Below are 57671 nucleotides of genomic sequence, written 5' to 3'. Positions count from 1 at the left end.
AACGGAGTAAGAATTTGGAATGAGTGGGCTGATGAAAATGGAGATTTAGGACCTGTTTATGGACACCAATGGAGAAATTGGAATAGTGATGAGATTGATCAGTTAGAAGAAGTTATAAAATCACTTAAGCACAATCCAAATTCTAGAAGGATGTTAGTTTCTGCATGGAATCCTTCTGTACTACCAGACACTTCAAAATCTTTTTCAGAAAATGTTGCAAACGGAAAGGCTGCTTTACCTCCTTGTCACGCTTTTTTTCAGTTTTATGTTGCAGATGGAAAATTATCTTGCCAACTATATCAAAGAAGTGCAGATATCTTTTTGGGTGTTCCTTTTAATATTGCCTCATATGCATTATTTACCATGATGATTGCCCAAGTATGTGGTTATGAAGTAGGAGAGTTTATCCATACTTTTGGAGATGCACATATCTATAATAATCATAAAGAACAATTAGAATTACAGTTGTCTAGAGATATTAGGCCTTTACCAAAAATGAAAATTAATCCAAAAGTAAAAAGTATTTTAGATTTTACTTTTGACGATTTTGAACTCATTAATTATAATCCACATCCTCATATAAAAGGTGTAGTTGCAGTTTAAAAAATATTTTTTGTAAAATAAAAAGAGCTTTCAAAAAAAAATTGAAAGCTCTTTTTGTCATTTCACAACATTTCTGTTACAAGTTTAATACACTGTTGTCAGCTCCAGCAAAATCGCTCCAAGCGAAAGCATCTGCAGCTTCTTCGTTTACATAGTTCCCGTCAACTAAATATCTAAATTCATAAGAATTTCCAGCTTCTAAATCAACAGTTCCTTTAAAAGATCCGTTTTTTAATTTCTTTAATGGAGTTGCTTTTTCGTTCCACTCATTAAAACTACCTACGACTGCTACTTTTTTAGCCTCTTCAGCAGGAACAGTAAAAGTTACTTTACAAACTGGTTTACTTTTCAAAAATTGTTTTTTAATTGCCATAATTATTTATTTTCAGAATTATTTATTTCAAATTTTTCGGTAAAATTATAGAAGTTTGCTTATATGACAAACGATGTTTTTAAAGAATTTTGAAGAATTATCAGTTTGATAAAATGCTTATGCAAATTATTGATAATTCCAAATAAAAGGAATACTAAATTGTAGTTTGTATAAAAAAAGGATGATTTCTTTTTGCTTGATTTTCAGGGTTTTTATGCCGAAAACGTATTCGCTGTTAATAAATTTGTCTTAAAAATGGTATAAAACGTCAAACCTGAAGAGAATTGGTTTAATTTTGTCCAACAATTAATAGATTTTATGATTACAATTATTGCAGCAATTGCAAAAAATAATGCCTTAGGTAAGAATAATGATTTAATTTGGCATTTACCAGCAGATTTAAAACGTTTTAAAAAAATTACCTCTGGACATTATATTTTAATGGGTAGAAATACATTTGAATCTATTGGAAAACCTTTACCGAATAGAACTACAATTATTATTACTAGAAATAAGAATTATTATAAAGATGGATGTTTAATTGCGCATAGTTTAGAAGAAGCAATCGAATTAGCTTCTTCTGAAGAAAAGATTTTTATAATAGGTGGAGCTCAGATTTACAAAGAAGTTATGGAAAAAGATTTAGTAGATCGCTTAGACATTACTCTAGTGCACCAAGAGTTTGAGGCTGATGCTTTTTTCCCAGAAATAGATAAAAAAGTTTGGAAAGAAATTAAAAGAGAAGATTTTAAAGCTGATAATAAAAACAGTTTCGATTATAGTTTTTTGAGTTTTAAAAAAGTAACTAATTAATCCTATTAGTTCTAAATCCGCCACCTAAACTCATTTTGTATTTTTTTTGTGCAAACAAAAAGTAATTAAATAGTTTGTAATTTACTTCGTAACCATAATTTATGCTTGGTTGATAATCAATAATGTTTTCATAAATATTAGGGTTAAAACGAGAAGGATTTTGCACTCGAATATTCCAAGTAGTTACCCAAACTCTGTTTCTGTTTTCAAGATATTTTTGAGAGTAGAAGCCTTTAGGTTGAGCAATAGCATTTAAGAAATAATTAAAACCTACATCAATAATGATAATTTCGTATTCTAAACTATCGTTAGCAATTACAACGGGTTCTTCTTTGTCTTTAGCTGCTGTTTTTATTGGAGAAGAACCACAAGCAAATAGTAAAAGACTTAATAGTATTACTGAAATAGAATATTTTATAATTTTCATTTTTTTAAGATATTATCATAGTTATTATCAAAAGTAATACTGTTGTTTTAACTTTAAAACCATAAATGAGTCAAAATAGACTTTTATTGAGTAAACATATCAATTTACAAAAAAAAAATCTAAGGAGATTGCGATAGCGTTGTTTTTAGCATTATTTTTAATGTCTTTAAAACTAAGATTATGATAAAAAAAATATTATTTATATCTATAACTTTCTTATTGATTTCCTGTAATAAAGAGGTTAAAATAGAATCGTATACTATTTTAAATGAAAAAAATAGAGCAATTTTAAAAGACGAATTGTTAGAAGATCGTTTTACAAACCTTTTACCAAAATTGATGGATAAGTCTGGGATTGATATGTGGGTGGTTATCTCAAGAGAGTATAATGAAGATCCTGTTATCAAAACCATGTTGCCATCAACGTGGTTAAATGCTAGAAGAAGAACCATTATAGTTTTTTATAGAAATAAAGAAAAAAATACTTTAGAACGTTTAGCTGTTGCAAGATATGATATTGGAAAGAGTATAAAATCTGCTTGGGATAAAGAGAAGGAGCCTAATCAATGGAAAGCTTTGGTAGATATCATAAAAGAACGAAATCCGGATAAAATTGGATTAAATTTTTCAGAACATTTTGCTTTGGCAGACGGCTTAGTAAAAACTGATTATGAAGCTTTTTTAAATAATTTACCAGAAAATTATAAAGGTAAAATTGTATCTGCAGAAAAGTTAGCAATCCAATGGATTGAGACTAGAACCGAAAAAGAAATGAAACTTTTTAGAGATTTAGTTGCTATTACTCACAATATTATAGGTGAAGCTTTTTCTTCTAAAACCATAACAACTGGTAAAACAACAACAAATGATATAGTTTGGTTTTTACGTCAGAAAGTTACTGATTTAGGATTAGAAACATGGTTTCACCCAACTATAGATGTACAGAGAAGTAAAGAAAAATTAAAATCGCACATAGAATCTTTTTCAAAAGCTAAAAAAGAAGTAATTATTCAGCCTGGAGATTTATTACATTGCGATTTTGGAATTACTTATATCGGCTTAAATACAGACTGTCAACAACATGCTTACGTTTTAAAACCAGACGAAAATGATGTTCCTCAATTCTTAAAAAATGCTTTTAAAAAAGGAAACAGAGTGCAAGACATTTTAACTTCTAATATGATTGACGGAAGATCTGGAAACCAGATTCTAGCTGCATCTTTACAACAAGGAAAATCAGAAGGGTTAAGGCCCTCAATCTATACGCATCCTTTAGGTAAATATGGGCATAGTGCTGGTACAACAATCGGAATGTGGGATTCTCAAGGAGGTGTTCCTTTTAACGGTGATTATCCTTTAGAAAGAAATACTGCTTATGCCATAGAGCTAAATACTACGGTTTATATAAAAGAATGGAATAAAGATATTAGAATTATGCTAGAAGAAGCTGGTTTTTATGGAGAAGGCACTTTTGAATATGTAAATGATAGACAAACAAGTATAAAACCTATTGAATTAAAATAAATGCAACAAAGATGTTTTTGGGTAACAGATAGTAAACTATATCAAGATTATCATGACAATGAGTGGGGTGAGCCAGTTTATGATGATAAAACTTTGTTTGAGTTTTTAATTTTAGAAACTTTTCAGGCAGGTTTAAGCTGGATTACTATTTTGAATAAAAGAGAAAACTTTAGAAAAGCTTTTGATGATTTTGATTATAAAAAAATTGAAAAATATTCTGAAACTAAATACCAATCTTTACTCCAAGATTCAGGAATCATTAGAAATAAATTGAAAGTAAGAAGCGCTATAACTAACGCGCAATTATTTATTGAAGTTCAAAAAGAATTTGGTTCTTTCTCTAATTTTATTTGGAGCTATGTCGATGATAAACCAATTGTAAATACATTTCATAAAAGAGAAGATGTTCCGGCTACAACACCTTTGTCTGATAAAATCTCTAAAGATTTAAAAAAAAGAGGGTTTAAGTTTGTGGGATCTACAGTTGTCTATGCTTTTATGCAAGCAGTTGGTATGGTAAACGATCATACAACAAACTGTTTTAAATATCCATCATAAATGCTAGTAGCAAGTATTCCAAAAAACGATTTACACAAATTAGGTTATATTTTTCTCAGAAAAATAGGAATTTTTGTAGGTTTTATTTTCATGCTTTTTTTTGATGGAATTTATTTTACAAATCATTTTGTAAACTCTCAAATTCCAATTAATATTTTAGCAATCTTCAGTTTCTTTTGGATGTATAAAAGGGCTTATCCACGAGTAAGAAAATCGATGTTTGTAGCCGTTGTTTTAGGTTTGTTAGGAGAATATTTTTTTTCTGTCTATTTGGGGATGTATACGTACAGATTAGAGAATGTACCCTGGTATGTTCCTTTAGGTCATGCAGCTTTATATGGTAGAGTTTTAATGTTTAGTAAAGATGCTCTGGCAAGAAAATATCACAAAGCTATAGAGGAACTATTTACTTATATTATTTTAATTTTTGCAACCATTTATTTGATTTTTTTTTCAGATATTTTTGGTTTTTTAATGACAATATTGGTTTTTTTGATACTCTACAAACGTCCTAAAGACAGGTTATATTTTTATACAATGTATATTGTTGTGGCATTATTAGAAATTGGTGGAACAGCATTTGGTTGTTGGAAATGGCCCCCAATTGCATTTGGAATTTTTGAATCCTTACCCAGTAACAATCCTCCAAGTGGTATAAGTTTGTTCTATTTTTTATTAGATATAGGGTGTTTTGTTTTCTACATCCTTATAAATAATAAAGCGTGGAAAAGGTTAAAAAGAATTCGAAAAAGTCACATTTAGAATCATAACTTTAAGTATCAATTTATTTCTTTATACTATGGCAAGAAAAACGAGAGATCCAGGTTTTGGTTACCAATCAAAACAAAATGCAAAAGACATTATTAATGATGATGGAAGCAGTAACGTGGTACATTTGAATAGGAAAAGAAGTATTAATGATTTATATGCTTATTTTGTAGATATATCTTGGTGGCATTTTTTTCTGTTAATTATTTTTACTTATACCCTAATCAACATCATTTTTGGATTGATTTATGTAAGTATAGGTATCGAACAAATTACAAAGCCCAAAGGTACTTTTTTAGAAGATTTCTTAAACGGATTTTTCTTCAGCGCTCAAACGTTAACAACTGTGGGTTATGGAGGAATTGCACCAAAAGGAATCACTGCAAACTTTGTGGCTGCTTTTGAAGCGATGATTGGTTTGTTGAGTTTTTCATTTATCACAGGATTATTGTATGGGCGATTTTCTAAACCCAAAGCTAAAATCAAATTTAGTGATAACTTGATTTTACGAAAGTTTAAAAAAGAAAGAGCAATCATGTTTCGTTTAATGAACAAGCGTAAAACGGTTATGATAGAACCAGAAATTAAAGTAACCTTATCCATATCAGAAAAAGATAAAAAAGGAGCATATACCCGTAACTTTTATACTCTAAAATTAGAAAGAGAAAAAATTATGTATTTGCCAACAATTTGGACTGTTGTACATGAGATTGATGAAAAAAGTCCGTTATATGATTATTCTGATGATAAAATAGAAAACCTAGATGCTTTTTTATATATATTGATAAGTTATCACGAAGAATCTTTTGCTCAAAAAGTGTATCAAATCTATTCTTATGATTTTGATAAGTTAGAAACTAACGTAAAATATGTGCCAGCAGCCTCCTTTGATGAAGACGGGTTTACCATTTTAGATCACGAAAGTTTAAGTAAAGTAGAAACAATGTAAAAATAACTAGTTGCCAAAAAGAAAACGAATAGCTACAAAAATTACAATAATTAATCCGCCATAAATAATTACTTTTTTTCCAGCACCTTTGTAGTAGCGCTCATGGTTTTTTATGTCTTTTCTGTAACTGTAAATCATAAGAGCAATAAAAGCAATAATAAAAAAAATCATAAAAACGATTCTTCCAGAAGTGAAAAAAGTATTTAAAAACATGTTCAATATTCTTTATAAGTTGTGAATTACTCTTGTGTTGATCAAGAAATAGTTCTTAAAGTTTTATATATCTTGTCTTTCTAAAATAAAGCGAATATATAAAAGCAAAATTACAAATTTAATGAAGAACGCCATCGTTTTTGGAGCAACTTCTGGAATCGGAAAATCGCTAGCTAAACTTTTAGTAAAAGATGGTTATAAAGTAGCAGTTACTGGAAGAAGATTGGAGTTGTTAGAAGAATTGAAAAATCAATTTCCAAATCAGATTTTAATAAAACAAAACGACATCCAAGATGTTGATGAAGTTGAGAAAGTATTTAACGAAATTGTAACAGAGTTCAAGGTTATAGATACTGTTATTCAATCTTCAGGAGTAGCATATATCAATCCAAAATTTGAATGGGATAAAGAACAACAAAGCATCAATACCAATGTTTTAGGAGTTACAAAATTGTACACGCTAGCTTATAATTTATTTAAAAAACAACAATTTGGACATTTGGTTGGAATTACTTCTATAGCGTCCATAAGAGGAAATCGTTCAGCACCTGTTTATTTTGCTTCAAAAGCATATCAAAAAGCCTATTTAGAGAGTTTGTTTATTAAAACAAAATCCATAAAATCAAACAAAGTTTTTATTACAGAAATTAGACCTGGTTTTGTAAATACTGCTATGGCTTTTGGAGATGGAATTTTTTGGTTGGTTCCTTTAGAAAAAGCAGTAAAACAAATTTATACAGCGATAAAAAAGAAGAGAAGAGTTGCCTATATTTCTAAGCGTTGGCGATTGGTAGCTTGGGTATTAAAGATTGTACCAACTTGGTTGTTAAAAAAAGCAACTTAAATTAAAAAACATAAAGACAGTTTCGAGCACATTTGAGAAAATAAAAATAAAACATACCATAAAAATGAAAAACAAAATAGCAGCAGTTCATGCATTTCATACAGCGTTTAAATTAAATATTCAAGATGTACCCACAGTAGATATTTCTGAAGAAAGAAAACAATTGCGATTTGAGTTGATGAAAGAAGAAAATGAAGAGTATTTAGAAGCTGCTAATAATAACGATTTGGTTGAAGTTGCAGATGCTTTAGGTGATATGCTATACATTCTTTGTGGTACAATTATAGAACATGGGATGCAGGATAAAATCGAAGAGGTTTTTAATGAAATTCAACAATCAAATATGAGTAAATTGGGTGAAGACGGCAAACCAATTTACAGAGAAGATGGAAAGGTTTTAAAAGGTCCAAATTATTTTAAACCAAATATTAAAAAGGTTTTAGAAAAGTAATTTTCAGCAAATTTGTTAACTTTAACTAGAATATGCAATATTTTATATTCATAACTTTCTTGTTTTAGAAACAGGTCAAATTATAAACCATAATTTTGACCTTCACTCGCAAATCTAAATCCTAATTTTTCAATTTCTGTTCTTACCTCACTGTTTTCTTGTAAAACGGGGTTTGTGTGGTTAAAATGAATAAAAATTACCTTGTTTTTGGTTGTAAAAGTTTGGTTTTGAAACAATTTTATAGTTTCCTCTATAAAAGGATGTGGAACCTCAGTCATAGCTCTTTTTACTTCTTTTTGATTTAAAAAGGTGGCATCAACAAAAGCATAATCTACCTTTTTAACTTCATCAATAATGTTTCTTTTCCACTTTTGCCATTTATCTATGTCTGGAATAAATAAAGCTGATTTTTTTGAGCCTTTAATTTTATAACCTACAGTTTCAGAAAATTCATCTCTGTGCGGAACGAAAAATGGGGTTACAGTTAATTTATTATTTAAGATTATGATAGAATCGTGTTGTAATGGTTGGAGCTTTATGTTTTCTAAAGAAATCAACTGACTCCAAGGTCCATTTTTAGTTAAATACTTTTTCATCTTTGGCATAGCAAAAATATTGATGTTTTTTTTACCTAAAGCTTCTCTTCCAAAATACATTAAGCCCGTGTAATGGCCAATATGAGCATGAGTTAAAAAAACACCATCAATAACTTTTTTATTTTTCAGGTGATTTTTTTCTAATTCGGCCAATTGTGTATGCATATCGGGTGTAGCATCAAATAACCATTTTTGGTTGTTTTCTAAATCAACCAACCCTAACGAAACAACACTTTTTCTTTTGTTAGTTCCGTTATAATAATTAGCACAACATATTTTTTGACATCCAATATGTGGATAACCACCATCTTGTGCAGTGCCTAAAACTGTTAGATAATGCTTGGGTTGTGATTGTTTTGTTAATTTTTTATCTGATAAATTATTATTACAAGAAAAAAGAAGAATTGTAAAAATAATATTCCAAAAATATTTCATAGATTACTTATCGAATGATACTTAAAGCACCTGAAGGACATTTTGAAACTTGGTTTATAATTTCATGTTTAGAAGCATTTTCAGTTTGAATCCAAGGTTTACCTTTTGGTTTAAACACTTTGGGTAAACCCAACGCACATTTTGCAGAATGCGTGCATTTTTCAGGTTCCCACATCACTTTAATATCTTCTTTTGGATACGTTTTCATAATAATAAATTTAGTTTCTTTAAAGGTAATAAATAAAGAACAACAAAAAAGCATCAATTTAAAATTGATGCTTTTCTAATATAATAAATAATAGTAATTACACCATTACTCTCCAACCATAAGGGTCTTCAGCTTTATTAGTTTGTATGTCTGTAATCGCTTTCTTTAAAGTAGTTGCAAAAGGATTTTCTAATTCTGGTAAATCATAATCTTTTCCTTGGTAGCCAAAACCTGCAATTGGAGAAATTACTGCAGCTGTTCCTGCTCCAAACATTTCTTTTAAGTTGCCATTTTGTGCTGCAGAAATGACTTCTGAAACAGTAATCTTTCTAACCTCTACATCAATTCCAGAGTCTTGGGCAATTTGTATGATACTTTTGCGCGTAATTCCATCTAAAATCCTATCATTTGTAGGACTTGTAATTAAGGTGTTTCCAATGCGAATAAAAATATTCATAGCACCAGCTTCTTCAATATATTCGTGAGAATTATCATCAGTCCAAATTACTTGATTATACCCTTTTTGGATAGCTAATTGAGTAGGGTAAAATTGCGCAGCATAATTACCACCTGCTTTAGCAAAACCAACTCCACCATTAGCAGCCCTCGCATATTTTTCTTCAATTAAAACTTTTACTTTACCTGCAAAATAAGCTCCAGAAGGTGCGGTACATATAATAAATTTATATTCATCTGCAGGAGAAGCATGAAACCCTAATCCAGAAGCAAACATAAAAGGTCTAATATATAAAGAACTCCCCTCGTTTGTTGGAATCCAATTGTTATCAATTTCTAATAATTTTTTTAACCCATCCATAAAAATGTCTTCAGGAATTTGAGGGATAACCAAACGTTCTGCAGATTTATTTAAACGTTTGCAATTGTCTAAAGGTCTGAATAACATGGTGTTTCCGTCTGCATCTTTGTAAGCTTTCATTCCTTCGAAAATCGATTGTCCGTAATGAAAAATCTTAGCAGAAGGATCTAAAGAAATTGGTGCGTAAGGCTTAATGACAGCAGTTTGCCATTCACCATTTACAAAATCACATTCTAACATATGATCTGAATATACACTACCAAAAGGTAAGTTGTTAAAATCTACATTTTCTATGTTCGATTTTTCTACACGTTGAATTTCTATATTAGATTTCATTGGGTTGATTAAATTAAAGAACAAATGTACATAAATTATTCCTCTGATAATATATCAAAATAGTGGTTTTAATAACGAATTATGTAACTTTGTAAGAAACACATTAAATCCATAAATTATGAAATATTTTGCTCAGTTTTGTTTAGTTGTTTTCTTGGTTTTTACAGCATGTAAACAAGAGAAAAAAGAAGAAGAAAAAGATAAAAAAAATGAAGTCATTAAACAATACGATACTTTCGGTGCGAAAATTTCTTCGGATAATGCCATTACTTCAACAGCATTACTTGCCAAATTTGAAACAATGAAAGTAGGCGATACAATTGATGTGAAATTTGTATCTAATATTAAAGAAGTTTGTTCAAAAAAAGGATGTTGGATGAAGTTACCGTTAAACAAAGAAACAGAAACAATGGTTCGGTTTAAAGATTATGGTTTTTTTATGCCTTTAGATTCGAAAGGAAGAGAAGCAATCGTAAATGGAAAAGCATTTATAAAACAAACTTCTGTAAAAGAATTACAACATTATGCAGAAGATGCTGGGAAATCTAAAGATGAAATTGAAAAAATTACTGAACCTAAAAAGGAATTTGCTTTTGAAGCTGATGGTGTTTTAATTAAAGCAGAATAAAGAAATATTTAAAAGCATTATCAATATTAGCTTGTGAAAAGAGAAATATTAATTACTTCAGATGGTTCTTCAACAATTCATTTACCAGATTGGAATGAACAATACCATTCTAAAAATGGATCTATTAACGAAACTTACCATGTTTTTATAGAAAATGGTTTAAAACAAATTGAATCTGAAAAAGTATCTATTTTAGAAATAGGTTTTGGAACGGGTTTAAATTGTTTGATTACATACTTAGAAGCTAAAAAGCAGGTTTATTATGTTGGTGTTGAAGCATATCCTGTTACTGCTGATGAAGTTGAGAAAATGAATTTTATTTCAATCTTAAAAGCAGAAAATGAGAATGCTATTTTTAAAAAAATGCATAAGGTTTCTTGGGAGAATCAGCATGAAATTGCAGAAAATTTTTCATTAAAAAAAAGAAAGCAATTTTTTGAAGATATAGTTGATGTTGATGCATTTGATTTAATTTATTTTGATGCTTTTGGAGCTCGTGTTCAGCCTCAATTATGGACTGTAGAAATTTTTCAGAAAATGTATAATGCATTAAAAGAAAAAGGAATTTTAGTCACCTACAGTGCAAAAGGAAGTGTAAGAAGGGCAATGCAAGAAGTTGGATTTATGGTAGAGCGTTTACCTGGACCTCCTGGAAAAAGAGAAATGTTAAGAGCTAGAAAAATTACTGAACCTTTAAAAGTAAATTAAAATGAGTAAGAGAAATATTAAATTTCAAAGAAAATTTAGTAGTACAAGAGTAAAACAAGCTAAACCCAAAAAAGGACTTTTCTTAGTACTGCTTTTAGCAATAGCTTTAATTCTTTGGTTTAAAGCAGAAGCAATCATGGATTACTTTTTTTAGTTATTTCTTATACTTTCTTCCTTTCCAGTGGTATTTTGAAGTTAGTGTTAAAAAAATGACATAAATACTAAAGAATGGGTGACAAATACATGTAGGAATATACCACTTCATAAAATTTATTTTTTGATTAAAAAAAAGCATTGCTTTTTTTAATAAAAACCAATCAATAATAATTTTTAATCCTAAACTAATCAGAATTAATTTTAAAGAACCTGTAAATACACAAAAAATAGTAAAGAGATTCATTAATAAAACTATCAAACCAATTAGTTTTACTTTTAAAGAATTAAAATGACTTGTTTTTGCTGCCCATCTTGTACGTTGATTTATTAAATCTGACCAGTTTTTTACAGGAAAAGTTGTAACAATAGCATCTTTAGATTTTAAATATTGAACACTTTTTTTATCACTTTCTATAAATTTTTCAAATAGAAAAACATCATCACCACTTGCCATAGTGTCATTTCCATCAAAACCATTCAATTTAAAAAAATCGTTTTTACGATAAGCTAAATTTGCACCATTACATAAAAAAGGGAAATTCATTCCAAAACTACCAATAGTAGTTCCTTGCATACTCATAAAATCTAACAGTTGAAATTGTTCTAAGAAGTTGTTTTTAACTTGGTAATTTACTGGAGCAACTACCATTTTTGGATGATTTTTTTGAATAAAAGCATCCAAAGTTTTTAACCATTTTTCAGGTAAAAAACAATCTGCATCAGTGGTAACAATCCACTCGTTTTTAGCAACTGAAATAGCGGTTGTAATGGCATCTTTTTTTGGAGAGTTGGATGTTCGTTTGTTTTTTAAAAGTTGAAATGTCATTCTAACATTAGGAAGCATCTTTTTAATAATCTCAACAGAATCATCAGAAGAATCATCATCAACAAAAATGAATTCTACAAGTTTACTTGGGTAATTTAATTTGCTAATGGAATCTAATAAAATAGGTAAGTTTTTAGCTTCATTTCTAAACGGAATTACAACCGAAAATTTAGTTGTTGCTAGTTCAGATTTGTCAATAAATTCATCAACTTTATAAAAACCAATGGTAAGAAATATGATTAAAATTGTATAAAGTGTACATATAAAAACTATAACCCAAATCATTTTGTGAAATTAGGTTTAAAAGTTAGTACAAAATAGCTTCCAATAACTGCTGGTATCGCAAAGTTTAATATCCAAATTAGAGTCACAGCATTTAAAACAATGAGAATGTCCACTTTTAAAAAAGAGAAAACCCATATAGCAACTGTACTTTTTAAAACGATATCAAAAAAAGAAAGCATAGGAACAATGGAAGCAATTAAATAAATAGAAGTTATTGCAGCAATTGTATCTAAATATGGGATTTCAATTCCAAATAAAACCAATAAAAAATAGAATTGATGAGAAAAAACAAGATACCTAAGAAATGAAAGACTCAATATTTTTAAGTTTAATGAGAATGATATTTTTTGAATAAAATTTTTAATTCTTTGAAGATAAGAGGCTCCAGTTTGAAAGCTTTTAATCAAAAGATAAATAATAGAAAAAGCTAAAAATATAATGATTAGAATGCCAAAAACGGAGTTGAAATTTATCTTTACAGGGTATTTAGAAACAAAAAAAGAAAAACCAATACTTCCAAAGAATAAAGTAGCAATCAATTGATAAAAGTTTCCAATAAAGTTAAATCCTAAAATTTGTTTTCTCAAAGGTTTTTTAAAATACATAGATTTTGCTCCGTATTCACCAATTCTATTTGGTGTTATAAGTGATGTAGTTAATGAAGCTAAACACTGAGTTGTAGCTATTTTAAATGAAATATTTTGAATAATATTAACCAAATTTTGCCATTTTAAAATTTCTAACACCCAATTAAAAACACTAAAAAAAAGAAGAATGCATAGATTTTTTACAGTAAAAATGTTTTTCTGAATCAATTCATTTTTAAAAAAGGAAAAGTTAATATCATTATTAAAAACTAACTTTTGATAAATAAAAAAAGCACATCCAAATACAATGGTTAGTTTTATGAGCAACCAAAAGAATTGTTTAGATTTGTATGTAAGCGAAATTTGCATTTATACAAAGAACGATAAAATTTGAGTACTGAAAAAATCATATTAGGTATTGATCCAGGAACTACGATAATGGGTTTTGGATTGATAAAAGTAGTTGGGAAAAAGATGGAATTTATTCAAATGAATGAACTACAACTTAAAAAATATGATGACCATTATTTAAAACTCAAACTCATTTTTGAGCGCACTATTGAGTTGATAGATTCTTACAATCCTGATGAAATTGCAATTGAAGCTCCTTTTTTTGGTAAGAATGTGCAATCGATGTTAAAATTGGGTAGAGCACAAGGTGTTGCAATGGCAGCAGGTTTGTCACGCGAAATTCCGATTACAGAGTATTTGCCTAAAAAAATAAAAATGGCAATTACCGGAAATGGAAATGCAAGCAAAGAACAAGTGGCTTTGATGTTAAAATCGCTTTTGAATTTAAAAACTTTGCCTAAAAACTTAGATGCTACAGATGGTTTAGCTGCAGCAGTTTGTCATTTTTACAATTCAGGTAAAGTAGTTGGTGGGAAAAATTATACAGGTTGGGCAAGTTTTGTGAAGCAGAATGAAAAACGTGTTAAAAAGTAACTTCTAAATTGTTTTATGGCAGGAATCTACATTCACATACCATTTTGTAAACAAGCGTGTTTTTATTGCGATTTTCATTTTTCTACATCGTTAAAAAAGAAAGATGAATTGATTGCTTGTTTGATTAAAGAAATCGAAATTAGAAAAGATGAACTTCAAAATCAAATCATAGAAACTATTTACTTTGGTGGCGGAACTCCGAGTTTATTAACAACACAAGAAATTCATAGCATAATTGATGCTGTTTATGCAAATCATACAGTTATTGAAAAACCAGAAATTACCTTAGAGGCTAATCCTGATGATTTGTTAGAAGAAAAAATAATAGAACTTTCTAAATCTCCAATTAACAGATTAAGTATTGGGATTCAATCCTTTTTTGAGAAAGATTTAAAGCTGATGAATCGTGCACACAATTCGAAAGAAGCTAAAAAATGTTTGGAAATAGCAACTCAATATTTTTCTAATATATCCCTAGATTTAATTTATGGAATTCCAGACTGTACCCACCAAGAATGGAAAGAAAATATACAAACGGCATTGAGTTTTGAGATTCCGCATATTTCTAGTTATGCATTAACTGTAGAGCCAAAAACAGCTTTAGATTCTTTTATTAAAAAAGGAATTATTAAAAATGTTGATGATGAAAAAGCCGAAGAACAATTCAATATTTTAATTGATGAATTACAAAAAGCAAATTTTGTTCATTATGAAACTTCCAATTTTGGAAAACAGGGTTTTTTTAGTAAAAACAATTCCTCCTATTGGTTAGGAAAACCGTATTTGGGTATTGGTCCTTCTGCACACTCTTTTGATGGAGAAACAAGAAGTTGGAATGTGAGAAATAATTCGAAATATATAAACACAATTCAACAAAATAAACTTCCAATAGAAAGAGAAATACTATCTAAAAAAGATAGATATAATGAATATATTATGACAGGTTTACGCACTATTTGGGGCGTTTCTTTGGCAAAAATAAATACTGATTTTGGAGAAAAATATGTTGAATATTTAGAAAATCAATCTAAAAAATTTATTGAGCAAGAATTATTGTATATTGAAAACCAAATATTATTAACCACAAAAAAAGGGAAGTTTTTATCTGATGGAATAGCATCCGATTTATTCCTCTTAAATTTAAAATAATAGTTACTGAAACAAGTTCAGCATACATGAAAGCAATAGTAGAATATAATTCGAGAAAAATAACAGTAGATATCTCAAATCCTATAGATATTTCTATTCCTATAGACCCTAAAAGAAAGAATGTAAATGCTTGGTATATTGATGCTCCAAAAATTTCAGCAGAAACAGAAGATGGTTATGAAATAAGCGTTGCTAATGGTGCAGTTGTTAACTTTAACAGTATTCATTTTAATCCACATTCGCATATTACACATACAGAATGTGTGGGGCATATTACAGAAAAAGTACATTCTGTAAACAAAAATTTAAAATATTTCATTTTTTTAGCAGAAGTGGTTACCATAGCTCCTTTGTTTCATAATGGAGATTTTCTTATAGGAGTAAAGCAGTTAAAAAATGCCTTGAAAAATAAGAAACGTGATGCTATTGTAATTCGTACTTTACCTAATTTAGAGGAAAAAAAGAGTATGGAATACTCAAACACAAATCCAACGTATTTGTCAGAAAAAGCTGCTATCTATTTAAGGGAAAAAGGGATTAAACATTTATTAATTGATCTACCATCTGTAGATAAAGAGAAAGATGAAGGAAAACTTTTGTCTCACAATGCTTTTTGGAATACTGAAGGAGAAATAAGAATGGATGCAACAATAACGGAGTTTATTTATGTGCCTAATGAAGTAGAGGATGGAGAATATTTATTAAACTTAATGATTGCGCCATTTGAAAATGATGCTACACCAAGTAAGCCAGTTTTATATGAAATTGTAAAGGATTGATGAAAAAAAGCAATAAGAAAAAATACATACTCTACACCCTTCTTATTGTACTTTTATTATTGATTAAAGGAGTAATTTATTATGATATTTCTGTTGAAGATTTAAAAAAAGAATATGCTAATGAGCATTCGAAATTTATTGAAATAGATGAAATGCAAGTGCATTATAGAGATGAAGGAAAAGGATTCCCAATTGTCTTAGTTCACGGAACGGCGTCTTCTTTACACACTTGGAATGCTTGGACAAAAGAACTCAAAAAAACTAACAGAATTATTAGAATGGACTTGCCAGCATTTGGACTTACTGGTCCAAACAAAACTGCTGATTATTCTATAAAATCTTACACTAGCTTTTTACATCAATTTTTAGAGAAAGTAAAAGTTACTAAATTTCATTTAGCAGGTAATTCTTTAGGAGGAAATATTGCTTGGAATTATACCGCTGAAAATCCTGATAAAGTTGTAAAACTTATTTTAGTAGACGCAAGCGGATTACCAACAAACAAACCTCAACCTGCAGTTTTTAAAATAGCAAAAACACCTGTTTTAAGTGATTTGTTTTTGTATGTAACACCTAAGTTTTTCATCAAAAAAAACATGAAAGAAGTGTATGCTGATGATTCAAAAATTACTGATGAATTGATTACACGTTATCATAAAATGGCATTAAGAGTTGGCAATAGACAAGCGTTTATTGATAGAGCTAAAATGGATTTTAAATTAGGTTCTAAAGCAAATTTAGAAAAACTAAAAAGTGTAAAAACACCCATATTATTACTTTGGGGAGCAAAAGACAATTGGATTCCTTTAAACAATGGAAAACGTATGGATAGCATTTTACCAAACTCAAAATTAGTAATTTTAGAAAATTCAGGTCACGTTCCTATGGAAGAAAATCCTGAAGAGAGTTTGATTGTTTTGAAGGGGTTTTTGAAAGAGTTTTTGAATGAGTAAATATTTAAAACTTATTACACTTTCTATAACATCATTACTGTTATATTATTTAGTTATGAATTCTGAAAGAATTAATGCTACTTTGGTAATGATTCAAGAAAGCCAATCATCTAAAGGTTTAGGTATTTTAATTCTAATTTATATTGGAAAATGGTTTTTATTACTTTTTGGTATTTTAGGTCTACTGTATTTTTTATTTGAATTGTTAAAACAAAAAAAAGATTTATAATTTTTTTGAAAATTATATAAATTTAAAATTAAGGTTTTTTAATAAAGAACATTCTATAAAATCCAATAACTACAAACACTAGACCTATAATTGTTGGATACAGTCCATTACTTAAAATTGGATAGTTTGTTCTTGAGCTCATTTGAATACTAATATCATCAGAAAACCACCTTTTTAATCCACCAATTGAAAATATAATTCCAAAAATGAAACAAAACCAAGTTGTATATCTAGAATCTTTTTTCCTAGCTATTTCCTCTTTTTCACGTTTACTTAATTTTTTCATCTAAAACCATTTCTTACGTTTAAAATACCAAACAGAAATGATAGTTACTAAAACCATAATTCCGAGTAAAATAAAATAGCCATATTTAAATTTTAGTTCGGGTATGTTTTCGAAATTCATCCCATAAATACCTGCTAAAAAAGTCAATGGAATAAAGATAACAGAAAGAATTGTCAAGGTTTTCATTACTTCATTTAAACGATGACCTTGAATACTGAAAATCAAATTGATTTTACTTTCTAGTTCTTGTAATTCAAAATCGATATTAGAAATCAAATTATTAGTTTGCTCTTTTAATTCGCTAAAATATTTTACATCAAAATTATCAATTTCTATTTTCTCTAGTTTTATAATTGTATCTCGTAAACTTAATGTTGCTTTTTTAAAACTGAATAATTCTTGCTTTCTTTTTTCTACGGCAGCAGTAAATTCTGGTGTGGGTTTTATGTTTGAGGAATCTAACTTATCTGCACTTAAATCAGCATATTTCTGATACGTTTCTTGGTAGTTGTCAATAATAGATTCTAAGAGTAAAAACAATAAATAGTCAGTTTTTTTCTTTCTCACAATTCCCTTATTGCCTTCTAAACGCTCACGAATCCAATCAAAGTAATCGCCTTCTTTTTCTTGAATACTCCATAAATAACTAGAAGAAACTACAAAAAGCATTTGTTCAGAATCTAAAACTTCGCTCTTGGTAATTAAGACACGTGTAGAAATAAAAACCAAATCATCTAATAAAATTACTTTGTTAGAATGCTCTTGATTCATAAATAACTTCATTAAAAAATCATCTAACTTGTTCTTAGAAACTATGGTTTTAAAAATTTCAGTGTATTTATTTCCATAGGTGTTTAGCCATTCAATAGTTTGCGTTTTATTACTCAAAATAATTTCAGAAATAGTATCAAAACTATTTTTCTGGTAATTTTCCGCAGAATATGTAATGAGAGAAGTATGTTTTAAAAATTCCTTTTCCATATTGAAAATAATTGTAGATTTGGTTTATAAAGATACTTTTTAAAAATGAATATTGAGCAGTTAAGAGATTTTTGCATTACAAAAAAAGGTGTAACAGAACATTTTCCTTTTGATGATGTTACGCTGGTTTTTAAAGTGATGAATAAGATGTTTGCGCTATCAGGTTTAGACAGGTGGGAAAGAGGAGAAGAAAGTATCAATTTAAAATGTGATCCAGAAAAATCTGAAGAATTGCGTGCAGATTATGAAGGTGTCAATCCAGGTTTTCATATGAGTAAAAAACATTGGAATACTGTTAACGTAAACACCAGTGATGTTTCAGACGATTTGGTTAAAGAACTCATTAACCATTCTTATAATTTGGTTGTAAAAGGTTTGACTAAAAAAGCTAAGATTGAACTAGAAAAATTATAGAGTGAAAAAACTTGAACTTAGAAATATTTACAAGCAAAAGAGAAACGAATTAACTTTTGATGAGATTCAAAATTTACAAGAAAGTATCTATCAGCAAATTTATGATTTAGAGATTTCGCAAGTAGAAAATATACATTTATTTCTAACGTTAAAAAAGTTTAAAGAAATCGATACGCAACCTATAATTGATTATTTTAGAGAACAAAACAAACAAATTGTAGTTTCAAAAAGTAATTTTAGCCAAAATACTTTATCACATTTTATTTTAGAAGAAGATACAGAAATAAAAACCAATACATACGGAATTCCAGAACCTAAAAATGCAGTTCCAATTTCAGAAAAAGAATTGGACTTGGTATTTGTACCTCTCTTAATTTCTGATAAAAACAATTATAGAGTGGGTTATGGAAAAGGTTTTTATGATCGATTTTTAAGCAATTGTAGAGAAGATTGTAAAAAAATAGGTGTAAATTTCTTTAAACCTATTTCTAAAATTTCAGAGATTAATAAATATGATATTCCTTTAGATACTGTGATTTATCCAAAGAAATAAATAACTATTCATGACAACTACATCTTGGAATTAAGAAACTATTGGTTTGAGAATTCAAAGGCATACCTTGATTGTAACCATTTTGTTCAAAATAGAATTTGCTTCTTTTTTTATCGTAATTTCCAATTTCATTCATCGTATCTACATCATACAAACGACCGTTTATCATTGTAAAAATAACAGAATTAGAATTTTTAATATCTTCTAAAGGATTTTTATCAAGAATAATTAAATCGGCTAATTTTCCTTTTTTTAAAGATCCAATTTCATTAGCAACACCAATATAATCTGCTCCATTTATTGTAGCAGCTTTTAATGCTTCATGGTTCGATAATCCACCTTGTTGCAACATCCATAATTCCCAGTGTGCTCCCAATCCTTGTAATTGTCCATGTGCACCTAGATTTACTTTTACACCTTCTTTTGCCAATTCAGTAACTGTTTCTGATGTTAAAATATGGCCGTTTTTATACTCTTCTTCTGGAACCATAGTTCTATGTCTAGAACGCGTATCAATAATGTATCTTGGGGTGTATTTCAGTAAAGTTTTGTTCTCCCAAACCTTCATTTTTTGATACCATTCAAACTCTCCATTCATTCCTCCATAATTTACAATTAATGTAGGTGTGTAACCAGTTTCACTATTTTTCCAAAGAGATAATACATCTTTATAAACAGGGTTTACAGGGATATTATGTTCAATACCTGTATGTCCATCAAAAATCATACTCATATTTGCATAAAAGTTAGAACCTCCTTCTGGAACCACATTTACTTTTTGCTCTCTAGCAGCTTGCATAATTTGTTGACGTTGTTCTCTTCTTGGTTGGTTGTAACTTTTGATGGATTTAGCGCCAAAAGCTTTCGTTCTTGAAATGGCAAAACGTGCATCATCTAAATTGTTTACCACAGCTTTAAAATCGCCTTCAGCTCCGTATAAAATAAACCCAGTCGAAAACATTCTAGGACCAACCAAATTTCCACTTTTTTGTAATTCTTCTAAGGTAAAAGCTGCAGCTGTATGTACAGAAGGGTCATGAGAAGTAGTAACTCCAAAAGCTAAATTGGCATAAAATTGCCAATGTTTCTGTGTGCTTAAACCATTTCTAAAAGCACCAACATGCGCATGAACATCAACAATACCAGGCATAATTGTTTTCCCTTTTAGGTCATAAACCTTTGCATCAGTAGGAATTTTTATTTTTCTTCTTTTACCTATTTGCTCAATTTTATTTTTGTGAATTACGATAGTTCCGTCTTCTATGATTTCGTCACCTTCCATGGTAATAATTCTTACATTCTTGAAAGCAATTCTACCTTCAGGAACATCAGATTTTGTTACTAAATTAATTTTGATAGTAGGTTTTTTGTCAGGGTCTAAATTTGTTTTTGCAAACGGGTTTGTGGTGTTGTTAACAATTGATTTAGTAGCGTATTCATCTCCTAAAGTCCAAAATACTTTTTTGTTATCAGCACTCCAATGCAGGTTAATTCCAGCATTTTCATCTAAGCTTTCTACATTAAATGATTTTGTTTTTTGGTCTAAATTAATTTCACTACCATTCATTACAAAAGGAGCAACATACAATTTATGCAAGTGTATAAAAGCAATCCAATTATTGTTTGGACTGGGAACTAATCTGTTTGCTAATTTTGAAGAAAAATGACTTTTTTCTTCTTTTCCATTTAAATCTACACTTTTTAATTTTTTAGTTAATCCTCCAAAAAATGAACCTCCAGTTTGAAAGAAAATACGTTTGTCATCTGAAGAAAACATAGGGAATTCTCCAGTTTTAGAGATTCTTTTAGGTGATGTTCCATCAGTATTTACGATATAAATTCCAGTTTTTTTAGTATAATCATATCCTTGATCACCATTTCCAGATTCTTTTCTGTAAACAATTTTAGTATTTGCATTATTATATTTTGGAGTCCTGTAAATTCCTTTTTTATTGGTGATTTTTATCAAACCAGAACCATCTAAATTTACTTTGTAAATACTTCCCAACTTTTCATCATTCCAACTTACAAATAAAATAGCATTCCCATCAGCAGAGAAACTTGGTTCTGCTTCAAAATCAGTTAAATTAGTTATTCTTGTTGGTATTCCGTTTGGTAAAGATTTCTTGTAAAGATGACCTAAGGCAGTAAAAACAAGTGTTTTTTCATCAGGAGAAGTCTGAGCATCCTTAATCATTTTAGAGCTGAATTCAGTACTGAAAACTTCTCTTTTTACACGATGTGTTTTCGCTAATTTCACCTCTTGATCTACCTGAAAAGGAATGTTTGTAACCTCTTTAGAATCGATATTTATACTGTTAATTTTTCCTTGACTCCAAAAAACAATGTCTTTATTGTTCGGTAACCAAGCAAAATGAGGATACACACCAAAAACTGCCCAAGCTTCACTTTGATCTTTACTTAAATCATCATAAATAGGGTATTCTTTTCCGGTTTCTAACTCATGAATGTATAAAACCGTTTTTGTTCTTACTCGTTTTACAAATGCTAATAACTTTCCGTCTTTAGAAACAACGGGTCTTGCTGCTCCACCAGGACCTCCAGTAATTCTTTCAGTTTTTCCTGTTTCAAAATTATATTGATTGATAACATAAATCTGTTTATTTGGATCCTTGTTGTATTGGAAATATCCTCCAGGATACATGTCTTCTGCATAATATAAATACTTTCCATCAGAAGAAATAGAAGGGTCATTCACATCTTGTTGGTCGTTTTTTCTTTTGGTTAATCGTAATCCAGCAGTTCCAGAAAGAGGATATTGCCACATTTCTCCAGCACCCACAGAACGTTGAGATGTGTAGTGTTTTCTGGCTACTAGAGATTTACCATCTGGTGTCCAAACAGCGTTATTGAGTAATCTGTATTTTTCTTTTGTAATGGATTTTGCATTTTTACCATCAGCTGTCATTACCCAAATATTATTCCCTCCTTCTGCATCACTTGTAAAAGAAATGTATTTTCCATTAGGGCTAAATCTAGGCTGAACTTCAAAAGCTAAACCCGAACGTAAAACAGTTGTTGTTCCTCCAGAAATAGGCATTTTATAAATATTCCCTAACAAATCAAAAACAATGGTTTTTCCATCAGGAGAAACATCTAAATTCATCCAAGTTCCCTCATCGGTATTCAGCTGAAAAGTTTCATACAACCAGTTTTCATGTGGATTATTAACATTCCATTTTTTTGGTTTTTCAACTTTTTTTTGAGCGCTAATTTGAAATGATACAAAGAGTAGCAGTAATAAGAATATATTTTTATACATTGTTTTTTATTGATTGTCGTTTAAGTTTTATAAATGTAAGAATTCTATTTTAGTTATGTTTCATAAAGTCTTCATCAAAAACTTTTTCTAAGTAAAAAATAACTTCTTTAGCATTTTCTAGAGTAAAGGTTAAAGGTGGTTTTATTTTGATAACATTACGATCTGGTCCATCTGAACTCATTAAAATTCCATAATATTTCATTCTATTAATTAAGTAATCTGTTTTTTCTGATAGAGGATTTAAGTTTTTATTGACCAATTCAAAACCTAAAAATAAACCTTGTCCTCTCACATCACCAATAATTGTATATTTTTTAGTCAAATTTTGTAATTCAGATTTTAAATACTCACCCACTTTTAAAGCATTTTCTTGTAATTTTTTTCTCTTAACTTCTTTTAAAACTTCATTAGCAATCGCACAGGAAACTGGGTTTCCCCCAAATGTGTTAAAGAACTCCATACCGTTGGCAAATTTTTCAGCAACTTTTTTGGTACAGGCCACAGCAGCAATAGGATGTCCATTTCCTAAGGGTTTTCCAATGGTTACAATGTCTGGAACGACATCGTGAAATTGAAATCCCCAAAAGGTTTTTCCCATTCTTCCCACACCAACTTGAACTTCATCAGAAATACACAAACCACCTGCGTTTTTAATTTTTTGATATACTTCTTTTAGAAAGCCTTGAGGTAATTCAATTTGACCACCACAAGAAATAATAGGTTCAATAATAAAACCACCTACTTTTTTATGTTGTTTATGAATTTTATCAATAAGAAGTTGCACTTCTTTCGCATATTTTTTTGCAATATCTTCTCCTCGGTATTTTCCTCGAAAAGTATCAGGAATTGGAAAAATATGTGTGTTTTGTGGTTTACCTTTTCCTCCTTTTCCATCAAACTTATAAGAAGAAATAGCAATGGTTTTGTTTGTGTTACCATGATAACCGTGTTCAGACGCAATAATTTCATCAGAATTTGTATTCGCCTTTATCATTCTAATTGCTAACTCATTGGCTTCACTACCCGAATTTACAAAATGCAAAACGGACAACTCTTCGGGTAAGGTTTCTAAAAGTTCTTTGGCGAGTGTAGTAATATTTTTGTGCAAATAACGAGAATTGGTGTTTAACAAAGCCATTTGCTGTTGACCAGCCTTAACTACATTAAAATTTTCATGGCCAACATGTGCCACATTATTTACAGTATCTAAAAATTTGTTACCAAAAGCATCAATCAAATGTTGATTAGCACCTTTTACAATGTGCAGTGGTTGCTGATATTGTAAACTTAAGCTTTTACCAAGATGCTGTTTTCGTTCATTCAAAATGGTCTGAGAAACATCAATTAAATTTTCTTTAAAACCAGCTAGTTTAAACAATAAATTTGGATTAGGACAAATACTTTTCCAGACATCAATTTGATGAAAATACCCAACACCAGGAAAATCATTTTTATACTCTAATAAAGACAACATTACTTGAAAATGTAGGTGAGGAGCCCAATTTCCATTTTCAGGATAGTTGGCCAATACAGTCACTTGTTCACCTTTTTTTATAAGGTCACCAATAGCATGTTGCTGAACGCTTTCTATAGTATTGTGTCCGTATAAAGTGTAAAATGTGAGTTCTTTTAATTCATGTTTCAACACAATTAATCCTCCATATTCTTTATCACCTTCATCATTAACTGCAATAACTATTTCACCATCAAACAAAGCATGTACAGGAGTGTTTGCTGGCAACCAAAAATCAATGCCTAAATGAATACTTCTGCTTTGTCTTCCATAATTGCCAATGGTATCGTATTCTGTTGAGGTATATAAAGCACGAGGTTCTAAATAACCACCAGCAATGATTTTATCTGGGACTTGTTTTTGAAGTTGTACAATTTTAAATTGAAATAAATCTAAATTATTAAACTCTTCTTGATGGCCCGTAAACGTGCTAGAAACACTCAAGTCTAAATGATGAATTTGATTTCTATTGATAGTTGGAAACAATTCTGATAAAGAAACTTGTTGTTCTTTTGCCCATTTTTCGAATTTTTGTTGATTTGGGTGTGCTGTATACCCACATGCATTTCTAAAACTATAATGTGCAAAATTAGCTGAAATTGTTCTCCATTTTCTCAAAACTTCCCAAGCAGGTTTTTCGCTGATTAGTAAATACTTGTTTTTTGGATTTTCTATTTTGTTGATGGCAGATTTAGTTACAGAAATTACCAATCGAATACCAATTAAAGTGTATAAGAACTCAAGTTCTTTTTCTTCCAATTGAAAAGTAGAATGATAGCCTATTACAATAGCTAAACTTGTTTCTAAAGGATCTTCTGTATCCATAATTGCATAAGCGCAAGTAATTGCCAAATCATTAATGATTTGCGTTTTTACAGCATCGCCAAAGTCTATAATAGCATTTACTTTTGGGTTTGTTAGATTTTCTGAAACTAGTACGTTATTGTCATTCGCATCATTATGAACAACAGATTTTCTTAACTTTTTATAGCTCTTTTGAAAAGATTCAAATTGATTTAGAAAATAAGAAACTACCTTTTCTTCATCCGAAGAAAAAAGGTGTAAATAGTTTTTTGTCCAAAGTGCTTGCGCAGTATCCCAATCTAATTTTCGTTCTGAAAAAGGATGTTCAAAATCAGATAAAGCTCTAGTTATTTTGCCGTTTTTTTCTCCCAAACTAAAGTTTAATTCTTTTAATTTGGGGTTAACGGAGTTCCAAATTCTGCCATTAATCCAAGTTAAAAGTCTAACGGAGTGATTCTTATTATTCAGACTAATTTTAGAAATAAGGACTTTATTTTTATCAAGAATACATCTTGGAGCATTTATAGATTTCTCTTTTGCAGAAATATGAGATAACATTTGTACTTGAAAATCAAGTTCATCAAAATCCGTGTTTTCGGGTGAAATTTTTAAAATATAACTCGATTTACCATCAATTTTAATTTTAAAATTAGCATCTAATTCTCCGGGAAGTTTTGTAGCAGTACCAACGATACTATAACATTGTAAAAGAATGTTTTCTGCGTTTTTAGATGACAAGTTTTTAAAAATAGTATTCATAAAATAAAAATACCATAAAGTTTACAAAGAGCAATACATCAATTTTTATTATTTGTAATTTTGTGTAAAAGCGTCAAATATGATTGTACAAGGTAATATTGTTGATATTCTAAATAAACGAATTTTAAAAGGAGAAATTGTTGTTGAAAACAATCGAATTTTAGAAGTTCGAGAAGCTAATCATAACAAAGAAAATTACATTTTACCAGGTTTTGTAGATGCACATATTCACATAGAAAGTTCAATGTTAGTGCCTAGTGAATTTGCCAAAATTGCAGTTGTACACGGAACTGTAGCAACGGTTTCTGATCCACATGAAATTGCCAATGTTTTGGGTGTAAAAGGTGTCGATTTTATGATTGAAAACGGAAAAAAAGTTCCGTTGAAATTCAATTTTGGAGCACCAAGTTGTGTGCCAGCAACTTCTTTTGAAAGTGCGGGTGCAATAATTGATTCTGATGATATTCAAAAGATAATGGAGAATCCTGACATCAAATATTTAGCAGAAATGATGAATTATCCGGGTGTTTTATTTGACGATGCAGAAGTTTTAAAGAAAATTCAGCATGCAAAGAATAACAACAAACCTATAGATGGTCACGCTCCTGGTTTAAGAGGTGATGATGTAACCAAATATATTGCAGCAGGAATTTCTACAGACCATGAGTGTTTTTCTTACGAGGAAGCTTTAGAGAAATTACAAAAAGGAATGAAGGTGATTATAAGAGAAGGTTCTGCAGCAAAAAACTTTGAAGCTCTAATTGATTTGTTACCTGAACATTTTGAGAATATGATGTTTTGTTCTGATGATAAACATCCAGATGATTTGTTGTTAGGGCACATCAATCAATTGTGTGAAAGAGCTGTAGCTAAAGGAATTGATGTTTTTAAAGTTTTACAAGCAGCTTGTATAAACCCCGTAAAACATTATAATTTAGAGGTTGGTTTGTTGCAAAAAGGTGATTTTGCAGATTTTGTTATCGTTGATACTTTGGAGAAATTCAACGTTTTAGAAACCTATATCAATGGAGAATTGGTTGCTAAAAATGGAAAATCATTTATAAAATCTGTCGATTTTGAAGTTCTGAATAATTTTAATACGGATAAAAAACAAATTGCAGATTTTAGACTTGAATCTTCAGCAAAAAAAATAAGAGTTATTGAAGCCTTGGATGGCGAATTAGTAACCAATCAAATAGAATCAGATTCTTTAATTGTTGATGGGAATTTAGTCTCAAATACAACAACAGATGTTTTAAAAATGACGGTTGTCAATCGTTATCAAAATGATGAACCGGCTATAGCGTTTATCAAAAATTTCGGAATCAAAGAAGGTGCTATTGCAAGTTCAGTTGGGCACGATTCGCACAATATTATTGCAGTTGGAGTTTCTGATGAAGCTATTTGTAAAGCGGTTAATTTAATCATAGAAAATAGAGGAGGAGTTTGTGCTGTTAATGAATCTAAAGAGAAAATTGTTTCGCTACCAGTAGCCGGAATTATGTCTGATAAATCGGCTCAAGAAATTGGAAAGGCTTATGCAGAATTAGATACAATGGCAAAACAAATGGGTAGCAAATTAAGAGCGCCTTATATGAGTTTATCGTTTATGGCGTTGTTGGTAATTCCTTCTTTAAAATTGTCTGACAAAGGATTGTTTGATGGAAATACGTTTCAGTTTATATCTTTAGGGGTTGAATAATACTAAGCCTTTAGTTTCCTACTTTTGCTTTGTAAACAATTGCATTTTTTAAGGAAACAATCTCATAATCACAGTTTGCTTTTAGAAAAACAGATTGCCCTTTAGTTAGTTTTAATGAATTATTTTTATCTCTGATTTCAACTTCTCCTTTTAACAATAATAAAATTTGTGGTGTTTTTGATACCGATTTGTAAACTTTAGAAATTGGGATTTTAATTTCACTTAGTTCAAAATCTTTTACTGGAGTAAGAAAAATTCTTTCTAAATTATCTTTTTGTTTTTCGCCATTTAAAATATTAGGAATTGTAGCTTTAAAAGATATATGTTTGAGTAGTTCATTTACATCTATGTGCTTCTGTGTTAATCCTCCGCGTAAAACATTATCAGAATTAGCCATTAATTCTATATTCTGACCTTCTAGGTATGCATGAGGAACACCAGCATCTTGGAAAATAGCTTCCCCTTTTTGTAACTGAACAAGATTAAAAAAATAAATAGAAAAGATTCCCTTATCCAAGTTGTTTTTCTCCGCTGAACTAGCAACTGCTTTTGCAGCCCAATAATCTGGAGAGTTTTTCTCTAATTTTCCTGCCCAATACAATGGCATAATTCTTTGAGTTAAAGGATTTAATATCTTGTAAATTTCTTCCTTAGAGAAACTCATAACTTTCTTATATAATCCTAAATATCCATCTTTTATAAAAATAGGCATTAATGAGGCTAGCTCCTTAGTGTTTTTTAATACTTTTTCTAGTTTATCTTTGGGCAAGAAACCATGTAATAACCAAAATTCACTTAAGGCTACCATAATTTCAGGTTTATGGTTGTCATCTTTGTAATTTCTGTAAGGTGCATTCAACGGAATACCCAAATCATTTTCAAGTTTAAATCCTATTTCTGCAGCCTTTTTTGTTGGATGAACTTGTATTGATAGCATTTCTTTTACATCTAAGACTTTGAATAAAAAAGGAAGTTTACCAAACTTATGAAGTGTCTCTTTACCTAAACTTTCAAATAAATTATTTTTTAAATAAGTATCTAAAGGAATATTTCCTTTTAATGTAGAAATAAATGAAGGTGCACTTGTATGAGCACCCAACCAATACTCAGCACATTTCTGATGATTTGATTTTATTTTTAATAATTCTGAGATATAATTTTTACCACCCCAAGCATAATTTTGTGTTTTTCCAATTATAGGAAGTAATTTAGGTGAAAGAGTTGCTGTATTCATTCTGTTTTTATTTTATAATTTCTTCGAGAGAAAAAACATTTTTTAAAATTTTTCTATTAGAGGCTTTTGAGATGATATTTATTACTTTTTTATTGTCGTCAATACATTGAAGAAGATGCTCTGGGTTTTTATGTTTTCTATATTTAGAAAACTCAAAATAAACAATAGAATTAAAATCTTCATTATTCTTTAGATATCTTACACCAGCTTTAATTGCTGCGTTTTTACCTTTATTTCTTTTTATATCTATAATTGAAATATTCTTGTAGTTAAATTTTTTAATTTCTTTTAATTTGTCTAATGTTTTGTCTTTACTTGCATTATTTACAAAACAGAAATTAGAGGCTCTGTTATTTAAAAATACTTTAAAATAGTTTTCAGTAATCTCTTTTTCATCATTAAAGAAAAGTAGTATTATTCCTGTTTTCATCTCTATTTTTAAGCAGATTTAGATAGTAACATATCATCATTTAAATTGATTTCAATTTCTTTGGCGGGTTTTGTTTTTTTATTTCTGTAATGCAACGCTATTTGTCCTAACTGACCAATAATTTTAAAAGAATCTTTCATAGATAGTTTAGAACCATCTGCATGAATCCATCTTTTTAGAGGTTGCTCACAAAGCATTTTTTTAGCATTCTCTAAGCCATATTTTAGTGTAATTCTTTTAAAAATTTCCACATCAAAAATCCATTGCGTTACAAATTTGTCATTAAATGAAGTTTCAATAACATCTTTATGAAAGATTTTAGCGCCACATTGCGTGTCTTTAAAATCCATAGAAAGTATTTTTCTAATGATATAATTTACTGATAAACTGATTATTTTTCTTGCTGATTCTTTGGTAATATTCGCTCCCATTCTACTAATTCTAGAACCACTTACAATCTTGTAATCTGAACTTTCTATAGTGCTTACTAAGTCATCAAAATCTGATAAATCTGTAGATAAATCGGCATCTAAAAACCCGATGTAATCCAAATCTTGCTTTTTAGCCATGTGCAACATTCCTAATCTTACAGCCTCTGCTTTTCCTCCATTTTGTTCACAATCATATACAGTAATAAAATCTTCTCTACCTTTTCTTAATTCGTTTAATACTTGCAATGTATTGTCTTTACTACCATCGTTAACAAAACACAAATGGTATCCAGAGTTTTTCTTGATAAATGAAGTAAATGCTGCACTTAACAGACGCTCTTCTTCATTGTAACAAGGAATAACAACGCCAACACACCTTTTCTGTATTAAAACATCTTGAAAATTTTTTGCTAATTTATTTTGTTGTGGTAAGCCAATTAATCTCTTAGTTCTAGCACAAACCTCTCCTAAACTTAGTGGTTTTTTCATATAGTCATTCACTCCTAAATCAAAAGCTTTTGCAATAATTTTATCATCAGTATTTCCAGATAAAATCATTATTGGAGTTTCAGATTGTTTTTCTTCTCTAATGTAATTCACAATATCTAAACCAGAGGTAGTAGGCATATTTATGTCTACAATAACTAAATCTGGTTGAAAAGAATCAATTAATACTTTACCCGAAAGAGCAGAAGTTGCTGTTTTTACATCATAACCTAATTCTTTTAATCTAAGTTCTAATGGGATTAAAACTAATTTCTGATCGTCTATTGCTAATACTTTCATCTTGTTCTGTTTTTGTGTTAAATACGCTACAAATGTACGTTAGCATGGAAGTTGCTTTTCACATTTCGCGCCAAAACCTGCTCGATGTTTAGACGAATGGCATTTTCCTTTAGTTAAATAAATTTTAACGATATTAGAAATCCGATTATCTTTACATAAGATAATTTGTGTATGAAACAAAAGACCAATACTTTTTTAATTGCCGCTTTACTTTTTGGAGTTGCTTTTCATGGTGCTGCTATTTTTTTTACACTAGAAACCACCTATGATGCATTAATTCATTTGTTTTTTGCAGATCATTATGCTAATAGTTGGTTTGAACCCTGGAGTTACAAATGGTATACTGGTTTTACAGTAATGAGTTATCCGCCTTTAGTACATCAATCTATTGCCGCTTTATCTTTAATAGGAGGCTTGAAATTTGGATTGTTTACAGTTGCATTAATAGGTATAGTGCTCTTTATTACGGGTTCATATCGTTTTTCTTTATTAATGACTGGAAATAGAAAAGTAGCAGGCTACACCGCTTTATTTGCTTCTTTATCTTCATCATTTTTAGAAACCTTACATGTTTTTGGGCAGTTACCTAGTATTGTTGGTATTTCTATTTTAATGCATGCATTACCCGAAATTTATTTATGGTTAAAAACCGGTAGGTATCGATACTTGTTTACATCATTATCGCTTATTGCGGTTACCGTAACTTCACATCATGTTACTCCTATTTTTGGAATGGTCTTTTTCATATTTCCTTTAATTGGAACAGTGATAATGGATAAATCTAGAGAAAAAGTGACTTCATATAAAGAAGTGACTTTCAAAATATTTATAAGAGTTTTTTTTAAACAACTTAAACGAAATCTTTTATTTGGATTTTCATCACTCTTTCTAATTGTATTTTGCATTTTTCCGTATTGGATTAATTCTAAAAACAACCCCATAACTCAAGTCCCAATTCCTCATGGTTCTAGAGATAATTTTCTCGAAATTACCTCTTCTGGTTTGGTGTTCTTTTTTATTCCTTGGGGAATCATATTATTGTTGCTGCCTTATATTTTTTACAGATATTTTAGCAAACGTTATCTATTTTTTGGTCTTTCTATAGCCATGTTAACGGTTTTGGGCACAGGAGGTACCACGCCAATTCCTAAACTCATTTTAGGTGAAAATGCATTTAATATTTTAACCTTAGATCGATTTACTTTATGGGCATCAATTATGTCTTTACCAATGATTGGTGAATTTATTTTTCGATTGATAAATGGCGATTTAAAGATATTAATGGTTTCAAAATTTGGAGCGGTTTACCATAAATTATTTGCTGGATTTCTGGCTAGTCTTTTTTTGGCAATGGTAGTTTTTACAATGAGTCTTGGGTATTTTAGGCCTTCACAACCACAAAAAATTAAAATGTTACCTATTGTTAACTTTTTAAACCAAGATCAACATGATAAATGGCGCTTTTTAACCTTAGGTTTTGGTGATCAAATGGCGTGGTTGTCTGCACAAACTAATGCCATGACTGTTGATGGCAACTACCATTCTGCAAGAAGATTGCCAGAATTAACAACAAGACCTATAGAACGCTTAGAAAATTCTAAATTTAAAGGAGTTGCTGGTATTGGTTCGTTGCAACAATTTTTAACCACTCCAGAAAAGTATAATTTAAAATATGTTTTTTCTAATGATAAATTCTATGATCCTATTTTGTATTTCTGTGGATGGCAACGGCTACCGCCTTTAGAAAACGGAATTATGGTTTGGGAAAAACTAAATGTACCTCCTCTGTCTTCTATTTTACCAAAAGAAGATGTGGCTAAAAGTTTAAAGTTACTTTGGGGAATTATTCCTTTTTTAACCGTAATCATTGCTTTTATTTTAAACATCCAATCCGTTTTTTTACAGAGTTTAAAACTTAGCAATTTTAAACCAAGCGATTTTCAAAACTTCAAACTAAAATTCACTAAATTTCCTTCAAAGTTATTGCTTTCCATACATATATGGAGTGCAATTGTACTGTTCTTTTTTGGGTATGGAATGTATATATTCTATTTAAAAAATGATACTCAAAGAACTCCAGAAAACGCAATTATGGCATATTACGATGCTTTAGATTTTAAAGAGTTTGAAAAGAGTTACAAACTTATCAATCCGAAAAATAAAAAAACGATTGCTCAGTTTATGTTAGAAGTTTCTGTAACTGATGGAATTTTAAATTCTTACGGAAAATTAGATGCTATTTCTACAGAAATTATCAAACAAACAGATAGTTTTGCTGCCGTTAAGGTGCTAACACAATGGATTACACCTTTAGAGAAAATTAATAAAACCATATACAAAGACTTGATTAAAGTTGATGGGAAATGGTATATAGAACCTACCAAAATTGAGCAAGACTTACCTCCAAATCAATTGTACAGTAAAAATAGTACCCAATATTTTAATCAAGGTAGAAGACGTGTTACCACAGAACATACCTACCATGAAGATGTTTTAAAACAACCTGTTTTAGAAATATTAAAAGCCAAATTGGTAAAAGTAAATAATAGTTATGCAATTATTGGCGAAATTCAAAATATAGACAATGTACCTGCAGATGTGGTTTTAAAAGGAACGTTATATAATGACGACAATAAAGAATTAGCTACCTATAACGCCAAATACCATGTAAAGCATAAACTAGTGCCTAAAGAGGTTACTAGTTTTAGAATAGATTTTGAAGGAATTGCTTGGTCAAAAATACAAGATTCTATTCCAAAAACGTTTAATCCAGATGAGTTTACGCCTGTAGCATTTGAAGAACAACCCACCAAATTTAACTTACAAGCAGCTGGTAATGTAACCAATTCTGATTTGTATAAAGATGCTACAATAAGTGATGTAAAAGTAGAAAACCAACATATTACTGGAACTATTTTCAATGCAGGATTGCAACAAATAACCATTCCACAATTAATTGTTTCGTATTATAACGATGCTAAAGACTTGGTTTGGGTAGATCAACTAATTGTACAAAATGCCATTAGACAAGAGCGTAAACAACATTTTAAATATACGTTATTACAGGATAAATTGATTACAACAATAAGTAACAATATGGAAAATTGTTTAGTAAATGGTTTGCCGAATTCAGACATTGCTAAAGAAATTGTAAGAGAACGAATTGTAAATCACTCTTACAATCAATTGCAAAAAACTAATAATGATATCTATAAATTTATTAAACTAGAATTAAACAATTTTATTGGAAGTCCAAGATAATGAGAAGTTACATTTACATAACCATCTTTTTTTTATCCACATTAAGTGGAGTTGTAAGCGCACAAGAAAATATTTCTTTCTTGAGCTCTCAAACATCTTTTATTGCTGGAGATAAGGTTGCTTTAAAATTTAAAACCAATGATGCAACACCAAAGTACAAGATGTATTGTACAAATAGTTATGGAAGTACGGTAATAAAAAGTAAAACAATAAATGGAGGAGTCCTTTTTGAACTTCCAGAACATTTTACCAAAAAAAGAGGACTTATTTATTGGAAAGTTTTTCAAAATAAAAAAGTTAAAATTAAAGGAGCTATTTACATTAACCCTAAAGAAAAACCTAAATCTTTAGAAATGTATTTAGGTCCACCAAGTATAGAAGCTGGTGGTAACGATTTTACCATGTTGGTTACCATTCCTACAGATTCGCTAGACAATCCTTTACCCGAGAACACTAGTGTTAATTTAAAAACCCAGTTTTTAGCCACTAAAAATAAGACCAAAATACAGACCAAAAATTTAATTGCCTATCGTAACATTTATTCACCTTTAAAATCTGGTAGAATGTTATTATCGACCAATCATCAACAAAAAAATTCAACAGAATTCGATGTAACTATTGTACCTGCTATTCCAAAAAACTTTCAAATTTCTTTTGATAGAAATCATAACTATGCAGATGGAAACCAGATAACTACTTTTTATACTTCTGTATTAAAAGACAAAAACAACAATATTGTTAGTGATGGTACTTTTGTTTACTTTTTTATTACAGATACAGAAAATGCAGTCTTACAAACATATGGGCAAACCTTAAATGGTGTTGCCAAGGCAAAAATGATTCACCCAGACAAAGCATCTAATTGGAAGGTTAAAGCTTTTATAGAGGGTATTTCTGAAAGCAATTCATTAGCTATATCTTATGAAAAAGCTGTAAAAGATTTTAATATATCGCTATTTAAAAACAATACTCAGGTTAAAGTGGGACCTTTTACAAGTTTTATGAATCAGATGATTCCTGATGGATTGCAAGTAACTTTAACTGTATTGCAACAAGACAAAATTATAAAAACATACCATGCAGAAACACGAAAAGGTTTTGTAAATTTTATACTTAACAAAAACTTTTTTAAAAAAGGTACATATACCTTTAATATAGAAGCAGCTGGTGTAATTAAAAATATAGAAAACATTTCTTTATGGTAATTCATAATAAATTACTTATTCGTGCTATTTTAATAAGTTCTTACATAGTACTTAGTGCTATTGTATTGTTTTTAATTAGTAGTGTTTTATCTTACTTAAACACGGGTGCAGACAGAAGCAAACTACTACATACACAAGTTTATAAAGAAGACAATTACACACCTCAATTATTTTGGAAAAACGATGGTAATGAGGGTAGAAACATAAGCGCTCAAGTTTTACAGGAAGTAGAAAGTAATTATTTAGATGCTTGGTATGTAAAACAAGTGGCCTACAGAGAAAATAAAAAAACAGGAATAGAAGATTTTTACACTAAAAATGCTAGAAAAAACCTTTACGCTACTATTAATGACAATTTAAAAAGTAGAACCTATTTTGAGTCTACTACACTAACACACAATCCTGATATTTTATTCTATAGTGAAGATGGGCAATTGATTGTTTTAGAGGATAAAAAAGTTGTAGAACACAAGAAAGTTTTTCAAAACGAACAACAAATTTTAGCAACTACAGAGCAAGCTGATTACAAACATATTTTGTTGTTAGAAGATGGTTTTTGGAGGGTAAGACATAGTATTAAAGAGCATGTACAACCTTTTGACAAAAGAATTAAAAAAACCCCACCAGATTCGTTGTGGATTAAAGGAATTAACTATTATCCTCAAAAAACACCTTGGAATATGTTTGGGGATGATTTTGACGATATAATTATTGCCAAAGATTTTGAATTGATTAAAAAATCAGGTTTAAATTCCATTAGAATTTTTGTGCCTTATGAAGATTTTGGAAAAGCGAAGGTTAAACCAGAAAGGTTAGCCAAACTAAAAACAGTTCTAGATATCGCTTTACAAAAACAATTGAAAGTAGTGGTTACCTTATTTGATTTTTATGGCAATTACGATGTTTTAGATTGGACACTTACCTACAAACACGCTAGCAAAATTGTTACTACATTTAAAGACCATAAAGCTATTTTAGCTTGGGATTTAAAAAACGAACCCAACTTAGACTTTAGCTCTAGAGGAAAAGAAAATATAATTTCTTGGTTAGAATATTTATTGATACTTATTAAATCTATTGATGAAATACATCCTGTAACCATAGGTTGGTCTAATATAGAAAGTGCATCAATTTTAAGCGACAAAGTAGATTATGTATCTTTTCATTATTATGAAGATATAGAAAATTTTGAGACTAAATATCTAGCTTTAAAAAAGCAAATACCTAATAAACAGCTTATTTTACAAGAATTTGGTCTGTCTTCTTATGGTGGTTTTTGGAGGCCATTTGCAAGTTCAGAAAAAGAGCAAGCTAACTATCATCAAACAATGCAAAAAGTATTGTCTAAACACAACATTCATTTTATGTCATGGACCTTGTACGATTTTGAAAATGTACCCCAAAGTGTTGTCGGTAAATTGCCTTGGCGCACCAACCCGCAGAAAAAATTTGGTTTTATTAGAAGTGATGGTTCTAAAAAACCATCTTTTGAGTTTATTTGTGAGTAAGAGTTTTAAAACAAAAATTATTCAATAACAAAATATTTATTAAAGCTACTCTCCTTCAAAAAAATCATTATCAAGTTCTTTAACCTCATAAGTTAATTTAACCTGAACCCCAACATTGTATTGATGCATTAAGTCAACTAATTTTGAACCATCAATTAATATTATTGAATGATGTGCTTCTCTAGCTTTTTTAATAGCAGCATTATCAAAAGTCGAAGTTGTTATAAATACACCTTTTGTTGTATCTCCACTCATAGCTCCAATAAAATTTCGAATATCTTTTTCTCTAACTTTATTTTCAGTATATCTTTTTGCTTGAGTGTATATTTTTTCTAAACCTAATTTATCTTCATTTATAATTCCATCAACACCACCATCTCCAGATTTTGAAGTCTCAATAAAATCTCCATATCCCATTTTTTTTAATAAAATTAAAATTACCTTTTCAAAAAAATATGGATCAAGTTCTTTTAATTTATCTAATAACTCTGTCTTAACTTCAGTTTCAATTGTTGAAAAACCAGTGTCAATTAAGTCTTGAGGTGAAGCATTTTCAACATCAACTGTTTCTAATTCTATTTGATTTTCTTTTTTACTTTGTACTGAAGAACGATGTTGGATAAAATCAGGATCATTTTGGAGGTCAGATAATAAAAGTTTCCCTTCATTTAAAGCATATTTTCCCTTATCAGCTAATTTAACTAAACCTCTTTTTGGGTAAAAAACAAATTTTCCCATTTTTAAATACGATTTTCCCCATAGTATCCTGTCAATTAATACATTTGCTCCCGAGCTAGTTTTTTTATTCATAAGCTCTTTAGGTAATTCAGAATAAAAATTATCTCTAACTTTTCTAGCTAATTCTCTACTACTTATTACTTCAACTGTATTTAGTATTTCTAAGATAGGGATAAAAGTTTCGTGATATTTTGGTAATTCCATATTTTGTTTTCAATTTTAATTAAGTAAACTCAAAATTTATCTTAATATAATAAGTGATAAATAAAAACAGTATTATAATTTTTTGAGATGCAATTTTTTCTTTCGCTTCTAAAAATACAAAAGTCCTATCAAAAAGATAGAACTTTTATAGAAAACTAGCATCTGATATTTTTGAAAATATTCCTTAGGCCTGAGCTACTTTAACTTTTTCTACAGATTTTTTAGCACTAATCTTTGCAAACTCTTCTAAATACATATCTGTAATTCTGCTCATTGGAAAAGCAGTTGCAGCTTTATAATTGGTTTCTCCTAATTCTATTCTATAGGCTTCATTGGTTACAATTGCTTTAATGGCATCTGCTAAACTTGCTACATTTTCTGGTTCAAAAAACTCACCTCTATAACCTTCGTCTTCGATTAACGTAGTCAGGTCACCTAAATTTGGCATAACTACAGCTTTACCATAACTACCTGCTTGATGCAAAACTCCAGAACTTCCTGTAGTTGACGTATAAGGAAAAACAACTACGGCACTTTCTGTAAACAAAGGTGCTACTTCTTCTTCCTCTACATAACCTGTAAACGTTAGTTGCGAAACATGTTTGTATTGGTTTTTTATATTTTCTAAGTATCCTGGCACGTTCGGGTTGTCTGTTCCTGCAATTACAATTTCTAAATCTAAATGGGTTTCTTTTCTTACTTGTGTTACTGCCTCTATCATAGATTCTACTTTTTTGTACGTACCAAACTTCCCGAAAGTCATGATTTTTAAAGGTCCTTTTGGTAATTGTTGTGATGGATTTTCTGGAATTTCAAACGTACCGTGCGGAATCATTTTTACGTTATCTACTTTGTATTTTTCTTTTAACGTATCTACATATTTATCCATGGTAACCGCAACTAAGTCGGCTTTTAAGATCAATTTTGTTAGGGTCGTTCCAATAAAATTATAGACTTTCTGTGCTATTTTGTTAGCCGTAAATCCTGCACTTTCTAAGTCTACTTGTTCTAAAATATTATGTAATAACACAATCGTAGGGATTCTTTTGATTTTACAAATTAAGGGTAGCGCTAAGCCTAAAGCTGCTGCTATCTTTTTATCGCCAAACTTCATAAATTGCAAGTTGAACAATACAGCATCTGGTTTGGTTTGGTTGATGGCTCTAGTAACATTTACAATGTTTGCATAACTGTTAAACTTCCAACATTCTTTAACGGTAATCTTACATCCGTTTTCTTCGAAATTAAGATCTTTTTCTTCTGGAGTTTCATCTGTTAATAATATAAGTTCTGTAATGGTTTCTTTGGTTCTAAAACTTTTTACTAAGTGATATGCATACTCATTTAAGGTTACTTTACTAGGTGGAAATGCGGTTACGATTGCTAATTTCATGATGTTTTGTTTTTTAATTATAGGACAAATTTCAGGGATTTTTACGTTGTAAAAGGGCAACTAAGGTTTAAATACGGTTATGTATAGACGATTGGAAAAGATGTTAAGACGTTTCATTTTATCGAATGATAATAGTCTTGGAGATGCTTAGACTAAAAGCGATTAATCAAAATGTATTAAGGTATTCTATTTTTTAAATAGCCAAAAAAGAAACAAAAAAGGTTAAGCCAATGAAACTTTGTTTAAGCTTTTTATTCAACTACTAATTTTAGAAATTTATTGTCACTTAATCAGTTTGAAATTCTTAAAAGTCGCAATTTCAAATTTTACGACAAATTTTCAATATGTCATAAATTATTAACTAGATAATAGAAGATTATCAAGTAGAGTCCTTTATCGGTTAGAGTCTTTATAGAAAAAATACCCTAATTGAACAACTAACAATAAAACCATTGCCAAAATTTGAACGTGTACTACTTGAGTTAACGATACGTGAAAGAATAATATTAATAGGATTTGCAACATCCCAAAAAGTCCAGAAAGTACTACGGGTACATATTTATCTAAAGACAGATAATAGTAAGCGAATATATTTGAGATTGCAAAAATACCTGTAGCTAATGCATATTTCCATAGTAAAGGAGCGATTTGTAAATACTCTTTTCCGAATAACAATTTAATAATTGTTTCTGGGAAAAGATAACAACCTAGCACAATAGTAATGGCAATAAAAGCAATATATCCCAAATATTTTACTAAAATGGGTAAGGTAGATTTCCCTTCTTTTTTTAATTGAATAACAGAAGGTAATAACAGCATAACAAACATCCAAGCTATAAAATATACAACTCTGCCAATTAATGCCAGTGAAGCATACAAACCAGCTTCGTTTGCATCAAAATAATGTTTTACTAAAAGAATATCACTATTGTTAATGACAATTTGAGTCAACTCATAAAAAGCAGTAATCAAAAAAAAGTTTTTAACTAGTTTCTTTTCTATTGTTGGTAAAGCAATAGATTTTAATTGTAAAAATTGTTTATTCTTAAAAGGAAACAATCCAAAAATAAATGAGCAAAAAATACCGATTGCAATGACTAATGAGGTATCTAAAACTTGTAAAAAAGCTAGTATTAGAAATGTAATACATAGGCGACTAATCATTTCAGTTTGATAGGTTACAGACAATGATTTTAATTCTTTTCTACCTTGAAAAACACCTCTGTTTACACTCATTAAAAAGTAAAAAGGTACTCCCATTCCAAAAACAATAAACATCGATGAAGAGGTAGTTTTAAAGAAGCTTTGTAAATTTGTAGCAAAAAAGATAATTGCTAATCCTAGTATAATTCCTGTTATTAACGCATTTCTAAATGTATTTGAAATAAAGGCTTTAAAAACTGATTTCTCAAAAATAACAGAAAATTTAGCGGTAACCAGCTGGAAGGTCATCGCTACAAAAGAGAGTACCAATAAAAAAGTGATTAATATAGCTGCGTCTGCAAATTTCTCTGGTCCAAGAACTCTACCTAAAACTAAATTGTATAAGTAGTTTCCGCCATTAACCAAAAGTACACTAAGCATAAATAATTGCTCTGGTTGTATTTTTTTCTTGATAAAATCTAATGTTAATTCCATGAGTTTTTTTATGCTACTTGAGAGTTAAAATGATCGTAAATTTCTTTGCATCCGTATCCAACAATAGAAAATGATTTCTCTTTAAAAAGTGCTAACTTTGTAAAGTTTTCTATTGCTTCTAAACCGCTTCTATCTATTTCTTTTACATTATCTATGTTTACCACAATGGCATTGCTTTGAGATAAATTATAATTAAAATAAGTAGAGAAAAAATTTAATGTAGAAGAATTGATTTTTCCATTTAAATGAAACATTCCGTTTTTTTCTGAAATTTGTAAAGACATAATATTTAATTTTATTTGTTATTGATACTGCAAATATCGAATCATAACTCAAAAAAAAGTGTCAACTGTCGGTGAAAGACAATTTACTTTAGACCAGTGTTTCTTCTCTTTTGCTTAGTTAAAAACAACTAACTTTAGTTTAAAGATTAAAAGCTATTGCTTAACTTGCAAGTGTTTAAAAGTTATTATGAAATTAAAATTTAAATTATTATTAATACTGATTTTTATTAGTTCTTTGGGGTTTTCTCAAGATATGAAAGAAGGGTTTAGGTATTTAGAAACAGGTAAATACAAAAAAGCAGAACCTTTTTTTAAGCGCATTTTAGAAGAGTATCCAAAAAATAAAACGGCAAGACTTTGTTATGGGAGAGCAGTCGGACTGAATGGTAAGGCTATAAAAGCAGTAAATTTGTTTACCAATCTTTTGAAAGATTTTCCGAATGATTTTGAGGTAAAATTAAATTATGCAGAATCTTTATTGTGGAGTAAACAATATGATAAAGCCAAAACCTATTATCAAACTCTTATAAAAGAAAACGATAAAAGTTTTCCTGCGTTATTGGGGTATGCCAATACCTTATCTAACTTAAAAGAATATAAAGATGCGCTAGTTTATGTAGATAAAGCATTAGTTATTATTCCTGGTAATCCAAATGCATTGGTTTCTAAAAAATATATGAGATTAGGGTTAGCTAATCTAAAAATACAAACACGAGAATACAAGCGTTCGGAAGAATTACTAAAAGAGAACCTAAAAACCTTTAAGAATGATAAAGAAACTTTACAAAATCTAGCCAATTTGTATTTAATTTCTGAGCAAACAAATAAGGCTAAAAGCGTTTTTGAACAACTTGGAGAAGACCCGGAAAACAATCTTTTATCCTTAAATGGAATAGCACTAACTTATCATTTAAATAATGATGATAAAACCGCACTTGTTATCAGCACAAAAGCATTGAATAATATCAGTGATAAAACAAATGAAACTCTAAAAAATCAAACAAAAGAGCGTTATATACAAGCTTTAATTTGGAACAAGAAGTTTGCTTTGGCAGCTTCAGAAATTAATACACTTTTAAAAGACAATCCAGAACCAGAAAATTGGATATTGTCTTTGAGAGCTACACTTAATATTTATAAAAGTGATTTTAAAAAAAGTCTTGAAGATTACAATATAATTTTACAGAAAGATAGCGCTTCTTTTGATGGTAACTTAGGGAAAGCAAATGCTTTGAAAGCCTCTGGGTTCATAAATCAGGCTTATAAAAGTGCAGAAAACACCTTAAAGTTTTACACTAATCAAAAAGATGCAATGAACTTCATAAAGCAGTTAGATTTAAGCTTTATTCCTTATGTAGAAACAAAAGCTAGTTATTCTTTTGATAATGGAGATAATGTAGCCTACTCTTATAGCGCAAATTCAGAATTATCTTTATCTACTAAGTTCAAGGTTCTAGTAAATTACAATTATAGAACTACCTCTAATGATTTTACAAACATAGAAGCTACTGCAAATAATCTGTTATTTGGTGCTTCTTATCAACTTAAAAATAATATAATTTTAAAAGGGAGTTTTGGTGTTACAGCTTCTAAGTCTGATGTGAATAGTTTTAATCAATTTATAACTGATATCTCGCTGCAAATCAAACCTCTTAAATTGCAAAATTTAGAGTTGGGATATAAAAGAGATATTCAAAATTTTAATGCTGAATTATTAAATAGAGAAATTATTCAAAATAACTTAATTGTCAATTATAGTTTAAATACAAATTTTAATTTAGGATGGTTTACCCAGTATTACTACACATCTCAAAGTGATGATAATACTCGTAATTTACTATTTACTTCATTGTATTATAATATTCTACAAAAGCCTTCTTTAAAAGCGGGTATCAATTACCAAAATATATCTTTTAAAAATCAAGTACCAACAATTTATTTTAGTCCGAGTAAATTTAACGCTGCAGAAATTTTTGTCAATATTATTAAAGATGAAGCAATTGCAAAACCAAAAGAATGGTTTTATGGATTAACAGCTGCAACTGGTTTTCAGTTTATTGAAGATGATGAAAGACAGGGAACTTATCGAGTGCAAGGACAATTTGGGTACAAAATTTCTGAAAGAAGCTTGTTAAACGTTTATGGTACTCGAAGTAATATTGCTTCTGCAACCGCAGCTGGTTTTACATTTAACGAAATTGGGTTACGTTTTAAATGGTTGTATTTAACAAAACCTATTTTTAAAAAATAGGGCAAAAGATTTTTTCTTTTGCCCATTTTACACTCCAAAATAAATGTGGGGGAATTATTGAACTATGAAAGTTCCGGAATGTATTTTATTCTTGTCATCTTTTAACTGGTATTTGTAGATTCCGGTTTTTAGATTAGGTGCTTTGTATTGCACCCTTTTCTTAGAACTATCAGTATTTATATTTTGTACATCCACAACTCTACCCATTAAATCAAATACTTGAATTTTAACAAGTTTTGAATTTGAGGATAATTGTATCGTAGTCTTGTTTGTGAAAGGATTTGGATAATTTTTTACCTTTTGTATCGTATTGGTTGAAAAGTCATTGTTAGATAAAACCATATTTGCTCCAAAAGAAACCTCTTTAATGTTTAAGCTAAAAGGAATTGTATCTTCATAGTTGCTAATTACTGAGAAAACCAATGTTTTAATATTTGTAATTGCTACAGTTTTTCCAGTGGCATCTTTAAAATCATTAAAAGGAATGTTGTATTCTTTTTCTGATTGGTTGACAGGAATTGTATATCTAATTCTATTATTCCAATCTCTCTTTTCCTCTTGCATAATTACAATTTCAACTGGTTGAGAGTTTTGTGTCTTAAATTGTAAAGCTTCATAATTAGTAACATCTAAGGTTAAATCTCCAGGTAAAACGTGTCTGAATAAGTTTACGTTTCCTTTTACAGTTCCAGAAACGCTTACATTTCTATCTATTTGATGAATCTCTTCTTTATTATCAGCTTTGTTCGCATCAATATAAAAATCATTAATAGAAGCATATTCTTCTAGGTAATCTAATCCCCAGGGTCCATCAGCTAAATACAAAGCATCTTTTTGGTCGTTATTATTCGTTTGAATTGAAAAACCAATATCAAATAAAACTCCTGTTTCTATGGTAATTTCTTCTTCATATTCTCCAGATAAAGCTAGTGATGTTTTTACGTTATTCGTATTAGCAATTTCTGTTCTAGAAATATTTCCTTCGAAATTAATTTGACTTTCTTTAGTTTTATTTACAATAGTTAGTTTTAAAAAACCATTTGTGTATGCACCAGATTTTACAAATACATTAGGTGTTAGATTTTCTTTTCTGACACTTTTTAACCCACTTTCTTCTGTGTGCTTATCGATAATAAAGTTAGCAATTGCAAATACTTGAGAGAATGAACTTCCCCAAATTTGAAAGTTTTGATAATCTCCTTTGGGATACTGATCTATATTCCAAAAACTATATAACTCATTTTCTCCTTTATTTAATTTTATAGAAAAACTTAATGTATACTCTTTTTCTCCAGTGGCTCTTTTTATTTTTGAGCTAATAATTTGATGCCCTCTTGTAGTTACAGTTCTAATATCTTCTAAACTTGAGTTGTTTAAACGATCGCAAATCATTTTGGAATGGTCGTAAATAGAACCTTCTGTTTTTGTTGCCAATACAGCAGAAACTCTTTTGTCATCTTTATAATAATCTACTGAAAAAATTTCTTTTGCATTGGTAATCGATAACAAATCATCTGGACTAGAAACCTTCGCAATTTCTGTTTGATACATACCTGTTTCGGGTAAGTAGCTGATTAAAGAATTCGTGTTGCCTTTTGCTTGTAAATTGCTTTTTTTAAAATCTTTTTGTTTAGCTCTTAAATTTAGATTATGGGCTTCTTTTTTTCTTTTGAAGTTTCTTTTTGCGATTAAATTTGCTAAAGATCCATTACTTTCTAAACCACCATCATTTCCTGATGTTATGTTATTAGATTCAGAAATATCTGCACAGTTTTTTGTGTTAATTGCTGAGTAAGGATTTGCTGTTACATAAAAAATTGCATCATTAAAATCGTTATCGCAAGAACTTTTATCTCTTCTAATATCTTCGAAACCTAAAATAATCCGCTCATTATCTGGATCTGCTAATAATACATTATGATGTCTTAACTCCTCTTTTGCTTCTGGGTTAAAATTTGGATTAGAATACAATTTCCAAAGTCCTTCCCCAACATTCTGATTTCTAGAATTCCACGCGTTGGCTAATAAAACCCAACCAATGCCAGTACCAGCCTCAAAAGTTCCCAGTTTAACTTTATCACCGACTTGTAATCCACCACCGCTGCCTAGAGCAGAAACATTTGGAAAAATTATAGTAATATCTTCTTTTGAAGGATTTGTTGTTGGTGGGTTATCTAAAGGATAAGTATAAAAACCTAACACATTTCTATACCCTGCACCTTCTGCTACAAAAGTTACCCAAACATCAGCTTTTGCTTCAATTCGAATATCTGTTTCGTAACCAGATGTAATATATTGTGGATTGTAATCTGGAACAGGATAACTCTCAGGTAGAGAATCATCAATCATTTGTAATGTTTCTACAGAAACATTATCTCCTGGGTTTTCTAAATACAAAGGAGTACCATCAGAGGTATACTCTCCAAGGTAATTATAAGTTTGTGCATTTAATAATGTTGTGATGGTAAAAAATGTAATAAGTAGTATTTTTTTCATAATATTTATATTCAATACCACAAAATTAACCGGTAAATATTGTTGTAAAAGTAGATATTAGGTCTTTGCATTTTAACTGTCGACGAAATGTTTGGGATGTTTAGACGAACTTATTTTATTACAAATTTTTTATGCCATATTTATCCATAAGAAAACCTCTCAAGTTTTAAAAATGAGAGGTTGTTATATATTTGCCAATATGGAATTTTACTACTAGAGCAAATCTAATCTTTTCATTAATTCTGGTCTTTTTGATCTACTAACAGGAATTACATCTCGTTTTATTAAAACACTGTTATCCTCTATGTCGATAATTTTTTTGAGGTTGATAATATAAGATCTGTGTATTTTTAAAAACAATGAATCTGGTAATTTTTCTTCAATCTTTTTTAAAGTTGAATGTACCGTATATTCTTTTTCTTCTGTTTTTATTTTAATATAATCTCCTTTAGCTTCAACCAAATAAATACTTGGCAAATCTATTTTTATAAGCCTTCTATCAATATTTATGTAAAAGTCGTTGTCAATTTCTTTGTTGTCAGTTAACTTTTGTTTAGGTGAAACTGGTTCTGATGAAGCCAAGTCGAACTTTTCTGCTTTTTGAATTGCTTTTTGAAAACGTGCAATCTCTATTGGTTTTAGTAAATAATCTACAATAAAATCATATTCAAAAGCTTCTATAGCAAATTTAGGGTCTGAAGTTGTTAAAATAATTTTAGGAGGTGATTTTAGACTTTTAATGAAATCAAGTCCATTAAAATCAGGCATATGAATGTCTAAAAAAATTAAATCAATTTTTGTGTCATTTAAAAATTTCATAGCTTGTATTGCACTAGGAAATTCTTCAATAAGGTTTAAAGATTCTATTTCATTACACAGGGTTTTTAAAACGACCCTAGCCATTTTTTCATCATCAATAATAATACAATCCATAGACTATATAGTTTCTATATAATTCGTAATTGCTATTAAAATTTTCTCAAAATCTTGTTGCTTTTCTAGGCTATGTTCACGAAGATTATGTTCAAATTCATTAGCTATTTTATAACTCTTTTCAAGCCCTAAAATACTAATTTTATGTTTAAGTCTATGAACGTTCTCTTCAATTTTTTTAAACTCTTGGAGTTTTAAGCTATTATAATAGTCTTCTTTTTCTTCTGGAAATTCTGTTTTTATAACTGATATTAGCTCATTTTGAATAGACTTGTCTCCTCTAGCTAGTTGATTTACATAATTTAAATTAGGAGTTTCTTGCATTACTTTTCAAGTTTAAAATAAAATATAGTTCCTTTGTTTACTTTGGATTCTAACCAAATTTCTCCATTGTAAATTTCGATAATTTTTTTTACTATAGAAAGTCCAATACCTGTAGATTTAAAATTATCTTCTAATTTTTGAAATGCAATAAAAATTTTATCGAAATATTTTCTTTCTACTCCTTTACCATTATCTTTTATGTGAAACTGCCAAAAATGAGTATTTTCTTTACATCCTATTTCTATATTAATATCTTTTTTGTTATTAAATTGAATAGCATTTTGAATTAAATGAGAAAATAATAATTGAAATCTAGAACGGTTTCCTTTGACAACAGGCAAAAGATCACTTATTTTAAAATTCACTTTTTCAGTTGGATCTAGATTTTCAATAACTTCTTTCACTAAAATATTCATATCTACATCATAATTTTCTTTTTCTATTTTTCCTATAGTCGAATATTCTAAGATTCCTTTTACTAAGGTATCCATCTTCTCTATATTTTCTTTTATTAATTCAAGATTCTCTTTTCCTATTTCTCCTAAAACTTCAGAATAATCTTCTATAACCCATGTTGTAAGGGCTTCTATACTCTGTAATGGCGATTTTAAATCATGAGAGACTAATTGTGCATAATCATTCAGTTCTCTGTTTTGACGCTCTAAACTTTGTACCAATTTGTCTTTTTGTTGGTTAATTTTGATGATTTCTTTGGTTTGATTATCAATGAAATCAGCTAATTTTAAAGAATCAGAACTTTCTAAAGGTCTATCATTATCTAAATCATAAAACTTAAGTTTATCGATAACACCTTCTAACTTTGTAATTACTTGTTTTTGAGATTCGGTCTCTTTGGTTAACTGTTGATTCACATTAAAAAGCTCATCAGAACTAATTTTTGTAGCCCTTTGTAGCATTGCAAATTGCTCATCTGAAGTAGTGTAAGATCTATCTATAGCATCAAAAAACTTATCTAGTTTTTTTTCAGATCGAAACTCTTCTGGTAAAAATTTTCTTATTTGTCTTTTTAATAGTGAATTCATTATTCGCTAATTAATGTAATTGTCATAGTTTGGTTGTGCAATTGACAATTGTTTTCTCCTATAAATGGAGCAATTTCTCCATAAGAATACAATCCTGTAATTGTAGGAGATTTACCTACAACTTCCATTACTTCTTCTACTTCTTCTTCTACTCTTTGGTCTAATACTAATTTTCTACCAATACAACTTACTAAAATGGCTAATTCGGCTTCATTTTTTCTTAATTCTGTGGCATTAATTGCAGCACTTTCGGCTGCATTTACAATATTATCTACATTAGTCATCATTAACTGAACCTTTGAATTTTCAAAAATATCTCCTGCTAAAATCATTGAATTCTCCTCCTCATTAATGTTTAGAATAGTTCTAACAATAGAATGGTTTTCTTTAGTAGATTTTACACTTAACGGATATAATAATGCCGCTCCTGGAAGGTCTTTGGACTTTTCTCCTAAATATTTCTTATACAAATCTAAAGCAGGTAAATTATCTAACTCGTACAAAACATTACCTTTCGATTTGGTTACAATCCTTTCTGGTCCAAAAGGTGTCCATCCTCCATTAATAGAAAAAGAAACTTCTAAAGAATCTCCATACAAACCTATTGCTACAATTTCACCTTGTTTAGGGTTTTCATTATAAGAAGATAATGTTTTTTCAAATCGAGCATCGTCTCCACACAAAGCACCAGTAATTAACAAATTGTTATTGGTTGCAGCATTCATTCCTTTAGTTAATTGGCTTCCATTTATAAAACTTCCTTCAGAAATAACAAATGTGTACTTTAAATTTTCTTTAGGAAGTTGTTTTATCAGTTCTTGCCCAACTAAATGGCTATCCAATTGTTTTTCATTATCTAAAACATTGCTAGTTTTAATGACAAAGTTGCTTCTTTCAAATTCTATTGCAGTAATGGTAACAGAGTTTTCATTGACCGTTAAAGAAGAAATATCTCCAGAAGAAGAACCGAATACTATGTGTCCATCAGAAAACATACTTTTTACTTCTTTATAAATACCTTCGTCTTCTAACATATGTCTATTTCCAAAAACCAATACTAAAGGTGATGTTAATAAAATATTATCAGATAGATATTCCCAATCAGAATTTTTACGTTTTTTTAATTGTACTGTTTTCATTTAGTATTTTTTTATGGTGAAGTAAAATGTAGTTCCCTCATTGACTTGGCTTTCTAACCAGATATCACCTTCATATAAATCGATTATCTTTTTTATGATTGATAATCCAATTCCCGAAGAATCTTCTCTTTTATTAAGTGAATGAAATACTTGAAAAATTTTAGTGTGGTATTTTTCTTCTATTCCTATACCATTGTCTCTGATAGAAAATTGATAAAAGGTTGGTTTTTCTAAGCAATCAATTTCTACAAAACCTTTTTCTTTATCACAAAATTTGATAGCATTACTTATAAAGTTCTGAAAAAGTTGTTGAAATTTAGTAACATCTCCTTTTACTGTAGGAAGGGTGTTTAGAACGTTAATACAAAAATTATCGGGAATAAAAAGTACCTTTTTTAGATTTTCTAGGACACTGTTTAAATTTATATCTTCTTCTTTATGGGTATCAGCTCCAGCACTAGAGTATTCTAAAATATCGGAAATTAATTTTTCCATAGTTTCAAGCGTTGTATCAATTAGATTAAAATTTTGAAGTGTCATTTCATCTAATTTTCCTTCATTATCCGATTTAATCCAAGAAACTAGAGCGCTTATACTTCTTAAAGGAGATTTTAAGTCATGAGAAACAATATGAGCATATTCTTGTAACTCTTTATTACTGTTTTTGAGTTCCTTTAAGATTATTTCTTTTTGCTTTTCTAAAGCTTTTATATGAGTAACATTTCTAGCTACACCTTGAGCTCCTAAAGGTTTTTTATGCTCATCATAAATAATACTAGCATTGATTTGAACCCATTTTACATTTTTGTTTTTTGTAACTATTCTTGCAGTATAATCAGAAAAATGACCTTCTTCTTTTAACTCCTTGTAGGAAGTCATTGCATATGTATAATCATCAGGGTAGATTAAATTTACTACATTAAGAGGTTCTTTGTCAATGTCGTATTCAAATAGATTTTCTGCAATATCATTCATTTTTAAGACATTACCAGACAAATCTATGACTACATAGGCATCATTAATATTTTCGAAAACACCTTGTAATTGTGTGGTCTTTTCATTTAGTAAATTTTCTAATTTCTTATTAACACTTTGAAGTTCTACTGAAGTATTATATAATTCTAAAGATTTTTCTTCTAGAATTTTCTCAGCAGCTTTTCTAGCTTTTCTCTCTCTTTCTAAAGTTCTTTTTAATATTTCAATTTCTTTTAAACTCATTTAGTTTTTGTTGATGATGAATTTTACTTCTGTACCATCTTCTTTTATTTTTTCTAAAACAATATCAGCTGTAGAATTAAAATGTTCAAAAGTTTTATTCATTAAACCTAATCCAAAATGATGCATAGCCCTACTTGATTTATAAATCATTACCAAAGATTTTTCTGTTTTAGACTCTACTATAAAAGTAGGTAATTCTGCTTCCGGATAAATTTTTCTCACTTCTACATGAATGTGATTTTCTATTGATGATAGCATTTCTATGGGGTCTTTATATGTAGCTAATAAACCAGGATAACTGTTTTCTATAACCGAAAAAAAATGTTCTGCGTAGACTAATAACAAATTATCAATAGATATATTAGTATTGTTACTTAAATTTTGAAGTAACTGTAACATTTCTGAAAAACTATATGTGCCAATAGCCGTATAAATTCCCTCTGATTCTAATTCTGATTGTGAAATAATGGTATCTACCATCTCTAATCCAAATTTATTTTCAACTAAGTCTAAAAACTCAGTAAATACGATTCCTTTCATTTAAATATTTTTTAATTCGTTGACACTCCAATATGACAATACTACTTCAATTTTTTTAACATAATCATCATATTTTAAAGGTTTTAAAATATAACCAGAAACTCCAATTTTATAACATTCAAACAAGTCTTTTTGATTGTCTGAAGTAGTTAGAATTATGGTTGGAATATGTTTAAAATCTTCATTATTTTTAATAATGTTTAAAAACTCAATACCATTTATCTTTGGCATGTTTAAATCTAATAAAATTATATCAGGGATTTTACTTTTATCTTTTAAAATTTCTAAAGCTTCTTCTCCGTTTTTTGCTTCATGAAGTGTGTGATTTAGTTTAAGAAATGAAATTGTTCGTTTCATTTTCATAATCTCGATAAGATTATCTTCTATTAATAATATATTAAGATCTTTTTTCAAAACTTTAAGTTTAGGTTTATTCGGGTAAATTTAAAGTTACTTTAAAATAATTGTACCTATCAATGCATAAAATACCTTTTTCTATCGATGAAATGTAATAAAGTGTAGACAAAGATTTTTTAAGTTTCAGGTAAATAGTTTATGTTTAGATTTTTAATAACTCAAAAACAGCATCTTCATCTTCATCAAAAATAACTTGATAACCAATAAATTTAAAATCGAGTTTTTTTAGTAGATTTTGAGATTTATCATTATTAGGTTTTGTAAAAGCCAATACTTTCTTTTGGTTAAATGTTTCCTGTACATAATTAATAATCAATTTTGTTGCTTCAATTGCGTAACCTTTTCCTCTTCCTTTAGGTAAAAAACCGTAACCAATATCCACAAAATTTAAAGATTCTCGTTGTAAAGCTGTAGAAGTTCCTATAAGCTCTTGAGTACTTTTTAAGACAACGGTAAAAAAACCAAGACCACCTAATTTAGAATTTTCGGTTTTCATTTTCTTTAGATACTTTTCAGTTTCATCCACAGATTTTAAGTTTTTATCACTTATAAAACGAATCCAATCTGGATCGTTAAATAGCTCAAAATAAAATGAAGCATCACTTATTTGAATATCTCTAATAATAAGCCTTTTACTTTCTAAAAACATCTGTTAAAGATAGATTTAAAAATGTACTTTTGCCAACAATCAATCTAAAAAAAGCAATGAGTTTACAACAAGATTTAGAAAACAGAAGTGGAAATCAATGTGAATTATGTACATCTACAAATAGCCTAACAATTTACGAAGTAAAACCAAAACTGACAGGAGGAGGTGGAGTAGATGGTAGTTTATTGACTTGTGAAACTTGTGTAACTCAAATTGAAAATCCTGATACAACAGATGCAAATCACTGGCGTTGTTTAAACGATGCTATGTGGTCTGAGTACAGAGCTGTAAAAGTAGTTGCTTGGAGAATGTTGTCGCGTTTAAGAAAAGAAGGTTGGCCACAAGATTTACTAGATATGATGTATTTAGAAGATGATGAATTGCGTTTTGCTAAAGAATCTGGAGATCATTTAGAAGAAAGCGAAAAAATTATTCACAGAGACGCAAATGGTGCCATTTTACAAGCTGGAGATTCTGTGGTTTTAATCAAAGATTTAAAAGTAAAAGGTTCTAGTATGGTTGCAAAACAAGGAACTGCTGTTCGTAGAATTTCTTTAGACCATGAAAATGCCAAATATATAGAAGGCAAAGTTGGACCTACCCAGATTGTAATTATTACAGATTACGTTAAAAAAATGGCTGAGAAAGAATAACGTGTCACTTCGAGTTGTTTTCAGAAAGAAAATTGCATCGAGAAGTTGGGCGTTACCTTACAGGTCGCGCTTTCCATTCTATCTTTTTAGTTTTGTTCTCGATACAAATTTGCTCATTCTTCACAAATTTACTCGAACTGACAACTAAAAAGGTTAAGAATATCAGCAGATATTCGAACGGTTTCAATCGCTAACGCACTTGTTTGCCAGCAATAGTTTTTACAACATTTTTTGTTGCTTTTTATAAAACGAATCTGCTTGTAATTTCATTAAATCGCGAGCTATTTTTTGTTTGTAAGTATACAATTCTTCTTCTTCAGAAATGTCATCATACACTTTTTTAGAAACAACAATATCCGTTTGTAGCATTTTTTCTCTTTGTTGCACTTGTTGTTTCACCCAAGTTTTTACAGCAGTTTCTTGATCTTCTAATTTAAAATCATATTCTCCTTTTGATGCAATCAATTTTGCAAAAATGGGAGATGTCTCTATAGCCAAAAACAATAAGAAGATAAAGAATGATGGAAGCCAAGGTAATTTACCTAATGCATTTATTCTTGCCATTAAACCATCAAAATTAGCAATAATTGGTTGCGTTTTAGTTTCAGACAACTTTTGATTCTTTTGTAAATCTGAAACGGCAAGTTCTTTGGCTTGTATTTTTGCGGTATTGTCTTTTTTCAATTGATTCAATTCCGCTAAAGAAGCATCGTGTTTCTCACGCTTTTCTTTATAAACAGGTCCTTTGCCTAATAATTTTGTTCCTTTTCTACCTTCAGCTTCAGCAATATAGGTTTCATATAAAGCATTTGTTACTGTTTCTTTGGTGGTAATTTCTTGTTTTAATTTGTTAATTTCATCATTAATATTTGCAATTTCAGGAGTAAATTGTTCAGCAATTTGAGTTTTGTTATCCAAAGTCATTTGGTTTTTTTCAGTCAATAAAACCTGATTGATTTCTTTCTCAAACAATTTCAATTCTAAAGGTTTTGATATAACAATTGCTATAATTACCGCCAACAAAATTCTTGGAGATGCTTGCAAAATCTCTTTCCATTTAGAATCTGATTTTTTAATGGTAGAAACAATAAATCTGTCTAAATTAAAGATGAGTAATCCCCATATGATTCCAAAGAAAATAGCAGCAGACAAATTATCGAAAACCGTAAAAAGCGCATAACTACCTGCTATAGTTGCCATAACTGCTGTAAAAAACACAGTAGCACCAATACCCACATATTTATTTTGTTCTCCATCAGAACAGTTTTCTATAATATTTTTATCAACTCCAGAACAGGTCAAAAAGAATTTTTTAAGCACAATTTATTATTTAAGTATACTATTACAACGTATTTAAATTGAATTTGTTACATAAAAAAAACCTTGATTTCTCAAGGTTTTATAATTTTTAGTTTTTAATTGGAGTTTTAGAAATCCAAACTTTATAATTGCTGTAGTTTGTACTTTCTGAATGGATATTTAACTTTTTGTTCTTTTTTAAAAGTTCTATTGCTTTATCAGAATTTATAGATTTACCTTCGTAGTAAAATTTTGCTCCTTTTTTTGCCATTTTAATGACTTGGTCTAAATGGTTTTTTGGAGGTGGTGGAGGCGGAATCATATAATCATTTCCGGTTCTATTTTTCCATTTTTTATAAGCCTTTTTAGCTATTAGAATTTCTTGTTTTGTTGAATTAGGAGGTGGTGGAGGTGGTGGAATTAATAATTTATCTGCTTCTGTTAATTTAGCTGGTAATTTATAAAACACCTTGTTATTCTTCATTAATCTTACATAAGGATGGTATGGATAAATAGGTCTTTTTGCTTTCTTTTTATTATTTTTTGAAAGCTTATAATATAAAGTTCCTAAAAGCGAAAAACTATCAGTTAAATCGTATTGCCTTTCTTTAGAACTGTTTACAAAGTGAGGTTTTTTATTTCTTTCAATTTCATAAAGGTTATATGTTTTTTGGTATTTTGATAAATCAAATTTAGATTCGATGTTAGAGATTGTTTTTGTTATTTCTAAGTCTTTTGTTGGACTGTTTTTAAATTTGATAAAATCTAAAGGATTCACATTTTTTTGATTTTTTAAAATTTCAAAATGCAAATGTCTGTTTATAGACCTTCCACTATTTCCAATTACACCTATTTTTTCTCCAGTTTTTACTATTTGACCCTTTTTAACATTTATGGAATTCATATGTGCATAAAAACTTCGCAATCCATTTTTATGTTCAATAACCACAAACTTACCATAGGCTATGTCATTTTCAGACATATCAATAACTTTTCCATTTTTTACAGATAGGATGTTTGCTTTTTTATCAGCAACAATGTCAATTCCCTTGTGCATCTTCCTAATTTTTAAAATTGGATGTTTTCTAATACCAAATTTGGAGCTGATTTTAGGATTAAATTTTTGTTCAATTGGAAAAATGAAAGAATTTTTTTTTGAGGTTTCAATAACTTTTGTTGTGTTTTTTCCTGTTTTTTTGGCTTTATGTGCCTCAACTCTTTCTGCAAAGAGAAAAATAAAACTTGCTAATAATGGAATTATCATTAGTTTTTTTAACAAGATTTTTGTGTGTGAACTTTGTGTAGTCATCATTAATAATCTTTTTTTAGTAAGTGAATAGTTTAAATTACTTGCTAAGTAATATTCGTTGTTCCAAGTAGCTTTATTCAGTAATAAATGCTGGTATTGTGATGTGTTTTTATGTTGATGAATAACGGTTTCATCTGCAATGAATTCGTGATTTAATTGAACTGCTTTTTTTAGAAATATGAATATTGGATTAATCCAAAATACAATTTGAAACAGTTCAATCAACAATACATCTATTGTGTGTTTTTCAGTAACATGTGTTAATTCGTGTGTAAATAACTCTTCTTCAATTTTTTCATTGAAATAATCCTTTTTACTTATAAAAATGTATTTCCAAAATGTATGCGGTAGTATGTTATCTTCAACTAAAACTAAGATTGCATTTTCATATTTCACTTTTTTGTTTAAGCTTATTTTTTGAAGAATTTTAAATAAATTCCTTCCAAAACGAAACAGGAATATAATTGATATTAAAAGGTAAATTCCTTTTAATACTTGGGTATAATCAAACGCTTCTTTTAAAATAATTGGCGCAGTGTTTTCTATAAGTGTTGGGACTTCATAAGTCGGAATTACAGCTGAAGTTTCCGCAGGTATTTCTGTTGGCGAAACAATTGTAATTGTCGCTAAAGGAACTAAAAATGAAAATAAAATACTACCTAATAAATAGAAACGATTAAAATTATGCATTTTTTCTTTTTCTAAAATCGAATGATAAAAGAAAAGTAGCAAAGCCAAACAACCCATGGATTTTATAATATATAATATCATTTTTGTTGTTTTTTAATTTGACTATCAATTACCTTTTTTAGTTCTTCTAACTCCTCAGTAGAAAGGTTTGTTTCTTTAGTAAAAAATGAAGCAAACTGACTTGCAGAATTATTAAAGAAATTTTTGATTAAACCATTAACGTGTTTAGAGAAATAATCTGTTTTTTTTATCAACGGAAAATATTCTCTAGATTTTCCAAACAATTTATATTCGATAAAACCTTTGTCAGAAATTCTTTTTAATAGAGTAGCAACAGTTGTTGTTGCTGGTTTTGGTTCTGGGAAATCTTCTAATAAATCTTTTAAAAATGCTTTTTTACGTTTCCATAAATATTGCATTAATTGTTCTTCAGTTTTAGATAATTGCATAACTACTGTATTTTTACTCTACAAACATAGAATAAATATTTTAATTCTACAAATGTAGAGTTAAAATTTATTTCATCTTTGTTATCTTCGTAATTATATACATCGTTTATGAAAAAAATATTTTATTGCTTATCGCTTTGTCTTTTAATGTCTTGTGCTAAAAAAATATTTAGTGAAAAATGGACAAAAAAAGAAGCTCCAGAAGAATTTAGAGCAAGATTTGAAACCACAAAAGGTAATTTTGATATTTATGCAAAAAGAAGCTGGTCTCCAAAAGGTGTAGATAGGTTATATAATTTAATCAAACATAAGTATTACACTGAGATGCCAATTTTTAGAGTAGTACCTAATTTTGTAGCTCAATTTGGTATTCATAAAGATTCTATTATCAATAAAGTATGGAATAATTTTACTTTAGATGATGAACCTGTAATTGCCAAAAATGATTCAATGTCTATTGCATTTGCAAGAGGAGGAAAGAAAACTAGAACCACTCAAATTTTCATCAACTTAAAAAATAATCATCGTTTAGATACGCTTACATATTCTGGTGTAAAAGGTTTTCCTGTGATTGCTAAGGTTACCAATGGGTTTGAAAATGTTTTAAAATTTTATGATAAATATGGGGATGAGTTAGGACGTCGCCAAGATTCTATTAATATCTATGGAAATGATTTTATCAAAAGAAAATATCCAAATGTAGATTATATAAAGAAAGCCTATTTATTAAAATCAAAATAATGAAAACTTTTTTTTCTACTGTATTACTCATTTTTTTATCTGTTAATTCTCTTTTATCTCAAGAGAAATTTGAAAAAGAATACAGAGTAAAGCCTAAAGATGTACCTAAGAAATCTTTAGAAATAATAAAAATTTGGAACTTTAAAAATAAAGTAAAATGGTACGTAGAAGAAAGTCAAGATGGAAAAACTTTTGAAGCAAAAGTTCGCTATAAAAAGTATAAATACAGTATTGAATTTTCTAAAGAAGGAAATATTATTGATGTTGAAAAAACAGTAAAATTCTCTCAACTACAAAAAAAGATAATTCAAAAAATTGTAAAAACACTAGAAAATAGGACATCGTTTTGCATTTGAGCAATTTTATCAACCTAAAAAACAAACAACTTTTAGAACTCGTTATAGAATTAGCACAGAAAAACCGTTAAATGGAGAACGTGTAGATGTAAAAGAATTTTACATCAAATTTGCGAACGAATATTTGTGTGATTTTTCTGATTTTGAAATTAGAGTAACTCAGTATTTAGGTTACCAAGCATCTAAAAAAGACAAAATAGAGTTTGGTTTATATTATAGAGTTAGCGATTTTATCTCGAATCAAACCGAAAATACTTTGTGGTTGAGAACTACTTGGTATATTTCTTTGTAATTTATCTATTTAAAGGATATTCATTCACCCAATGAAAACCTCTCGATTTTAATAAAAAATCTTCAGGAGACTTAAATTTTAATTGAATGTTTAAAGTATCATTCTTAAAAACTCCTTTGATGAATAACATAGAATCATTTTTTTGATAAGTAAGTGTATCTAGTTTTTTTTCTCTAAATTTCCCAAAAAATATATTATTATTTACAGTGTCTACAGTAAATTTATAAGGCAGTAATTTATCATCTAAAGTTTTAATAGTTGCATATTTGTTCTGATCAATTGTTATGTAGTTCCATCTTTCTTTT

59 protein-coding genes (2 of these 59 only partly in view) are annotated in these 57671 nt (G+C 29.1%); 27 read left to right on the top strand and 32 right to left on the bottom strand.

The window, feature by feature from the left end; genetic code table 11:
* A protein-coding gene (locus tag DIS07_RS03025) for a thymidylate synthase (protein WP_109403734.1) crosses the window boundary here: on the top strand, window positions 1–603 show its 3' portion. It extends 222 nt beyond the left edge of the window; 603 of the gene's 825 nt are visible here — the last part of the coding sequence; the start codon falls outside the window, past its left edge; the stop codon is at window positions 601–603.
* 76 nt (window positions 604–679) lie between these two features.
* On the opposite strand, the gene DIS07_RS03020 is transcribed toward DIS07_RS03025, so the two are convergent.
* The gene (locus tag DIS07_RS03020) at window positions 680–976 is read right to left on the bottom strand and encodes an isoamylase early set domain-containing protein (RefSeq protein WP_109403733.1); all 297 of its coding nucleotides are present in this window, start codon (window positions 974–976) and stop codon (window positions 680–682) included.
* Window positions 977–1294: 318 nt separating this feature from the next.
* On the opposite strand from DIS07_RS03020, the gene DIS07_RS03015 reads away from it, so the two are divergent.
* A complete protein-coding gene (locus tag DIS07_RS03015; protein ID WP_109403732.1) occupies window positions 1295–1789 on the top strand; it encodes a dihydrofolate reductase in 495 nt (164 codons plus the stop codon).
* Here the strand turns inward: DIS07_RS03015 and DIS07_RS03010 are convergent.
* Window positions 1782–2216: a DUF6146 family protein gene (locus DIS07_RS03010; protein ID WP_109403731.1), complete on the bottom strand. Its 435-nt coding sequence runs from the start codon at window positions 2214–2216 to the stop codon at window positions 1782–1784. The two genes, DIS07_RS03015 and DIS07_RS03010, sit on opposite strands and share 8 nt — an antisense overlap.
* A gap of 180 nt (window positions 2217–2396) precedes the next feature.
* Here DIS07_RS03010 and DIS07_RS03005 point away from each other — a divergent pair, with 180 nt between their 5' ends.
* The 4 genes from DIS07_RS03005 to DIS07_RS02990 are packed head-to-tail and all read left to right on the top strand — an operon-like array spanning window position 2397 to window position 6015.
* On the top strand, window positions 2397–3740 hold the full coding sequence (locus DIS07_RS03005; protein ID WP_109403730.1) for a M24 family metallopeptidase: 1344 nt from the start codon (window positions 2397–2399) through the stop codon (window positions 3738–3740).
* On the top strand, window positions 3741–4298 hold the full coding sequence (locus DIS07_RS03000; RefSeq protein ID WP_109403729.1) for a DNA-3-methyladenine glycosylase I: 558 nt from the start codon (window positions 3741–3743) through the stop codon (window positions 4296–4298).
* Window positions 4299–5060, top strand: a complete 762-nt coding sequence (locus tag DIS07_RS02995) for a hypothetical protein (protein ID WP_109403728.1) — start codon at window positions 4299–4301, stop codon at window positions 5058–5060.
* Between the two features lie 37 nt (window positions 5061–5097).
* The gene (locus tag DIS07_RS02990) at window positions 5098–6015 is read left to right on the top strand and encodes an ion channel (RefSeq protein WP_109403727.1); all 918 of its coding nucleotides are present in this window, start codon (window positions 5098–5100) and stop codon (window positions 6013–6015) included.
* Window positions 6016–6021: 6 nt separating this feature from the next.
* Here the strand turns inward: DIS07_RS02990 and DIS07_RS02985 are convergent, their stop codons facing one another.
* On the bottom strand, window positions 6022–6186 hold the full coding sequence (locus DIS07_RS02985; RefSeq protein WP_235869080.1) for a hypothetical protein: 165 nt from the start codon (window positions 6184–6186) through the stop codon (window positions 6022–6024).
* A gap of 163 nt (window positions 6187–6349) precedes the next feature.
* Between DIS07_RS02985 and DIS07_RS02980 the strand changes: the two genes are divergently transcribed.
* Complete coding sequence (locus DIS07_RS02980; RefSeq protein WP_109403725.1) at window positions 6350–7072, top strand: SDR family NAD(P)-dependent oxidoreductase; 723 nt, start codon at window positions 6350–6352, stop codon at window positions 7070–7072.
* Between the two features lie 64 nt (window positions 7073–7136).
* Window positions 7137–7523: a pyrophosphohydrolase domain-containing protein gene (locus tag DIS07_RS02975; RefSeq protein WP_109403724.1), complete on the top strand. Its 387-nt coding sequence runs from the start codon at window positions 7137–7139 to the stop codon at window positions 7521–7523.
* Between the two features lie 80 nt (window positions 7524–7603).
* On the opposite strand, the gene DIS07_RS02970 is transcribed toward DIS07_RS02975, so the two are convergent.
* The 3 genes from DIS07_RS02970 to DIS07_RS02960 form a co-directional block, all read right to left on the bottom strand.
* Complete coding sequence (locus tag DIS07_RS02970) at window positions 7604–8554, bottom strand: MBL fold metallo-hydrolase (protein ID WP_109403723.1); 951 nt, start codon at window positions 8552–8554, stop codon at window positions 7604–7606.
* A gap of 7 nt (window positions 8555–8561) precedes the next feature.
* The gene (locus DIS07_RS02965) at window positions 8562–8762 is read right to left on the bottom strand and encodes a (4Fe-4S)-binding protein (protein ID WP_109403854.1); all 201 of its coding nucleotides are present in this window, start codon (window positions 8760–8762) and stop codon (window positions 8562–8564) included.
* A gap of 97 nt (window positions 8763–8859) precedes the next feature.
* Window positions 8860–9915 (bottom strand): branched-chain amino acid aminotransferase, encoded by a 1056-nt coding sequence (locus tag DIS07_RS02960; protein ID WP_109403722.1) that lies wholly within the window; start codon window positions 9913–9915, stop codon window positions 8860–8862.
* Window positions 9916–10033: 118 nt separating this feature from the next.
* Between DIS07_RS02960 and DIS07_RS02955 the strand changes: the two genes are divergently transcribed.
* Genes DIS07_RS02955 through DIS07_RS15035 form a run of 3 tightly spaced genes read left to right on the top strand, consistent with a single transcriptional unit; the run spans window position 10034 to window position 11405 of the window.
* Window positions 10034–10543, top strand: a complete 510-nt coding sequence (locus DIS07_RS02955) for a DUF4920 domain-containing protein (protein ID WP_109403721.1) — start codon at window positions 10034–10036, stop codon at window positions 10541–10543.
* 33 nt (window positions 10544–10576) lie between these two features.
* A complete protein-coding gene (gene mnmD, locus DIS07_RS02950) occupies window positions 10577–11251 on the top strand; it encodes a tRNA (5-methylaminomethyl-2-thiouridine)(34)-methyltransferase MnmD (RefSeq protein ID WP_109403720.1) in 675 nt (224 codons plus the stop codon).
* 1 nt (window position 11252) lies between these two features.
* Window positions 11253–11405, top strand: a complete 153-nt coding sequence (locus DIS07_RS15035) for a hypothetical protein (RefSeq protein ID WP_181374525.1) — start codon at window positions 11253–11255, stop codon at window positions 11403–11405.
* Here DIS07_RS15035 and DIS07_RS02945 read toward each other — a convergent pair whose 3' ends face one another.
* Complete coding sequence (locus DIS07_RS02945) at window positions 11406–12518, bottom strand: glycosyltransferase family 2 protein (RefSeq protein ID WP_109403719.1); 1113 nt, start codon at window positions 12516–12518, stop codon at window positions 11406–11408. It lies immediately after the preceding gene.
* Window positions 12515–13474: a lysylphosphatidylglycerol synthase domain-containing protein gene (locus DIS07_RS02940; protein WP_109403718.1), complete on the bottom strand. Its 960-nt coding sequence runs from the start codon at window positions 13472–13474 to the stop codon at window positions 12515–12517. Before DIS07_RS02940 ends, DIS07_RS02945 begins: the two co-directional genes overlap by 4 nt.
* A gap of 21 nt (window positions 13475–13495) precedes the next feature.
* Here DIS07_RS02940 and ruvC point away from each other — a divergent pair, with 21 nt between their 5' ends.
* From ruvC to DIS07_RS02915, 5 genes are read left to right on the top strand one after another with little or no spacing between them, the layout of a single operon-like run.
* Window positions 13496–14050: a crossover junction endodeoxyribonuclease RuvC gene (gene ruvC / locus DIS07_RS02935; RefSeq protein WP_109403717.1), complete on the top strand. Its 555-nt coding sequence runs from the start codon at window positions 13496–13498 to the stop codon at window positions 14048–14050.
* 15 nt (window positions 14051–14065) lie between these two features.
* Window positions 14066–15199 carry a radical SAM family heme chaperone HemW gene (gene hemW, locus DIS07_RS02930; RefSeq protein ID WP_109403716.1) on the top strand — a complete coding sequence of 378 codons (1134 nt, stop codon included), beginning with the start codon at window positions 14066–14068 and terminating at the stop codon, window positions 15197–15199.
* Window positions 15200–15225: 26 nt separating this feature from the next.
* The gene (locus DIS07_RS02925; protein ID WP_109403715.1) at window positions 15226–15978 is read left to right on the top strand and encodes a cyclase family protein; all 753 of its coding nucleotides are present in this window, start codon (window positions 15226–15228) and stop codon (window positions 15976–15978) included.
* On the top strand, window positions 15978–16931 hold the full coding sequence (locus tag DIS07_RS02920; protein ID WP_109403714.1) for an alpha/beta fold hydrolase: 954 nt from the start codon (window positions 15978–15980) through the stop codon (window positions 16929–16931). The genes DIS07_RS02925 and DIS07_RS02920 overlap by 1 nt, the downstream gene beginning before the upstream one ends.
* Window positions 16924–17160, top strand: coding sequence for a hypothetical protein (locus DIS07_RS02915; RefSeq protein ID WP_109403713.1), 237 nt, complete (start codon window positions 16924–16926; stop codon window positions 17158–17160). The genes DIS07_RS02920 and DIS07_RS02915 overlap by 8 nt, the downstream gene beginning before the upstream one ends.
* Window positions 17161–17188: 28 nt before the next feature.
* On the opposite strand, the gene DIS07_RS02910 is transcribed toward DIS07_RS02915, so the two are convergent.
* Both DIS07_RS02910 and DIS07_RS02905 read right to left on the bottom strand, forming a co-directional pair.
* Window positions 17189–17446, bottom strand: a complete 258-nt coding sequence (locus DIS07_RS02910) for a hypothetical protein (protein WP_109403712.1) — start codon at window positions 17444–17446, stop codon at window positions 17189–17191.
* Complete coding sequence (locus DIS07_RS02905) at window positions 17447–18427, bottom strand: magnesium and cobalt transport protein CorA (protein ID WP_109403711.1); 981 nt, start codon at window positions 18425–18427, stop codon at window positions 17447–17449. It abuts the gene before it with no gap.
* Between the two features lie 45 nt (window positions 18428–18472).
* Here DIS07_RS02905 and DIS07_RS02900 point away from each other — a divergent pair, with 45 nt between their 5' ends.
* A complete protein-coding gene (locus DIS07_RS02900) occupies window positions 18473–18841 on the top strand; it encodes an MmcQ/YjbR family DNA-binding protein (RefSeq protein WP_109403710.1) in 369 nt (122 codons plus the stop codon).
* A gap of 1 nt (window position 18842) precedes the next feature.
* Window positions 18843–19394 carry a 5-formyltetrahydrofolate cyclo-ligase gene (locus tag DIS07_RS02895; RefSeq protein ID WP_109403709.1) on the top strand — a complete coding sequence of 184 codons (552 nt, stop codon included), beginning with the start codon at window positions 18843–18845 and terminating at the stop codon, window positions 19392–19394.
* A gap of 4 nt (window positions 19395–19398) precedes the next feature.
* Here the strand turns inward: DIS07_RS02895 and DIS07_RS02890 are convergent, their stop codons facing one another.
* Window positions 19399–22677: an amidohydrolase family protein gene (locus DIS07_RS02890; RefSeq protein ID WP_109403708.1), complete on the bottom strand. Its 3279-nt coding sequence runs from the start codon at window positions 22675–22677 to the stop codon at window positions 19399–19401.
* 49 nt (window positions 22678–22726) lie between these two features.
* Window positions 22727–25753 (bottom strand): aminotransferase class III-fold pyridoxal phosphate-dependent enzyme, encoded by a 3027-nt coding sequence (locus DIS07_RS02885; protein ID WP_109403707.1) that lies wholly within the window; start codon window positions 25751–25753, stop codon window positions 22727–22729.
* A gap of 79 nt (window positions 25754–25832) precedes the next feature.
* On the opposite strand from DIS07_RS02885, the gene ade reads away from it, so the two are divergent.
* Window positions 25833–27455 carry an adenine deaminase gene (ade, locus tag DIS07_RS02880; protein WP_109403706.1) on the top strand — a complete coding sequence of 541 codons (1623 nt, stop codon included), beginning with the start codon at window positions 25833–25835 and terminating at the stop codon, window positions 27453–27455.
* Window positions 27456–27465: 10 nt separating this feature from the next.
* On the opposite strand, the gene manA is transcribed toward ade, so the two are convergent.
* The 3 genes from manA to DIS07_RS02865 are packed head-to-tail and all read right to left on the bottom strand — an operon-like array spanning window position 27466 to window position 30336.
* Window positions 27466–28689, bottom strand: a complete 1224-nt coding sequence (gene manA / locus DIS07_RS02875) for a mannose-6-phosphate isomerase, class I (RefSeq protein ID WP_109403705.1) — start codon at window positions 28687–28689, stop codon at window positions 27466–27468.
* A 7-nt stretch (window positions 28690–28696) separates the two neighbouring features.
* Window positions 28697–29119 (bottom strand): glycosyltransferase, encoded by a 423-nt coding sequence (locus tag DIS07_RS02870; protein WP_109403704.1) that lies wholly within the window; start codon window positions 29117–29119, stop codon window positions 28697–28699.
* A gap of 8 nt (window positions 29120–29127) precedes the next feature.
* Window positions 29128–30336 carry a glycosyltransferase gene (locus tag DIS07_RS02865; RefSeq protein WP_109403703.1) on the bottom strand — a complete coding sequence of 403 codons (1209 nt, stop codon included), beginning with the start codon at window positions 30334–30336 and terminating at the stop codon, window positions 29128–29130.
* A 171-nt stretch (window positions 30337–30507) separates the two neighbouring features.
* Between DIS07_RS02865 and DIS07_RS02860 the strand changes: the two genes are divergently transcribed.
* The 3 genes from DIS07_RS02860 to DIS07_RS02850 are packed head-to-tail and all read left to right on the top strand — an operon-like array spanning window position 30508 to window position 36310.
* Entirely contained in the window at window positions 30508–33597 is a 3090-nt protein-coding gene (locus DIS07_RS02860) for a hypothetical protein (RefSeq protein WP_109403702.1), read from the top strand.
* Window positions 33597–34802, top strand: a complete 1206-nt coding sequence (locus DIS07_RS02855) for a hypothetical protein (protein WP_109403701.1) — start codon at window positions 33597–33599, stop codon at window positions 34800–34802. The genes DIS07_RS02860 and DIS07_RS02855 overlap by 1 nt, the downstream gene beginning before the upstream one ends.
* Window positions 34796–36310, top strand: a complete 1515-nt coding sequence (locus DIS07_RS02850; protein ID WP_109403700.1) for a glycoside hydrolase 5 family protein — start codon at window positions 34796–34798, stop codon at window positions 36308–36310. The genes DIS07_RS02855 and DIS07_RS02850 overlap by 7 nt, the downstream gene beginning before the upstream one ends.
* 45 nt (window positions 36311–36355) lie before the next feature.
* On the opposite strand, the gene DIS07_RS02845 is transcribed toward DIS07_RS02850, so the two are convergent.
* The 4 genes from DIS07_RS02845 to DIS07_RS02830 form a co-directional block, all read right to left on the bottom strand.
* Window positions 36356–37252 carry a restriction endonuclease gene (locus DIS07_RS02845; protein ID WP_109403699.1) on the bottom strand — a complete coding sequence of 299 codons (897 nt, stop codon included), beginning with the start codon at window positions 37250–37252 and terminating at the stop codon, window positions 36356–36358.
* 184 nt (window positions 37253–37436) lie between these two features.
* Entirely contained in the window at window positions 37437–38645 is a 1209-nt protein-coding gene (locus DIS07_RS02840) for a glycosyltransferase (RefSeq protein WP_109403698.1), read from the bottom strand.
* A gap of 393 nt (window positions 38646–39038) precedes the next feature.
* Window positions 39039–40283: an oligosaccharide flippase family protein gene (locus DIS07_RS02835; RefSeq protein ID WP_109403697.1), complete on the bottom strand. Its 1245-nt coding sequence runs from the start codon at window positions 40281–40283 to the stop codon at window positions 39039–39041.
* 8 nt (window positions 40284–40291) lie between these two features.
* Window positions 40292–40567 carry an STAS domain-containing protein gene (locus DIS07_RS02830; RefSeq protein WP_109403696.1) on the bottom strand — a complete coding sequence of 92 codons (276 nt, stop codon included), beginning with the start codon at window positions 40565–40567 and terminating at the stop codon, window positions 40292–40294.
* A 187-nt stretch (window positions 40568–40754) separates the two neighbouring features.
* Here DIS07_RS02830 and DIS07_RS02825 point away from each other — a divergent pair, with 187 nt between their 5' ends.
* Window positions 40755–42818, top strand: coding sequence for a tetratricopeptide repeat protein (locus tag DIS07_RS02825; protein ID WP_181374519.1), 2064 nt, complete (start codon window positions 40755–40757; stop codon window positions 42816–42818).
* A gap of 54 nt (window positions 42819–42872) precedes the next feature.
* Here DIS07_RS02825 and DIS07_RS02820 read toward each other — a convergent pair whose 3' ends face one another.
* The 9 genes from DIS07_RS02820 to DIS07_RS02780 form a co-directional block, all read right to left on the bottom strand.
* Window positions 42873–45314, bottom strand: a complete 2442-nt coding sequence (locus DIS07_RS02820) for a DUF4114 domain-containing protein (protein WP_109403695.1) — start codon at window positions 45312–45314, stop codon at window positions 42873–42875.
* Between the two features lie 213 nt (window positions 45315–45527).
* Entirely contained in the window at window positions 45528–46247 is a 720-nt protein-coding gene (locus DIS07_RS02815; protein ID WP_109403694.1) for a LytR/AlgR family response regulator transcription factor, read from the bottom strand.
* A 3-nt stretch (window positions 46248–46250) separates the two neighbouring features.
* A complete protein-coding gene (locus tag DIS07_RS02810) occupies window positions 46251–46571 on the bottom strand; it encodes an Hpt domain-containing protein (RefSeq protein WP_109403693.1) in 321 nt (106 codons plus the stop codon).
* A complete protein-coding gene (locus tag DIS07_RS02805; RefSeq protein WP_109403692.1) occupies window positions 46571–47614 on the bottom strand; it encodes a sensor histidine kinase in 1044 nt (347 codons plus the stop codon). The genes DIS07_RS02810 and DIS07_RS02805 overlap by 1 nt, the downstream gene beginning before the upstream one ends.
* Entirely contained in the window at window positions 47614–48753 is a 1140-nt protein-coding gene (locus tag DIS07_RS02800) for an FIST signal transduction protein (RefSeq protein ID WP_109403691.1), read from the bottom strand. The genes DIS07_RS02805 and DIS07_RS02800 overlap by 1 nt, the downstream gene beginning before the upstream one ends.
* The gene (locus tag DIS07_RS02795; protein ID WP_109403690.1) at window positions 48754–49971 is read right to left on the bottom strand and encodes a sensor histidine kinase; all 1218 of its coding nucleotides are present in this window, start codon (window positions 49969–49971) and stop codon (window positions 48754–48756) included.
* The gene (locus DIS07_RS02790) at window positions 49972–50511 is read right to left on the bottom strand and encodes a heme NO-binding domain-containing protein (protein WP_109403689.1); all 540 of its coding nucleotides are present in this window, start codon (window positions 50509–50511) and stop codon (window positions 49972–49974) included.
* Window positions 50512–50925, bottom strand: coding sequence for a response regulator (locus DIS07_RS02785; protein ID WP_109403688.1), 414 nt, complete (start codon window positions 50923–50925; stop codon window positions 50512–50514).
* Between the two features lie 145 nt (window positions 50926–51070).
* Window positions 51071–51577 carry a GNAT family N-acetyltransferase gene (locus DIS07_RS02780; protein ID WP_109403687.1) on the bottom strand — a complete coding sequence of 169 codons (507 nt, stop codon included), beginning with the start codon at window positions 51575–51577 and terminating at the stop codon, window positions 51071–51073.
* Between the two features lie 56 nt (window positions 51578–51633).
* Between DIS07_RS02780 and DIS07_RS02775 the strand changes: the two genes are divergently transcribed.
* A complete protein-coding gene (locus DIS07_RS02775) occupies window positions 51634–52230 on the top strand; it encodes a PhnA domain-containing protein (protein ID WP_109403686.1) in 597 nt (198 codons plus the stop codon).
* 219 nt (window positions 52231–52449) lie between these two features.
* Here the strand turns inward: DIS07_RS02775 and DIS07_RS02770 are convergent, their stop codons facing one another.
* The 3 genes from DIS07_RS02770 to DIS07_RS02760 form a co-directional block, all read right to left on the bottom strand.
* Window positions 52450–53550 carry a DUF4407 domain-containing protein gene (locus DIS07_RS02770; RefSeq protein WP_109403685.1) on the bottom strand — a complete coding sequence of 367 codons (1101 nt, stop codon included), beginning with the start codon at window positions 53548–53550 and terminating at the stop codon, window positions 52450–52452.
* 88 nt (window positions 53551–53638) lie between these two features.
* On the bottom strand, window positions 53639–55609 hold the full coding sequence (locus DIS07_RS02765) for a M23/M56 family metallopeptidase (protein WP_109403684.1): 1971 nt from the start codon (window positions 55607–55609) through the stop codon (window positions 53639–53641).
* Entirely contained in the window at window positions 55606–55977 is a 372-nt protein-coding gene (locus DIS07_RS02760; RefSeq protein ID WP_109403683.1) for a BlaI/MecI/CopY family transcriptional regulator, read from the bottom strand. Before DIS07_RS02760 ends, DIS07_RS02765 begins: the two co-directional genes overlap by 4 nt.
* Before the next feature lie 108 nt (window positions 55978–56085).
* On the opposite strand from DIS07_RS02760, the gene DIS07_RS02755 reads away from it, so the two are divergent.
* From DIS07_RS02755 to DIS07_RS02745, 3 genes are read left to right on the top strand one after another with little or no spacing between them, the layout of a single operon-like run.
* The gene (locus DIS07_RS02755; protein WP_109403682.1) at window positions 56086–56718 is read left to right on the top strand and encodes a peptidylprolyl isomerase; all 633 of its coding nucleotides are present in this window, start codon (window positions 56086–56088) and stop codon (window positions 56716–56718) included.
* Entirely contained in the window at window positions 56718–57074 is a 357-nt protein-coding gene (locus DIS07_RS02750) for a hypothetical protein (RefSeq protein ID WP_109403681.1), read from the top strand. Before DIS07_RS02755 ends, DIS07_RS02750 begins: the two co-directional genes overlap by 1 nt.
* Window positions 57052–57366 (top strand): DUF2490 domain-containing protein, encoded by a 315-nt coding sequence (locus tag DIS07_RS02745; RefSeq protein ID WP_109403680.1) that lies wholly within the window; start codon window positions 57052–57054, stop codon window positions 57364–57366. The genes DIS07_RS02750 and DIS07_RS02745 overlap by 23 nt, the downstream gene beginning before the upstream one ends.
* Window position 57367: 1 nt before the next feature.
* Here the strand turns inward: DIS07_RS02745 and DIS07_RS02740 are convergent, their stop codons facing one another.
* Window positions 57368–57671, bottom strand: partial view of a DoxX family protein gene (locus DIS07_RS02740; protein ID WP_109403679.1) — the 3' end only. Its footprint extends 935 nt past the window's final position; 304 of the gene's 1239 nt are visible here — the last part of the coding sequence; its start codon lies beyond the right edge, outside the window; the stop codon is at window positions 57368–57370.

This window comes from Polaribacter aquimarinus (assembly GCF_003129485.1).
GTDB lineage: Bacteria > Bacteroidota > Bacteroidia > Flavobacteriales > Flavobacteriaceae > Polaribacter > Polaribacter aquimarinus.
This window is presented reverse-complemented; position numbering and strand designations above follow the sequence as displayed.

Coding starts and splice junctions, on each gene's coding strand:
- DIS07_RS03005 (WP_109403730.1), top strand. CDS start 2,397: ATGATAAAAAAAATATTATTTATATCTATAACTTTCTTATTGATTTCC.
- DIS07_RS03000 (WP_109403729.1), top strand. CDS start 3,741: ATGCAACAAAGATGTTTTTGGGTAACAGATAGTAAACTATATCAAGAT.
- DIS07_RS02995 (WP_109403728.1), top strand. CDS start 4,299: ATGCTAGTAGCAAGTATTCCAAAAAACGATTTACACAAATTAGGTTAT.
- DIS07_RS02765 (WP_109403684.1), bottom strand. CDS start 55,609: ATGATATTATATATTATAAAATCCATGGGTTGTTTGGCTTTGCTACTT.
- DIS07_RS02985 (WP_235869080.1), bottom strand. CDS start 6,186: ATGATTTTTTTTATTATTGCTTTTATTGCTCTTATGATTTACAGTTAC.
- DIS07_RS02760 (WP_109403683.1), bottom strand. CDS start 55,977: ATGCAATTATCTAAAACTGAAGAACAATTAATGCAATATTTATGGAAA.
- DIS07_RS02830 (WP_109403696.1), bottom strand. CDS start 40,567: ATGTCTTTACAAATTTCAGAAAAAAACGGAATGTTTCATTTAAATGGA.
- DIS07_RS03015 (WP_109403732.1), top strand. CDS start 1,295: ATGATTACAATTATTGCAGCAATTGCAAAAAATAATGCCTTAGGTAAG.
- DIS07_RS02960 (WP_109403722.1), bottom strand. CDS start 9,915: ATGAAATCTAATATAGAAATTCAACGTGTAGAAAAATCGAACATAGAA.
- DIS07_RS02845 (WP_109403699.1), bottom strand. CDS start 37,252: ATGGAATTACCAAAATATCACGAAACTTTTATCCCTATCTTAGAAATA.
- DIS07_RS02790 (WP_109403689.1), bottom strand. CDS start 50,511: ATGAAAGGAATCGTATTTACTGAGTTTTTAGACTTAGTTGAAAATAAA.
- DIS07_RS02810 (WP_109403693.1), bottom strand. CDS start 46,571: ATGCAAGAAACTCCTAATTTAAATTATGTAAATCAACTAGCTAGAGGA.
- DIS07_RS02900 (WP_109403710.1), top strand. CDS start 18,473: ATGAATATTGAGCAGTTAAGAGATTTTTGCATTACAAAAAAAGGTGTA.
- DIS07_RS02905 (WP_109403711.1), bottom strand. CDS start 18,427: ATGGAAAAGGAATTTTTAAAACATACTTCTCTCATTACATATTCTGCG.
- DIS07_RS02805 (WP_109403692.1), bottom strand. CDS start 47,614: ATGAATTCACTATTAAAAAGACAAATAAGAAAATTTTTACCAGAAGAG.
- DIS07_RS03010 (WP_109403731.1), bottom strand. CDS start 2,216: ATGAAAATTATAAAATATTCTATTTCAGTAATACTATTAAGTCTTTTA.
- DIS07_RS02975 (WP_109403724.1), top strand. CDS start 7,137: ATGAAAAACAAAATAGCAGCAGTTCATGCATTTCATACAGCGTTTAAA.
- DIS07_RS15035 (WP_181374525.1), top strand. CDS start 11,253: ATGAGTAAGAGAAATATTAAATTTCAAAGAAAATTTAGTAGTACAAGA.
- DIS07_RS02775 (WP_109403686.1), top strand. CDS start 51,634: ATGAGTTTACAACAAGATTTAGAAAACAGAAGTGGAAATCAATGTGAA.
- DIS07_RS02825 (WP_181374519.1), top strand. CDS start 40,755: ATGAAATTAAAATTTAAATTATTATTAATACTGATTTTTATTAGTTCT.
- DIS07_RS02855 (WP_109403701.1), top strand. CDS start 33,597: ATGAGAAGTTACATTTACATAACCATCTTTTTTTTATCCACATTAAGT.
- DIS07_RS02980 (WP_109403725.1), top strand. CDS start 6,350: ATGAAGAACGCCATCGTTTTTGGAGCAACTTCTGGAATCGGAAAATCG.
- DIS07_RS02910 (WP_109403712.1), bottom strand. CDS start 17,446: ATGAAAAAATTAAGTAAACGTGAAAAAGAGGAAATAGCTAGGAAAAAA.
- DIS07_RS02955 (WP_109403721.1), top strand. CDS start 10,034: ATGAAATATTTTGCTCAGTTTTGTTTAGTTGTTTTCTTGGTTTTTACA.
- hemW (WP_109403716.1), top strand. CDS start 14,066: ATGGCAGGAATCTACATTCACATACCATTTTGTAAACAAGCGTGTTTT.
- DIS07_RS02835 (WP_109403697.1), bottom strand. CDS start 40,283: ATGGAATTAACATTAGATTTTATCAAGAAAAAAATACAACCAGAGCAA.
- DIS07_RS02925 (WP_109403715.1), top strand. CDS start 15,226: ATGAAAGCAATAGTAGAATATAATTCGAGAAAAATAACAGTAGATATC.
- DIS07_RS02860 (WP_109403702.1), top strand. CDS start 30,508: ATGAAACAAAAGACCAATACTTTTTTAATTGCCGCTTTACTTTTTGGA.
- DIS07_RS02920 (WP_109403714.1), top strand. CDS start 15,978: ATGAAAAAAAGCAATAAGAAAAAATACATACTCTACACCCTTCTTATT.
- DIS07_RS02780 (WP_109403687.1), bottom strand. CDS start 51,577: ATGTTTTTAGAAAGTAAAAGGCTTATTATTAGAGATATTCAAATAAGT.
- DIS07_RS02965 (WP_109403854.1), bottom strand. CDS start 8,762: ATGAAAACGTATCCAAAAGAAGATATTAAAGTGATGTGGGAACCTGAA.
- DIS07_RS02915 (WP_109403713.1), top strand. CDS start 16,924: ATGAGTAAATATTTAAAACTTATTACACTTTCTATAACATCATTACTG.
- DIS07_RS02885 (WP_109403707.1), bottom strand. CDS start 25,753: ATGAATACTATTTTTAAAAACTTGTCATCTAAAAACGCAGAAAACATT.
- DIS07_RS03020 (WP_109403733.1), bottom strand. CDS start 976: ATGGCAATTAAAAAACAATTTTTGAAAAGTAAACCAGTTTGTAAAGTA.
- manA (WP_109403705.1), bottom strand. CDS start 28,689: ATGAATACAGCAACTCTTTCACCTAAATTACTTCCTATAATTGGAAAA.
- DIS07_RS02840 (WP_109403698.1), bottom strand. CDS start 38,645: ATGAAATTAGCAATCGTAACCGCATTTCCACCTAGTAAAGTAACCTTA.
- DIS07_RS02815 (WP_109403694.1), bottom strand. CDS start 46,247: ATGGATTGTATTATTATTGATGATGAAAAAATGGCTAGGGTCGTTTTA.
- DIS07_RS02820 (WP_109403695.1), bottom strand. CDS start 45,314: ATGAAAAAAATACTACTTATTACATTTTTTACCATCACAACATTATTA.
- DIS07_RS02890 (WP_109403708.1), bottom strand. CDS start 22,677: ATGTATAAAAATATATTCTTATTACTGCTACTCTTTGTATCATTTCAA.
- DIS07_RS02755 (WP_109403682.1), top strand. CDS start 56,086: ATGAAAAAAATATTTTATTGCTTATCGCTTTGTCTTTTAATGTCTTGT.
- DIS07_RS02800 (WP_109403691.1), bottom strand. CDS start 48,753: ATGAAAACAGTACAATTAAAAAAACGTAAAAATTCTGATTGGGAATAT.
- DIS07_RS02850 (WP_109403700.1), top strand. CDS start 34,796: ATGGTAATTCATAATAAATTACTTATTCGTGCTATTTTAATAAGTTCT.
- DIS07_RS02750 (WP_109403681.1), top strand. CDS start 56,718: ATGAAAACTTTTTTTTCTACTGTATTACTCATTTTTTTATCTGTTAAT.
- DIS07_RS02940 (WP_109403718.1), bottom strand. CDS start 13,474: ATGCAAATTTCGCTTACATACAAATCTAAACAATTCTTTTGGTTGCTC.
- DIS07_RS02865 (WP_109403703.1), bottom strand. CDS start 30,336: ATGAAAGTATTAGCAATAGACGATCAGAAATTAGTTTTAATCCCATTA.
- DIS07_RS02945 (WP_109403719.1), bottom strand. CDS start 12,518: ATGATTTGGGTTATAGTTTTTATATGTACACTTTATACAATTTTAATC.
- DIS07_RS02990 (WP_109403727.1), top strand. CDS start 5,098: ATGGCAAGAAAAACGAGAGATCCAGGTTTTGGTTACCAATCAAAACAA.
- DIS07_RS02970 (WP_109403723.1), bottom strand. CDS start 8,554: ATGAAATATTTTTGGAATATTATTTTTACAATTCTTCTTTTTTCTTGT.
- DIS07_RS02870 (WP_109403704.1), bottom strand. CDS start 29,119: ATGAAAACAGGAATAATACTACTTTTCTTTAATGATGAAAAAGAGATT.
- DIS07_RS02795 (WP_109403690.1), bottom strand. CDS start 49,971: ATGAGTTTAAAAGAAATTGAAATATTAAAAAGAACTTTAGAAAGAGAG.
- ade (WP_109403706.1), top strand. CDS start 25,833: ATGATTGTACAAGGTAATATTGTTGATATTCTAAATAAACGAATTTTA.